General features: G+C 67.5%; 46 protein-coding genes and 2 tRNA genes (2 of these 48 cut by a window edge). 24 read left to right on the top strand and 24 right to left on the bottom strand.

The genetic code is table 11. The annotated features are described in order from the left end of the window. Positions 1-3338, bottom strand: the 5' portion of a protein-coding gene (locus tag AAC979_RS10455) for an apolipoprotein acyltransferase (RefSeq protein ID WP_371346761.1). Its footprint begins 2323 nt before the window's first position; 3338 of the gene's 5661 nt are visible here — the first part of the coding sequence; its start codon is at positions 3336-3338; its stop codon lies off the left edge, out of view. Positions 3339-3729: 391 nt separating this feature from the next. Between AAC979_RS10455 and AAC979_RS10450 the strand changes: the two genes are divergently transcribed. Continuing rightward, positions 3730-4050 (top strand): 2Fe-2S iron-sulfur cluster-binding protein, encoded by a 321-nt coding sequence (locus AAC979_RS10450; protein WP_371346760.1) that lies wholly within the window; start codon positions 3730-3732, stop codon positions 4048-4050. Here the strand turns inward: AAC979_RS10450 and AAC979_RS10445 are convergent. Genes AAC979_RS10445 through AAC979_RS10435 form a run of 3 tightly spaced genes read right to left on the bottom strand, consistent with a single transcriptional unit; the run spans position 4041 to position 7100 of the window. Continuing rightward, a complete protein-coding gene (locus tag AAC979_RS10445) occupies positions 4041-5093 on the bottom strand; it encodes a YcjF family protein (RefSeq protein WP_371346759.1) in 1053 nt (350 codons plus the stop codon). The genes AAC979_RS10450 and AAC979_RS10445 overlap by 10 nt on opposite strands. Before the next feature lie 22 nt (positions 5094-5115). Continuing rightward, positions 5116-6579 (bottom strand): YcjX family protein, encoded by a 1464-nt coding sequence (locus tag AAC979_RS10440; RefSeq protein ID WP_371346758.1) that lies wholly within the window; start codon positions 6577-6579, stop codon positions 5116-5118. A gap of 2 nt (positions 6580-6581) precedes the next feature. Next, complete coding sequence (locus tag AAC979_RS10435; protein ID WP_371346757.1) at positions 6582-7100, bottom strand: histidine phosphatase family protein; 519 nt, start codon at positions 7098-7100, stop codon at positions 6582-6584. Positions 7101-7291: 191 nt separating this feature from the next. Here AAC979_RS10435 and AAC979_RS10430 point away from each other — a divergent pair, with 191 nt between their 5' ends. Further along, on the top strand, positions 7292-8158 hold the full coding sequence (locus AAC979_RS10430; RefSeq protein ID WP_371346756.1) for a MipA/OmpV family protein: 867 nt from the start codon (positions 7292-7294) through the stop codon (positions 8156-8158). A gap of 220 nt (positions 8159-8378) precedes the next feature. Continuing rightward, a complete protein-coding gene (gene dksA / locus AAC979_RS10425) occupies positions 8379-8795 on the top strand; it encodes an RNA polymerase-binding protein DksA (protein ID WP_126280180.1) in 417 nt (138 codons plus the stop codon). A 125-nt stretch (positions 8796-8920) separates the two neighbouring features. Here dksA and AAC979_RS10420 read toward each other — a convergent pair whose 3' ends face one another. Beyond that, complete coding sequence (locus tag AAC979_RS10420) at positions 8921-10381, bottom strand: hypothetical protein (RefSeq protein ID WP_371346755.1); 1461 nt, start codon at positions 10379-10381, stop codon at positions 8921-8923. A 259-nt stretch (positions 10382-10640) separates the two neighbouring features. Here AAC979_RS10420 and cckA point away from each other — a divergent pair, with 259 nt between their 5' ends. From cckA to AAC979_RS10405, 3 genes are all read left to right on the top strand, one after another. After that, complete coding sequence (cckA, locus tag AAC979_RS10415) at positions 10641-13166, top strand: cell cycle histidine kinase CckA (protein WP_371346754.1); 2526 nt, start codon at positions 10641-10643, stop codon at positions 13164-13166. 31 nt (positions 13167-13197) lie between these two features. Then, positions 13198-14841 (top strand): glucose-6-phosphate isomerase, encoded by a 1644-nt coding sequence (pgi, locus tag AAC979_RS10410; RefSeq protein WP_371346753.1) that lies wholly within the window; start codon positions 13198-13200, stop codon positions 14839-14841. Positions 14842-14955: 114 nt separating this feature from the next. Further along, positions 14956-16584: an alpha-D-glucose phosphate-specific phosphoglucomutase gene (locus AAC979_RS10405; RefSeq protein ID WP_371346752.1), complete on the top strand. Its 1629-nt coding sequence runs from the start codon at positions 14956-14958 to the stop codon at positions 16582-16584. Between the two features lie 48 nt (positions 16585-16632). On the opposite strand, the gene AAC979_RS10400 is transcribed toward AAC979_RS10405, so the two are convergent. The 7 genes from AAC979_RS10400 to AAC979_RS10370 form a co-directional block, all read right to left on the bottom strand. After that, a complete protein-coding gene (locus AAC979_RS10400) occupies positions 16633-17178 on the bottom strand; it encodes a MarR family winged helix-turn-helix transcriptional regulator (RefSeq protein ID WP_371346751.1) in 546 nt (181 codons plus the stop codon). Positions 17179-17417: 239 nt separating this feature from the next. After that, positions 17418-17906 carry a DNA starvation/stationary phase protection protein Dps gene (gene dps / locus AAC979_RS10395; RefSeq protein ID WP_371346750.1) on the bottom strand — a complete coding sequence of 163 codons (489 nt, stop codon included), beginning with the start codon at positions 17904-17906 and terminating at the stop codon, positions 17418-17420. Between the two features lie 104 nt (positions 17907-18010). Then, a complete protein-coding gene (gene speB, locus AAC979_RS10390) occupies positions 18011-18967 on the bottom strand; it encodes an agmatinase (RefSeq protein ID WP_371346749.1) in 957 nt (318 codons plus the stop codon). Next, a complete protein-coding gene (gene speB, locus AAC979_RS10385; RefSeq protein ID WP_371346748.1) occupies positions 18967-19923 on the bottom strand; it encodes an agmatinase in 957 nt (318 codons plus the stop codon). Before speB (AAC979_RS10385) ends, speB (AAC979_RS10390) begins: the two co-directional genes overlap by 1 nt. 103 nt (positions 19924-20026) lie before the next feature. Then, positions 20027-20803 (bottom strand): creatininase, encoded by a 777-nt coding sequence (locus AAC979_RS10380; RefSeq protein WP_371346747.1) that lies wholly within the window; start codon positions 20801-20803, stop codon positions 20027-20029. A 32-nt stretch (positions 20804-20835) separates the two neighbouring features. Then, positions 20836-21576 (bottom strand): SDR family NAD(P)-dependent oxidoreductase, encoded by a 741-nt coding sequence (locus AAC979_RS10375; RefSeq protein ID WP_371346746.1) that lies wholly within the window; start codon positions 21574-21576, stop codon positions 20836-20838. Then, positions 21570-22328: an SDR family NAD(P)-dependent oxidoreductase gene (locus AAC979_RS10370; protein WP_371346745.1), complete on the bottom strand. Its 759-nt coding sequence runs from the start codon at positions 22326-22328 to the stop codon at positions 21570-21572. Before AAC979_RS10370 ends, AAC979_RS10375 begins: the two co-directional genes overlap by 7 nt. 139 nt (positions 22329-22467) lie before the next feature. On the opposite strand from AAC979_RS10370, the gene AAC979_RS10365 reads away from it, so the two are divergent. Continuing rightward, positions 22468-23385 carry a LysR family transcriptional regulator gene (locus AAC979_RS10365; RefSeq protein ID WP_371346744.1) on the top strand — a complete coding sequence of 306 codons (918 nt, stop codon included), beginning with the start codon at positions 22468-22470 and terminating at the stop codon, positions 23383-23385. On the opposite strand, the gene AAC979_RS10360 is transcribed toward AAC979_RS10365, so the two are convergent. From AAC979_RS10360 to AAC979_RS10340, 5 genes are all read right to left on the bottom strand, one after another. Next, complete coding sequence (locus AAC979_RS10360) at positions 23382-24455, bottom strand: serine/threonine protein kinase (protein ID WP_371346743.1); 1074 nt, start codon at positions 24453-24455, stop codon at positions 23382-23384. The two genes, AAC979_RS10365 and AAC979_RS10360, sit on opposite strands and share 4 nt — an antisense overlap. After that, a complete protein-coding gene (gene trmFO, locus AAC979_RS10355; protein WP_371346742.1) occupies positions 24452-25885 on the bottom strand; it encodes a methylenetetrahydrofolate--tRNA-(uracil(54)-C(5))-methyltransferase (FADH(2)-oxidizing) TrmFO in 1434 nt (477 codons plus the stop codon). The genes AAC979_RS10360 and trmFO overlap by 4 nt, the downstream gene beginning before the upstream one ends. A gap of 150 nt (positions 25886-26035) precedes the next feature. After that, complete coding sequence (locus AAC979_RS10350; RefSeq protein ID WP_244376008.1) at positions 26036-26197, bottom strand: DUF1127 domain-containing protein; 162 nt, start codon at positions 26195-26197, stop codon at positions 26036-26038. A gap of 272 nt (positions 26198-26469) precedes the next feature. Continuing rightward, positions 26470-27762: an O-acetylhomoserine aminocarboxypropyltransferase gene (locus AAC979_RS10345; protein WP_371346741.1), complete on the bottom strand. Its 1293-nt coding sequence runs from the start codon at positions 27760-27762 to the stop codon at positions 26470-26472. Between the two features lie 139 nt (positions 27763-27901). Next, entirely contained in the window at positions 27902-28348 is a 447-nt protein-coding gene (locus tag AAC979_RS10340) for a CoA-binding protein (RefSeq protein WP_371346740.1), read from the bottom strand. Positions 28349-28616: 268 nt separating this feature from the next. Between AAC979_RS10340 and rplM the strand changes: the two genes are divergently transcribed. Beyond that, on the top strand, positions 28617-29078 hold the full coding sequence (gene rplM, locus AAC979_RS10335; protein WP_307020040.1) for a 50S ribosomal protein L13: 462 nt from the start codon (positions 28617-28619) through the stop codon (positions 29076-29078). A gap of 2 nt (positions 29079-29080) precedes the next feature. Further along, positions 29081-29557: a 30S ribosomal protein S9 gene (gene rpsI, locus AAC979_RS10330; RefSeq protein ID WP_371346739.1), complete on the top strand. Its 477-nt coding sequence runs from the start codon at positions 29081-29083 to the stop codon at positions 29555-29557. 130 nt (positions 29558-29687) lie between these two features. On the opposite strand, the gene glnA is transcribed toward rpsI, so the two are convergent. Together glnA and AAC979_RS10320 are read right to left on the bottom strand one after the other, a co-directional pair. Further along, positions 29688-31097 carry a type I glutamate--ammonia ligase gene (glnA, locus tag AAC979_RS10325; protein ID WP_371346738.1) on the bottom strand — a complete coding sequence of 470 codons (1410 nt, stop codon included), beginning with the start codon at positions 31095-31097 and terminating at the stop codon, positions 29688-29690. Between the two features lie 132 nt (positions 31098-31229). Continuing rightward, the gene (locus tag AAC979_RS10320; RefSeq protein WP_018386933.1) at positions 31230-31568 is read right to left on the bottom strand and encodes a P-II family nitrogen regulator; all 339 of its coding nucleotides are present in this window, start codon (positions 31566-31568) and stop codon (positions 31230-31232) included. A 352-nt stretch (positions 31569-31920) separates the two neighbouring features. On the opposite strand from AAC979_RS10320, the gene AAC979_RS10315 reads away from it, so the two are divergent. The 11 genes from AAC979_RS10315 (at position 31921) to AAC979_RS10265 (ending at position 44673) form a co-directional block, all read left to right on the top strand. Continuing rightward, entirely contained in the window at positions 31921-33420 is a 1500-nt protein-coding gene (locus tag AAC979_RS10315; protein ID WP_371346737.1) for an NAD(P)H-hydrate dehydratase, read from the top strand. A 145-nt stretch (positions 33421-33565) separates the two neighbouring features. Continuing rightward, positions 33566-33650 (top strand) — tRNA-Leu (locus AAC979_RS10310). Positions 33651-33780: 130 nt separating this feature from the next. Then, a complete protein-coding gene (gene tig / locus AAC979_RS10305) occupies positions 33781-35136 on the top strand; it encodes a trigger factor (RefSeq protein WP_371346736.1) in 1356 nt (451 codons plus the stop codon). A 152-nt stretch (positions 35137-35288) separates the two neighbouring features. After that, the gene (gene clpP, locus AAC979_RS10300; RefSeq protein ID WP_371346735.1) at positions 35289-35921 is read left to right on the top strand and encodes an ATP-dependent Clp endopeptidase proteolytic subunit ClpP; all 633 of its coding nucleotides are present in this window, start codon (positions 35289-35291) and stop codon (positions 35919-35921) included. 374 nt (positions 35922-36295) lie between these two features. Then, positions 36296-37567, top strand: a complete 1272-nt coding sequence (gene clpX, locus AAC979_RS10295) for an ATP-dependent Clp protease ATP-binding subunit ClpX (RefSeq protein ID WP_371346734.1) — start codon at positions 36296-36298, stop codon at positions 37565-37567. 252 nt (positions 37568-37819) lie between these two features. Continuing rightward, complete coding sequence (gene lon, locus AAC979_RS10290) at positions 37820-40258, top strand: endopeptidase La (protein ID WP_371346733.1); 2439 nt, start codon at positions 37820-37822, stop codon at positions 40256-40258. Positions 40259-40554: 296 nt separating this feature from the next. Then, positions 40555-40833, top strand: coding sequence for an HU family DNA-binding protein (locus AAC979_RS10285; RefSeq protein ID WP_018386927.1), 279 nt, complete (start codon positions 40555-40557; stop codon positions 40831-40833). Positions 40834-41137: 304 nt separating this feature from the next. Next, positions 41138-41213 (top strand) — tRNA-Val (locus AAC979_RS10280). Positions 41214-41385: 172 nt separating this feature from the next. After that, positions 41386-43086, top strand: a complete 1701-nt coding sequence (locus AAC979_RS10275; RefSeq protein WP_371346732.1) for a methyl-accepting chemotaxis protein — start codon at positions 41386-41388, stop codon at positions 43084-43086. A 163-nt stretch (positions 43087-43249) separates the two neighbouring features. Continuing rightward, positions 43250-43921, top strand: coding sequence for an HAD-IA family hydrolase (locus AAC979_RS10270; RefSeq protein ID WP_371346731.1), 672 nt, complete (start codon positions 43250-43252; stop codon positions 43919-43921). Further along, the gene (locus AAC979_RS10265) at positions 43918-44673 is read left to right on the top strand and encodes an ATP12 family chaperone protein (protein WP_371346730.1); all 756 of its coding nucleotides are present in this window, start codon (positions 43918-43920) and stop codon (positions 44671-44673) included. Before AAC979_RS10270 ends, AAC979_RS10265 begins: the two co-directional genes overlap by 4 nt. A gap of 59 nt (positions 44674-44732) precedes the next feature. Here AAC979_RS10265 and AAC979_RS10260 read toward each other — a convergent pair whose 3' ends face one another. From AAC979_RS10260 to AAC979_RS10250, 3 genes are all read right to left on the bottom strand, one after another. Next, entirely contained in the window at positions 44733-45917 is a 1185-nt protein-coding gene (locus AAC979_RS10260; protein WP_371346729.1) for an acetate/propionate family kinase, read from the bottom strand. Between the two features lie 5 nt (positions 45918-45922). Next, positions 45923-46876, bottom strand: coding sequence for a phosphate acetyltransferase (locus tag AAC979_RS10255; RefSeq protein WP_371346728.1), 954 nt, complete (start codon positions 46874-46876; stop codon positions 45923-45925). 133 nt (positions 46877-47009) lie between these two features. Next, positions 47010-47387: a RidA family protein gene (locus AAC979_RS10250; RefSeq protein ID WP_371349038.1), complete on the bottom strand. Its 378-nt coding sequence runs from the start codon at positions 47385-47387 to the stop codon at positions 47010-47012. 186 nt (positions 47388-47573) lie between these two features. On the opposite strand from AAC979_RS10250, the gene AAC979_RS10245 reads away from it, so the two are divergent. Further along, positions 47574-48653, top strand: coding sequence for an aldose epimerase family protein (locus tag AAC979_RS10245; RefSeq protein WP_371346727.1), 1080 nt, complete (start codon positions 47574-47576; stop codon positions 48651-48653). Between the two features lie 8 nt (positions 48654-48661). Here AAC979_RS10245 and AAC979_RS10240 read toward each other — a convergent pair whose 3' ends face one another. Both AAC979_RS10240 and AAC979_RS10235 read right to left on the bottom strand, forming a co-directional pair. Next, the gene (locus tag AAC979_RS10240; RefSeq protein ID WP_371346726.1) at positions 48662-50152 is read right to left on the bottom strand and encodes a carboxypeptidase M32; all 1491 of its coding nucleotides are present in this window, start codon (positions 50150-50152) and stop codon (positions 48662-48664) included. A gap of 47 nt (positions 50153-50199) precedes the next feature. Beyond that, positions 50200-51138 carry a hydrogen peroxide-inducible genes activator gene (locus tag AAC979_RS10235; protein WP_371346725.1) on the bottom strand — a complete coding sequence of 313 codons (939 nt, stop codon included), beginning with the start codon at positions 51136-51138 and terminating at the stop codon, positions 50200-50202. A 154-nt stretch (positions 51139-51292) separates the two neighbouring features. On the opposite strand from AAC979_RS10235, the gene katG reads away from it, so the two are divergent. From katG to AAC979_RS10220, 3 genes are all read left to right on the top strand, one after another. Next, a complete protein-coding gene (katG, locus tag AAC979_RS10230; protein WP_371346724.1) occupies positions 51293-53470 on the top strand; it encodes a catalase/peroxidase HPI in 2178 nt (725 codons plus the stop codon). 124 nt (positions 53471-53594) lie between these two features. After that, positions 53595-55100: an FAD-dependent monooxygenase gene (locus AAC979_RS10225; RefSeq protein ID WP_371346723.1), complete on the top strand. Its 1506-nt coding sequence runs from the start codon at positions 53595-53597 to the stop codon at positions 55098-55100. Positions 55101-55572: 472 nt separating this feature from the next. Next, positions 55573-57671, top strand: partial view of an IPT/TIG domain-containing protein gene (locus AAC979_RS10220; RefSeq protein WP_371346722.1) — the 5' portion only. 1660 nt of this gene lie beyond the right edge of the window; only the first 2099 of its 3759 coding nucleotides appear in the window; the start codon lies at positions 55573-55575; its stop codon lies off the right edge, out of view.

The raw sequence follows: 57671 nt of genomic DNA, 5'->3' as shown, positions 1-57671 counted from the left end.
GCCGTCACCAGATTCTGGCGGTGATCGTCGATCGCGGAGAGCAGTTCGGTGCTGGCGCGGGCGATCTCGCTGGTTATGGAGATGCTGCGGTCTTCCAGCGCCGTGAGCAGGCCGTTGCCGCGCTCCTCGACGATGCGGGCGATCTCGTCGGTGCGCGAATCGAACAGCGTCGTCACCTCGCCCGCCCGGTCGGTCAGGGTGCGGCTGACATTGTCGACCAGCGAGGTGAGGCTGGTCTCGATCTCCGACGCCTCGCTGCGAAGCTGGCCGGCGACGGCGCCGATGCGCTGACCCAGCAGGTCGGCCATCGCCGCCCCGCGCACCTCGACCGAGGTGGCCACATTGTCGAGCCGGCTGATGACGGTGGCCTCGAAGCGGCCAACCCGCTCGTCGAGCGAGGTGGCGATGTCCTGGGCGCGCGCGGCAAGGGTGCGATCGGCCTGGTCGATATGCTGCGAGAGCTGATCGGCGATGGTGCTGGCGCGCTCGTCGAAGAAGCCGCTGAGCATGCCGAGCGACTGGCTCATCGCGTCATTGGCCTCGCGGGCGCCTTCCGACAGGGTGTGGGCGAACTCGACGGTGCGGCTGCCCAGCGTCGCGTTCAGCCCTTCCACGCCGCGGTCGAGCACGCTTTCAATGTTGGCGATGCGCTGGTCGAGCGCGGCGGCCACCTGTTCGGCCTTGGTGGAGACCTGGTCGTCAAATCCCGAGAGGTTGGTGTCGATGGCGCGGGTGACGGCGGAGACCCGGTCGGAAATCCGCTGGACCAACTGCCCCCCATTGGTGTTGAGCACCGTGTCGAAATCGCGCAGGCCGTCGACGATCTGCCGGCCCAGCGTCGAGGTGTCGACCGAGATGCGGTCGGCGATCTCGCCACCCCGCACGCTGACGAGGTCCTCGATGTTGCGGAACTGCTGTTCCAGATGGTCGCGCATGTTCTCGCTGCGCGTGGTGAGGTCGGAGGCGAGGTAGTCGGCCGCTTCGCGGAACTGCTCGGTTACCCGGGCGCCGTTATCGGCAAGGGCCTGCGCCGCTTCCGCGCCGACATGGGCGAGCTGCTGGGTGAGCGCCTGCCCGCGATAGTCGATATCCTGCGAGACGCGGCCGGCGGCCTCGGCGAGGGCGTCGTGAATGCCGGTGCCGGCCTGCGAAAGCTGGTGGACGACGCGCTGGCCGGTTTCGCCCAGCAGCCGCTCCAGCTCGGCGCCACGCACGGCGACGGCGTCGTAGATGCGGTTGCCGGTATCGGCGATGCGGTCGGCGAGATCGTCGCCGCGCACAGTGATGGTGTCGGCCACGCGGTTGCCGGTTTCTTCCAGCTTGCGCACGACTTCGCCGCCGCGCACGGAAAGGTCGAGCACGAGCGCGTCGCCGGTGGTCTTGAGCGTCTGATTGACCTGACTGGCCCGAATGGCGATCTCATCGGCGAGCCGCGTTCCGGTGCTCACCAGAGCATCGGTGATCTCGTCCGAACGGGCCGTGAGCGTGCTGGTGAGGTTGATGGTCGTCGCGGACAGCTTGTCGCCGAGTTCCTCGGTTCGCAGATTGACGACATGCGACAGCTCGGCGGCGGTGCGCAGCAGCCGGTCGCCGATCTCGTCGGTGCGCGCGGCGAGCGTGTCCGACAGGTTCTCGGTGACGCCGGTAAGCTGGCGGCTGATCTCGTCGGTGCGGATCGACAGCGTGTCGGAAAGGTTTTCCGTGACCCCCGCAAGCTGGCGGCTGATCGCGTCCGTGCGGGTCGCGAGCGTGTCGGTGAGGTTCTCGGCAATGCCGGCCAGCCGCAGCCCGATTTCGTCGGAGCGCGCGGTGAGCGTCTTGGAGAGGTTGTCGGTGGCTCCCGAGAGCTGGCGGCTGATCTCATCGGTCCGCGTGCTGAGCGTCTCGGTCAACTGCGTGGTGACGCCGGACAGCCGGTTGCCGATCTCGTCGCTCTTGGCGGCCAGAGACGACAGCAGGTGCTCGCTGGAATCGGACAGGTTGGTGTTGACCTCCGACCCGGTGGCCTGCAGCCGGTCGATCAGGTCGCCGCCCTTGTCGGACAGAGCCTCGATGATCGTGTCGCCGACGCGGCCGAGCGCGAGGGTGATGTGTTCGCCACGATCCGACAGCGTGTGAGCCACCCGGTCGGCGGCCAACGTCACGGTTTCGTTGATGCGGTCGCTGACGTTGCCAACTTCCTCGGCGAAGGTGAATTGCGAGGCGGCGAGGGTTTCTCGCACATGTTCGGTCTGTGTCAGGATGGCATCGCGCTCGAGCTGCAGGCGCTCGATCAACTGATGCATCTTGCGGTTATTGTCGTCATAGGCCTGCGCCAGCGCCGCCACTTCGCCGCGCACGAAGGCTTCCGCCTCGCTGGCGCGGGTGACCGCCTGTTCAAGCCCGGCATACTGGGCAAGCGTATCGGGCGAGACGCCCTCCGGCATCTGGATCGCGGCGAGGCTCGCCGCCGTCGCGACGATCGGCGTCGCCGCAGGGGCAGGAGCTGGGGCCGGCGCTTTGGCCGGCTCGGCGAGCCGGATGGCGACCTGCGCCATGGAATAGGCGACGATCCGCATTTCCTGCATGCGCCGAACCATGGCGGCCAGCACGACAAAGAAAATCGGCGGCACGAGCGTTGCCGCTACGCCGGCGAGGAAGCCGGGGGCATTCAACAGCGCGGAGGCGTCGCCGCCGAGAGCGCCGAACTGCGTCTGCAGCAGCACGCCGGCGACGACGAGCCAGCCGAGCGAGGCGATTGTGGCGACGATGTAGGGGGTCGAGGACGGGCGCCGCTGCAGCGAAGCCAGGAGCTGGCCGATGCTTTCGCGGTCGTCATTGGCGGCGCGGCGCCCCTTGGGTGCCGCAGCCGGCGAATCCGTGGCGTCCGGCCCAGACCGCGTGTCGCCGCGCGGCAATGCCGCCGTCGCGCCCGCGGCAGCCGCGCCTGCGGCCGCCGCAAGGGCGGGGGCCGGGCTCACGCTGCTTTCGCTGCTGGCGGTAAAATCGAAATTCGGCTCGCTGGCGCGGTCGAGCTCGGCGGTGTCGGAAAGATCGGGGTCAGACAGGGAGAAATCATCATCGCCGAGCGATGAAGCGTCAAATTCCTCCGGCTCGGCGGTGTCGCCGAACAGGTCGATCTCATCGAGAAAGCGCGAGGATCCCGTGTCGCCGGCGGCGCCGGCGCGGGTCTCGATCCGCGGCCCCTCCGGCTCGCGGGCCGGGGGGAGCTCGAAGTCGTCCTGCCCCGAGGCGGCAAAGCCGTCATTGGGCGCATGGTCGAGACTGAGCGCCTCCTCAATGGCCGAGAGCGCGGCCTCGGCGGGATCCTGCTCAATCTTCTTCGTGTTCGTCGACATCGGCGCCTGCCTCCGGTCCGTACTCTACTCCGACCGGCTCGCGCCGTCGGCCCGGGGTTTCGCGGAGTTGTGGCATTCCCGTCAGTGGGAGAGGCTCCGCACTTGACGAGAGGAACGCCAGTTCCCCGCAGCTTTATCCTACGCTCTTGACCGTAAGAAATGGAACGGGGGTTAACGGGGCGATTTCAGTTATCGTTAACGCCCTGTTTACCACGCTCCGAAACCTCTGATTAACCGTGTAGCAAAAAGGCGGCCGGACCCAGGCCTCGCGGTCGAATCGCCTCCGGCGAGCGAGAGGCGCCTGACGCGACGCGGCTGGTGTTCGGCGCGTCTGGCCGCTATCTAGGGCGCACCTTCCTGAAGTCATTCCAAACCGCTGAAGCCTCACCCCATGCCCAAGATCACCTTCATCGACGCCACCGGCACCGAGCGCACCGTCGAGGCCGCCGTTGGCGCCACCGTAATGGAAGCGGCGATCCGCAACGGCGTTCCGGGAATCGACGCCGAATGCGGCGGCGCCTGCGCCTGCGCCACATGTCACGTCTATGTGGACGAAGCATGGCAGGCCGCCACCGGCGAGCCCGGGCCGATGGAAGAGGACATGCTGGATTTCGCCTCCGATGTCCGCCCCACCTCGCGGCTGTCCTGCCAGATCAAGATCGCCGATGCGCTGGACGGCCTTATCGTGCGCACGCCTGAACATCAGGGCTGAATCGCGTCGGCAGGTGGCTTCGCGCTCTCCTGCTTCGGTTGGCCCCTGCTGACGAAGCCGGACGCGACATCGCTCAGCGCTGGCGCCGGCAGCGCGGCGAAGGGCAGGGGGCGCGTCACGTCGATGGCGGCGAGGCCGAGGCGGGCGGTCAGCAGGCCATTGACCACGCCTTCGCCGAGGCGTGCCGACAGTTTGGCGGCGAGACCGTGGCCGACCACCTGCTGGATGAGCGAATCGCCCGCCGCCATACCGCCGGTAACCGCGAGGTGGGCGACCACCTGCCGGAACAGCCGCACCATGCCGAGCGCGCCAGGTCGACCGCCGTAGAGCAGCGCCAGCCGGCGGATAAGCCCAATAGCGGTGATCATGACGAAGATCAGGTCGACCGCCGCGCGCGGCGACACGGCCGTGACCACCGAAACCCTTTTGGCGGCGTTTGACACCAGTTGCGTCGCCTCTGCATCGAGCGGCGCCATCAACTGGCGCTCCGTCAGCCGCACCAGGTCGGCGCCGTCGATGATCGCGTCGAGATGGCCGGTGAGTTCGGTGCGGGCACGGAACAGGCGCGGCGAGGCTGCGGCAAGCGCCAGAAGCTCCTTCGTGACCGTTTCGGCCAGCCTGCGGTCGTCCTTCGCCAGCGCTTCGGCGGCCTGCTCGCGCAGATGATTGAGGGTGCGCAACCTGATCAGCCCGAACACCTCCCGCGTCAGCAGAGCGAGCGCGCCAAGCGCCAGCGCCAGCGCGAAGGCAAGGCCGGCATAGCCAAGCCAGTCGGAACGGGCGAACAGATCCTCCACCAGTTTCGTCACCGCCAGCCCGATGCCGAGACTGACCAGCCCGCCGAGGCCGGTCCAGAATAGCTGGCCCCAGCGCGAGGTCTTCGGCGGAGACGGGGGCAGCGGGACGATGTCGTCGGCGGGCTCGGCCGGCATGGGGGTGACGATGACCGCACCGCGCGGAGCGGGGCGGCCGTCTTCCGCCAGCACGACGCCGGGATCGTCGAGCCGGAAGGCCTGGGGGCGGCGAGGGGTGCGGTCGCTCATGAGGGTCCGTTCCAGCCGGGATCTAGCTCAGCCGATCGCCGAGGAGGAATTCCAGCGCCCGGTCGAGACGAATATGGGGAAGCGGCAGCGCCAGACCCTCCGCGTTGCGTTCCACCTGCGGGGGGCGGAAGCGTAGGAAGCGGAAATCGCCTCCGGCAGCGTCCGACAGGCCGTTGAAGCCGTGGGCGGGATCGAACAGCGCGGCGGGATTCTCCGGCAGGTCGCCGGGGAAAACCGCGGCTTCGGCCAACCCGTCAAACGCCTCTGCCCCATGCTGTCCGGCTTCGGGCACGCCGACAATCGCGGGCAGATGGGCGCGTCCGCGCTTTACCATGGCTTCGCGCGTGGCCCGCACCGCGGCGAGCGCGACCACGTCGATCTCGGCGCCGGCCCCTTGCGCGCGGTCAAGTGCGCGCTCCACCAGACGCCGCAGGATCGCCTCCAGCGGGTCGTGGCTGGTGTGGTGGAGGTGGTCGGCCTTGGTGGCGGCGAACAGAACCTTGCCGATCCGGTGGCGGAAAAGCGCCGTTAGCCATGAATTCCGACCGATGCGGAAGGCCGCAAGGATTCCGTCCAGCGCGGATTCGAGGTCCGCCAGCGCTGCCGGCCCGGCATTCAGCGCCGACAGCACGTCGATCAGCACGATCTGCCGGTCGAGGCGGGCGAAATGGTCGTGGAAGAAGGGCCGGACAATGCGCTCCTTATAGGCATCGAACCGCCGCTCCATCATGGCGTGGAGCGAGCCCGACGGCGCCGCCGCGCCCTCCGCAATATCGAGCGGGGCGAAGGTGAGGGCGGGCGAGCCTTCGAGATCCCCCGGCATCAGGAAGCGCCCGGGCGGCAGAAGGCTCATGGAGACGGTCTCGGCGCGGCAGGCGGCGAGATAGTCGGTGAACAGTGCCGCCAGCCGGCGCGCTTCGGCCTCGTCGGCGGCCCCGTCGGGGGCGCATGCCGCGAGAGCGGAAAGGAACGGCCCGGCCAACGGATGGCGGGCGGGGGCGCGGGCGAGCGCCAGGCTCTGCCGGCAGAAATCCGCAAAGGACTGGTCCAGCAGGGGCAGGTCGAGCAGCCACTCGCCGGGATAATCGACGATGTCCAGCGTGAGCGTCCGCCTGCCGCCCCGCGCCGGGGCATAGTCGACGGCAAGCCGCAGCTCGCTGATGCGGCGGGTCGATTCGGGCCAGCGCCGGTCGTCCACCAGGGTGGTCAGATGGGCCTCATAGGCGAAGCGGGGCACGCCGTCGTCCGGCTGAGGTTCCAACCTGGCGATCGCGATGCGCCCCTCATGCATGGCGCGGAAGACCGGCAGACGGCCGCCGCGCATGAGTGCATGGATCAGGGCGGTGGTGAAAACGGTCTTACCTGCGCGGGACAGGCCGGTGATCCCGAGCCGCAGCGTCGGGCTGCTGAGGTCCTCGGCGCGGTCGAGGAGAGTCTGAGCGGTCAGGCGAGCCTCGTCCAGCAGCCATTCCAAGCGCGACGCCACGGCTACTCCTTCTCCTTCGTGATCCCGAGCGCGCGCGGGGTGACAAACCGCTCCAGCGTGCCGATGCCGGGTTCCACCTCGGCCCAGTTGGCGACCGGCACGTCGATGACGGCGAAGGCGCCGGTGGGAAATTTCGGCAGCACTTTCGCGCGCTGCTCGCGGCGCAGCAATTGAGTGGTGAAATCCTCCATGCCCGGATTATGTCCGACCAGCATCAGCGGAGAGGCCTCGTCCTGCGCGCGGACGAGGCGCAGAAGATTGGCGGCGGGCGCCTCATAGATGCTGCGCTCATAGGCCGGCAGTGGATGCGCCGGCCAATCGCGCGTGGCGATCTCCCAGGTCTCCAGCGTCCGGCGCGCGGGCGAGACGAAGCTGCGGGCAGGGATGAGGCCTTCCTGCGCCATATAGGCGCCGATGGTCGTTGCAGCCCGGATGCCGCGCGGGGCAAGCGGGCGGTCGATGTCGGCAACGCCGTCCGGCCAGGCGGATTTGGCGTGACGCAGCAGGATGAGGCGCAGCATGGCGTTCCAGGGTGAGAGTGACGGCAGGGCGAAAGACCTTGGCGGACATATAGGTACGACGACGCGCGGTGCGAGCACCCCCGCCGCCAATACCGCCCAAATCATTGACGGGCGTTAAGTGACTTTTCGGCAACCACTTCCGTGCTAGCCTCCTGTAAGGAATAGGCTGTTGGTTTCATAGGATGGTTGCAATGCGGTCAGTCGGCTTCGCCGGAATGGTGATTGTAGCGGGGACGCTGAGCCTGACGGCCTCGTTCGCTGGGGCGGCTGACATGGCCTATAAGGGCGACCCGGCCTATGCCCCGACCGAATCCCGCGACCGCCAGTGGACCGTGACCCTTGGCGGCTATGTGATGGGGGTTCCGACCTGGATGGGGTCGGATGAGTATGAGTTCGGTTTCAAGCCGATCATCAGCATCAACCGCGCCGACCGTCTCAGCGAGTTCAAGAGCTTCAACGATAATCCCAGCATTGCGCTGTTCGACACCGGGGTGTTCGAGGCCGGTATCACCGGCACGATGACTTGGAAGCGTGATTCGTCCAGTTCCTTTGCCCTGCGCGGCATGGCCGATATCGACTATGCCTACCAGATCGGTGGCTATGCGCAGTGGTTCCCCGTCGACTGGCTGCGCCTGCGCGGTGACGTGCGCTACGGCTTTGGAGGCTTTGAGGGCGTCGTCGCCGATTTCGCCGTCGATGCCATCCATTTCAGTCCCGAGCTCTGGGGCGTGACCCTCTCCGCCGGCCCGCGCATGACGCTGGCGAGCTCGGGCTATGTCGACACCTATTACGGCATCACCCCGGCGGAAGCCGCCTTCGCCCAGGCGCTGGGCAATCCGCTGACGCCCTACCAGGCCGGCGGCGGGATCTACTCCGTGGGTTTCGGCGGACAGGTGGTGAAGCGCTTCACCGAGAACATCACCGGCTCGATCTTCGCCGAGTATAAATATCTGATGGACGACGCGGCCGACAGCCCGCTCGTTGTGCAGAATGGCGACCGCAACCAGTTCCAGGCCGGCGTGTCGCTCGCCTACACCTTCTTCCTCGGTTTCGAGTAGTCGCGCGGCTCCGGGTACCGGCGTCTAACGCCGCTGTGGCGCGGGGTTTCCCGCGCCTGTGGTCCCGTCGGGCCCACTGCCTCGTTTGGGCGCTCAAGCTGCTGAAAAATCCGGCATTTTGTGTCGAGCGCATGACGCTGTGAGGTGTTGTGCGGGGCGGAGCGTGGCGATATAAGCTGCCCCCGATAGGGGTGCCCCCGCAAAACGAGGACGAAGGCCGATGTCGGTTGAGATCGACCAAGAGTATCGCCCCCGCGAGGACGAGCCTTTCATGAATGAGCGGCAGCGGGAGTATTTCCGCCATAAGCTGCTGCAGTGGAAGGAAGATATCCTGCGCGAGGCGAAAGAGACGCTTCAGCACCTTCAGGACGAGAATCAGAACCACCCGGACATCGCCGACCGTGCCTCCTCCGAGACGGACCGCGCGATCGAACTCCGGGCCCGCGACCGCCAGCGCAAGCTGATCGCCAAGATCGAATCGGCGTTGGAGCGGATCGACGACGGCTCCTATGGCTATTGCGAGGAGACCGGCGAGCCGATTTCGCTCAAGCGGCTCGAAGCCCGGCCGATTGCGACGCTGTCGATCGAGGCGCAGGAGCGCCATGAGCGCCGCGAGCGCGTGTATCGCGACGACTAAAACGGTCGCGACCGTTCACGGGCCCGTTTGAGACAGGCGCGCAAGGGAACATGAAAAAGGGCGGCCCGGATGACGGGTCGCCCTTTTCGCTTTCGGCTTGCGAGGCGGAGACGAAAGGCCGCCGCTCAGGGCCGCCGGTTGCGGCCCAGAAGGCTCGCCATCTCTTCTTCGAACAAATCGGCTTCCGCGCCCGGGCGCGCTGTGTCGGCCTCGTCAAGGCGAATCTCCGGGGCGAACATGTCGATCGCCCGCAGTGGCGGCGTGGGGGCGGCGGAAGAGGTCTCCTCCCCGCCTGCCTCAGGCTGTGGTCCGGAGGCGGGCGCACGGGATGGGGCCAGGGGCGGCTTCACGGCAGGGGCCGCCTCGACCAAGGGCGCCGTGGCCGCCACGGACGAAACCGCAGGAGTGGGGGGGACGATCTGCGCCGGCACGCTCGCCTGCGCAGGCATGGCCACATGCGCCGCCGCCGTCGTCGGGTGAGGAGCAGCCGGATTGGGCGCAGCCGGCCGGGCCGGTCGATCAATGGCCTTCTCAAGCGCGCGCTCGAAGGCCGGCGAGCCGATGGCCGAGGTCGGCCCCATTGGGCGGACCGGTTCAACCTCCGGAACGGCCGGTCGGCGCAGCGCCTCTTCCAGATGCTCCGCCATGCCTGCGAAGAGTGGATCGACCTTCACCGCAACCCGGGCGCCCGTATCCTGGTCGGAGGGGGCGGCACTGGCGGGTTCGGCGCGATGAACCGCCGGCGCGGCGGCGGGCGCGTGGGGCGAAGCGCCGGGCGGCGAGGGCGTGCGTGTCCCCTCGGCCAGCTCCGGTACGCGCGGTTCCAGCGGACGGCGGGCGAAGGGCGGGCCAGAAACGGGTCCTGCGGGCGCAGCCGGGGTGTAAGGCTGCGGAGCGGCATCCGTGCCGATGTCTCGCGCCGGACCGCGCGAGATCATGGGTGGGCGAGGCTCCAGCGGCATGCGTGCCTCTGCCGACGAAGGCGCGGGACGCGGGGCGCGCGGCGCAGCCGGGGGAAGCGGCGGCAGGTCTCGGGACGGACGCGGCTCGCGCAGCGGCTCGCCACGCGGTGGTGTGGCGCGATAGCCCTCTCCAGGCCGCGCGGGATCAAAGCGAGGGGTAGTATCGACCGGCAAGGTCTCCGCGGTCCGTACCGGCTCTACGCTGCGCACGGGCTCACCGCTCCGCGCGACCTCGGAAGACCGGGGGGCCTCGTGCAGCAACGGGGCGGAAGCGCGCGGCGGCTCGGCTGTGCGCGCGTGATCGGCGCCACGCGCCGTCATCGGCGGATGCTGCGGCGCCCGGGCATGAATGGCGGGTATGCCGCTCTCCACCAGGAAGTCGCTGCCGCCGCCGAGGACGACGAGGTGCTGAATATCGTCGCGCTGGATGAGCACGAGGCGGCGGTTCTCGTCGATCTGGATGTGGTCGATGACGGCCAGCCGGTGGCCGGCGACCATGCCTTGGCTCCGGTTGCGCCGCGCGAGGCGCCCGAACCACACCACCAGCCCCGCCAGAACGATCAGTCCGACAAGGGCGAGGATCGGTATGGTGTAGGGTCCGAGATCGGCCAGTACATCCATCATGCGCCACATCTCCTGCAGGCCGGGGCCTGCGGGAAAGCTGCGCAGGCCGATCACATCCGCCCTTTGTGTCGCTTAAGGCCGCGCCGGGCAAGCCCTGGCCGTATTTCTGCCGTGGCTGGAACGCCCTGCGCCGCTGCGCGCGGCGGATAAAGCCAATCGGGCCTTGCCCCGCGGGAGCGGGTCGGGCACCAAGAAGGACAGGTTGAATCGCCGCGCTGCGCGGCATCGGCGGCGGCGGCGGAAGGCTTCTGGCTTGAACATGGCGGACAGCGGACGCGACGACCCCACCCTCGACCGGGCCGAGATCGGCGGGAGCATCCGGCTGGTGCTGCTCGTCGCCCTTGCGCTTGTCGGGGCGGTGGTGTCGCTGCTGTTGCTGGGGCGTGACCGGGCCGATCCGTGGATCATCGGCCTGCTCACCGTTCTTGCCGTTGTCGGCGTCTTTGCCCTGTTCGCCTATGCTGCCGGCCTGTTGCGCTTCGGCGCGCCGGACCTGCGGGATGAGCTGGCGCGGCGGATCGCCGACAGTGCGCCCGAAGGGGTGAGCATTGTCGACGCGCTTGGCCGCGTTCTCTACGCCAATCCGCGCTATTGCGAGATCACCGGCGCAACCTCGATGGCGGAGGCGCGGCCGGTCGAGCGGCTGTTCACCAGCGATCCCGATGTATCGGAGGCGGTCTATCGCCTCGCCCAAGGGGTTCGCGAGGGGCGTGCCTCGGCTGAGGAGGTGCGCCACGCGGTGCCCGGCCAGCCGGTGCGCTGGCTGCGCCTCGGCGCCCGGCCGGCGGTGTCGGGCAAGGGCGTTCGCTCGGCGGTATGGACGGTGAGCGACCTCACCCGCGAGCGCGAGCGCCAGGAGAGCGCCTTTCTCGAGCTGCAGCACGCCATTGATTATCTCGACCACGCCCCGGCCGGTTTCTTCTCGGCGGCGGGCGGCGCCATTCACTACATCAACGCCACGCTGGTCGATTGGCTCGGCTACGACCTGGCCGAGTTCGGGCCCGGCGGGCTGACCGTGGGCGATATCGTGCCGGGACCGGCGGCGGCGCTGCTCACAGGCATGGCGCCGCTGCCTGGTGGGGTGCGCACCGAGGTGCTCGATCTCGACCTGCGGCGCAAGAACGGGCAGCCGCTGCCGGTCCGGCTCTGGCACCGTGTCGCCTATGCCTCCGACGGCACGCCGGGCGCTTCGCGCACACTCGTGGTCAACCGCTCGCGCGAGGACAATGCCGCTGACCCCGCACGCGCGGCCGAAGTGCGCTTTGCGCGCTTTTTCCACAATTCGCCGATTGCCATTGCCGAAGTCGATGCCGAAGGGCGGGTGCTGCGCGCCAATGCCATGTTCGCCCGGCTGTTCGGCGGGCGCGAGGATGAGCGGAGGCATATCGTCGATGTCGTGCCTGAACCGGCGCGCGCGCCACTGCAGGGGGCGCTGACGGCGGCGGTGCTGGGGCAGGCGCCACCGGCTCCGCTCGATATCGTGCTGGAGCGCGAGGGCGGGCGTTCCGCGCGGTTCTACTTCGCCTCCGTCGAGGATGGCGGCGCCGCGCGCGAGGCGGCGATCGTCTATGTCATCGAGACCACCGAGCAGCGGGCGCTGGAAGCTCAGTTCGCCCAGTCGCAGAAGATGCAGGCGGTCGGCCAGCTTGCCGGCGGCGTCGCGCATGATTTCAACAATGTGCTGACCGCCATCATCGGCTATTCGGATCTGCTGCTGGCCAATGCGCGGCCGACCGACCCGTCCTTCCAGGACGTGATGCAGATCAAGCAGAACGCCAATCGTGCTGCGGGGCTGGTGCGCCAGCTCCTCGCCTTCTCGCGCCGGCAGACACTGCGTCCGCAGGTGCTGCGCCTCGGCGACGTGATGAGCGATCTCACCATGCTGCTGCGTCGCCTGCTGGGCGAGACCATCAAGCTGGAAGTCAAGGAAGAGCGCGACCTCTGGCCGGTCAAGGCCGACCTCAACCAGTTCGAGCAGGTCATCGTCAACCTCGCGGTCAATGCGCGCGACGCCATGCCCAATGGTGGCACGCTCGCCATCCGCACCGCCAATGTGAGCGCCGGGCAGGCCGCCTCTTATGCCGAGGCGGGGCTGCCGGCGGCAGACCATGTGCTCGTAGAGGTGGCGGACACCGGCAGCGGGATTCCGCCCGCTATCCTGGACAAGATCTTCGAGCCCTTCTTTTCCACCAAGGAAGTCGGCAAGGGCACGGGGCTCGGGCTGTCGACCGTCTACGGCATCGTCAAGCAGACGGGGGGCACGCTGCAGGTGGAGAGCGAGGTGGGGCGCGGCTCGGTGTTCCGCGTCTTCCTGCCTCGCCATATTCCCGAGGCAGCCGAACTGGCGCCGCGTGCGGCGGAGCCCGACGTCCCCGCCAAGGCTGCCGATCTCACCGGGCGGGGTACGCTGCTGCTTGTGGAGGATGAGGAGGCTGTGCGCGCCTTCGCCGCCCGGGCGTTGGCCTCGCGGGGCTATCATGTGCTGGAGGCGGGTTCCGGCGTCGAAGCACTGGAAGTGATGGCGCAGCATCCCGGTGAGGTGGAACTGGTCCTTTCCGACGTGGTGATGCCGGAAATGGACGGCCCGACGCTGCTGAAGGAGTTGCGTCCCAGCCATCCCGACATCAAGGTGATATTTATGTCGGGTTATGCGGAAGAAGCCTTCGCCAAGAACCTGCCGGAGGGTGCGGATTTCGGCTTCCTGCCGAAGCCGTTCACCCTCAAGCAGCTAATCGAGGCGGTGAAGACGCATATGGGCCGGAGCGAGCCTGGCCGTAGCGAGTAATGTCCCGCGACGGGACTGTCTGGAGGATGAGATGAGCGCAGCGACCGAGAACGTTTTCAAGGCTCTGGCCGCCGACCATGCTTCCCGCGCCGACGAGAAAGTGGCGAGCCTGTTCGCCGCTGATCCCGAGCGGTTCGACCGCTTTTCCGCTTCTTTCGAGGACATGCTGCTCGATTTCTCCAAGTGCTCGCTCACCGCGCACACCTTCGGCCTGCTGCTCGATCTCGTCCGCGCGGCCGGTGTGGAGGCCAAGCGCGAGGCGATGTTCTCCGGCGTGCACATCAACCTGACCGAAGACCGCGCGGTGCTGCACACGGCGCTGCGCGATCCCGGAGAGACACCGCTGGTCGTCGACGGGCAGGATGTGCGCGCCGATGTGGCGTCGGTTCTCGCCGCCATGGCCGCCTTCGCCGAGGGCATCCGCTCCGGCGCGCTGAAAGGCTGGACGGGCAAGCCCATCACCGATGTCGTGAATATCGGCATTGGCGGGTCCGATCTCGGCCCGGTGATGGCGACGATCGCGCTGACGCCCTATCACGACGGCCCGCGTGCCCATTACGTCTCCAATGTCGACGGCGCGCATCTCTATGACACGGTGAAGGGCCTCGATCCGGCGTCCACCCTGTTCATCGTCGCCTCCAAGACCTTCACCACCCAGGAGACGATGGCGAACGCCGCCAGCGCCCGGCACTGGATCGTCGAGGCGCTGGGCGAGGCGGCGGTGGCCAACCATTTCGCCGCCGTCTCCACCGCCCTCGACAAGGTCGCCGCTTTCGGCATCGCCCCGGACCGGGTGTTCGGCTTCTGGGACTGGGTCGGCGGGCGCTATTCCGTGTGGTCGGCCATCGGCCTGCCGGTCATGATCGCGGTGGGCGAGGCGAATTTCCGCCGCTTCCTCGCCGGTGGTCATGCGATGGACACGCATTTCCGCACCACGCCGCTGGAAAAGAACCTCCCCGTCCTGCTCGCGCTCGTTGGTCTGTGGCACCGCGACGTGTGCGGCTATGCCACCCGCGCGGTCATTCCTTATGACCAGCATCTGGCGCGGCTGCCTGCCTATCTCCAGCAGCTCGACATGGAGAGCAACGGCAAGCATGTGACCCTCGACGGCAAAACGGTGGCGCATGATACCGGCCCTGTCGTGTGGGGCGAGCCGGGGACCAATGGCCAGCATGCCTTCTTCCAGCTCATCCATCAGGGCACCAGCCCGATCCCGGTCGAGTTCCTCATCGCCGCAAAGGGCCATGCCGAAGAGACCGAGCCGGGCCTCAAGCGTCAGCATGCCATGCTGATCGCCAATTGCCTCGCCCAGTCCGAGGCGCTGATGCGCGGCCGCACGCTGGAAGAGGCGAAGGCGCAGCTTCTCGCCGCCGGCCGCGACGAGGCCACCGCCGACAAGATCGCGCCGCACCGCGTGTTCACCGGCAGCCGGCCCTCCGTCACCATCGCTTACGAGACGCTGGACCCCTACACGCTCGGGCGCATCATCGCCCTCTATGAGCACCGGGTGTTCGTGGAGGGAGCTGTGTGGAACATCAACAGCTTCGACCAGTGGGGTGTCGAACTCGGCAAGGAACTGGCGAGCACGCTGCTGCCGGCGGTGGAAAGCGGCGTGGCGCCCGACAGCGTCTCGACCTCGGCAGCGGGTCTGCTGCGCCATCTCGTCGGCAAGTGACAATCCTCTCGGCCCGGCTCCCTGTCGCGGGAACCGGGCCCCTCGCCAAACGTCTAACAATCCCGGCGCGGCTGCGGCCCTCCGGGATGGGTCGCGTAAAGTCCGGGAGCGAGCATGATCCGCGTTGTCGCCACCACGCCGTTCGAGGGCCAGAAGCCGGGCACGTCGGGCCTGCGCAAGAAGGTTCCGGTATTTCAGCAGCCGCATTACATCGAGAACTTCGTTCAGGCCTTGTTCGACAGCCTCGACGCCTTCGAAGGCGAGACGCTGGTGATCGGCGGGGATGGGCGCTTCTATAATCGGGAAGCGATCCAGATCGTGCTCAAGATGGCCGCCGCCGCCGGCTTCGGGCGGGTGCTGGTGGGCAAGGGCGGCATCCTGTCGACGCCGGCGGCTTCGTGCGTGATTCGCAAGCACGAGGCGTTCGGCGGTATCATTTTGTCCGCCAGCCACAATCCCGGTGGTGAGCATGGCGATTTCGGCATCAAATACAATATCGGCAATGGTGGCCCGGCACCGGAACACGTCACCGATGCCATCTTCGAACGCTCGAAGGTGATCCGCGAATATCGCATCCTCGACACCGACGATGTCGACCTCGACACGCTCGGCATCACCCGCCTTGGCGATATGGTGGTCGATGTCATCGACCCGGTCGAAGACTATGCCGAACTGATGGGTGATCTGTTCGACTTCGACGCCATCCGCGACCTATTCGCTTCCGGCTTCACCATGCGTTTTGACGCCATGAGCGCGGTCACGGGTCCCTATGCGACGGCGATCCTCGAGGAAACGCTGGGTGCGCGGCCAGGGACGGTGATGCATGGCGTGCCGCTGCCGGATTTCGGCGGGCATCACCCGGATCCGAACCTGGTGCATGCCAAGGAACTGTGCGACCTCGTCATGGCGGAGGACGGCCCGGAATTCGGCGCCGCTTCCGACGGCGATGGCGATCGCAACATGATCATCGGGCGGGGGCGCTTCGTCACGCCGTCGGACTCGCTCGCCATCATCGCCGCCAACGCGCATCTCGCGCCCGGTTACAAGGCAGGCATCACCGGCATTGCCCGCTCCATGCCGACCAGCGGCGCCGCCGACCGTGTGGCCGAGGCGCTGGGCGTGACCTGCTATGAGACTCCGACGGGCTGGAAGTTCTTCGGCAATCTGCTTGATGCCGGACTTGCCACTGTGTGCGGGGAGGAGAGCTTCGGCACCGGCTCGAACCATGTTCGCGAGAAAGACGGCCTGTGGGCCGTGCTGATGTGGCTCAACATCCTCGCCGTGCGCCGGCAGAGCGTCGCCGAAATCGTCGCCGAGCACTGGCGGACCTATGGCCGGAACTACTACACCCGTCACGATTACGAGGAAGTGGACAGCGCTGCGGCTGATGCCCTGATGGCGCAATTGCGGGCTCGGCTCGATACGCTGGCGGGCACCGTCATCAATGGGCGGACGGTGGAGCGCGCGGATGATTTTGCCTATCAAGACCCCGTCGATGGATCGGTGACGACCAAGCAGGGCATCCGGGTCTTCTTCGACGATGGCTCACGCATCGTCTATCGGCTGTCGGGCACCGGCACGGCAGGCGCGACGCTGCGCATCTATCTTGAGCGCTTCGAACCCGATGCGGCGCGCCACGACCTCGATACTCAGGACGCACTCGCCGCTCTGGTACAGATCGCGCGCGATTTGGCCGAGATCGAAGGGCGCACCGGACGCAGCACGCCCACCGTCATCACCTGAACAGGCCGGCCGCTTGCCGGACCGTCGCCCGTCCGGCAAGCGGGGTGCCTATCGGAAGGCGCCGCTCCACAGAAGTTCGAGGCGGCGCAGCACGCCATAGGTGATGTTCAGTTCTGCGTCCTCCTCGTCCGGGCCCAGAGGGCGGGTGTCATGCGTTGCCCGGATGGCGTCGCACAGCATCTGCGCTTTTGTGGTCAGCCGCAGGCGAGCCGACCGACGGTCACGCTGCGAGGCCGCGCGGTGGACGTAATCCGCTTCGACGAGCTGCTTCAGATTGTAGGAGGCGTTCGAGCCGAGATAGTGACCGCGATCGAGCAGATCGCGCACGGAAAGCTCGTCATTGCCGATATTGAACAGCAGCATGACCTGCGACGGGCTGATGTCGTCCACCCCGAGGCGGGTCAATTCGGAGCGCAGGACGTCGAGGAAGCGGCGATGAGCGCGCTCGATCACCCGGCCGATCTCCAGCGGGGTGATGGGCCCGACACTCACCGGCGGATCGAGCGGGGCCGACGAGGCCGAGGTCATTTCCGGTGCCTCGATTTCGTCGGCCGTTTCGACCGCCGGAGCAGCTTTCTGTGCAGTTGATCTCATAGTGCCGTCCCCGTCCCCGTGTCGATCACCTGCCCACCCCTCGTCCCGCCCGTGCCGTGACGGGTGCCGTCACCTCCAGGACGTAACTCATGATGGGCAGGAGATTATTGAGAAAATGGGGCGCGGGCCAACGCATTTATGAGAGAGTTGTCGCGGTCCACGAAAATCCGCTAGTGCAGCAAGGCTCTGTGCCGGTGCTCCCGTAGCGGAAGCTCCGACTCAGACGGCAAGGGGTGACTTCAGCGCGGTGCCTCGAGGTGGGATTCGAGAAACCAGAGCGCCTTATCGAGAGAACGCGAGGCGGCAGTGAAGATGTCCGCCGTGGTGGGATCGCCGGCGTCATCGGATTCGGTAATCGCCTTGCGCACATTGTTCGCCACAGAACCGAAACGCTCGGCCAGCGCCGCGAGGTGATCGGGGATCGCGTAGATATCGGTCGGATACGCCTTCAGCGGCGTGCCCTCGGCGACCGTCTGCGTCGTGCCGAGCGCGGTGCCGCCCAGTTGCACCACACGTTCGGCCATGGTGTCGTTATGGCCGTCGAGATCGGTGCGGAAGCCGTCGAGCATCTCATGCACCGCGATGAATTGCGGACCCTTCAGATTCCAGTGCGCCTGCTTGATTGCCAGAGCGAGGTCGATGCCGGCGGCGAGGTTGGCATTCAGCAGGTCGATGGCGACCTTCTTGGCATTGGAGGGAACGTCATTGGCGGTCTTATGGGCGGTCATGATGGGTTCCTTTTCTCGGGACGGCCCGGCATTAGGCCTCGCCGTCGGCCGTGCGTTTACAGATTTGCACCGACGGGGAGAAAATTGGCCGGATCGAACGGTATTCAAGAGCCCCGATTGTGGAGAATGCGGCCAATGAAGTTGAGCAGCAACTGGGCCGCGAGGATGGCGGTGACGCCTGCAGGGTCGTATTCGCGCGCCACCTCCACAAGGTCGACGCCGACGACGGTGCCCCGTTTGGTCAGACCGTCCAGCAGTTCCAGCACTTCGTAATAGGTGAAGCCGCCATGGCTCGGCGTGCCGGTGCCGGGAGCGATGGAGGGATCGAAGCCGTCAATGTCGATGGTGACGTAATAGCGCTTGCCGGCGGGAATGCGCGCCAGCACCGCTTCCGTGCCGAGCTTGCGAATCTGGCGTACGGACAGGATGTCGGAGCCCATGGCGCGGGCGGCCTCATAGCCCTCGCGCGCGGTGGACGATACGTTGCGGATGCCGAGCTGGGTCAGCCCGGTGACATAGGGCTTTTCCGCCGCGCGGCGCAGCGGGTTGCCATGGCCGCGACGAACGCCATGGCGTTCGTCGACGAAGTCGAGATGGGCGTCGAACTGGACGATGTGGATCGGCTCCTGCTCCGAGAAGGCCTCAATGCAGGGAATGTTGATCGAATGGTCGCCGCCGAGCACCACGGGCAGCGCGCCGGCGGTGAGGATCTTGCGGACGGCCAACTCGATATTGGCGTGGCTACCCTCGGTGTCGGTGTGGATCATGTCCGCATCGCCAATATCGACGATGCGGGTGGTTTCCGCCGCGAGGTAGGTGACGTCGTCCTCGTGATCGTACGCGCCGGCGTGGCCGAAGGAGAACAGCGTCGAAGCTTCGCGGATGGCGCGTGGCCCCGAGCGAGCGCCGGAGCGCCATTGCGTGCCGAGGTCGAACGGCGCGCCGACGATGGCGACATCGGCGTCGATCTTGTCCCAGTCGAGTTGCAGCGGATATTTGCCGAAGGTGCAGATGCCGACGAAGGGAAGATCGAGCCGGCCGCCCTCATAACCGTGAGCCATCAGCGCGCACCCTTCTTTTCGACCGCGCCGGCGAGGACGCAGAGCAGTTCGAACAGGATGGTGGCGCCGGTGAGAGCGGTGAGACCGGAGGGATCGAAGGGTGGGGCGACCTCCACGAGATCGGCGCCGATGATGTCCAGCCCGTCCAGCAGGCGCACCATCTGCTGCGCTTCGCGAGTGGAGAAGCCGCCGATCTCCGGCGTGCCGGTGCCCGGCGCCTGCGAGGGGTCGATGCCGTCAATGTCGAAGGTCACATAGGTCGGCGCTTCGCCGATAATGGCGCGCGCTTCCGCCATCACATCGGCAACGCCACGCTCCATGAACTCCTCGATGAAGATGATGCGCACGCCCATCTCGCGCGCGTAGTCATAATTGCCAGCGTCGGAGATGGCCCCGCGCAGGCCGATCTGCACGAAGCGCTTGGGATCGACCAGCCCTTCCTCGATGGCACGGCGGAACGGCGTGCCGTGGGTGTAGCGGCTGCCATTGAAGAAGCTGTCATAGGTGTCGGAATGGGCGTCGAACTGGATGAGGCCCACGGGCCCGTCTTTCGCCAGCCCGCGCAGGATCGGCAGGCTGATGAGATGATCGCCCCCGGCGGTGAGCGGCAGGGCGCCAGCCGCGCGCACGCCTTCATAATGCGCGGCGATGATATCGAGCGAGCGCATCAGGTCGAACGGGTCGATGATGACATCGCCGCAATCGGCCACCCGGGCGCGGTCATAGGGCGAAAGGCCGGTGACATGATGCACGCGGCGCATCAGGCTCGACTGGTTGCGCAATTCGCGCGGGCCATGGCGGGTGCCGGCGCGGTTGGTGGTGCCGAGATCGAAGGGCACGCCGATGATGGCGATGTCGACCTCGGCCGGCGTCGCCACCGGCAGCCGCATGAAGGTGGGAAGCCCGGCGAAGCGTGGGACGGTGCCGGAATCGAGCGGCTCGAATGTTTCGGTCATGTGAACCTCATGGGGGCACGGCCCCGTTCTTCTAGTCCGCAAGACGTACGGCGCCGGGCGCGCGCCTCGCCGGTGGCGGGCCGTCCGCTTGGTGCCGGGGGGATTAAAGCCCGAATTCCTTGCGCACGGCGGCGGAGATGTGGGTGACGTAATCGGCCATCAGCGCCTCGCCCTTTTCCACGGTCGAGCCGGTGGCGACCGCCAGCACGCCGGAAGGCGGCAGGCCGAAATCGTCCGGCACGGGGAAGCGGTCATAGGGAGGGAAGGTCGCCGGGCCGTCGCTCGGCGCCTTGTCCATCACGACCAGATCGGGCCGCAGCACCAGCATCAGCGAGGTTTCCAAAAGGCTGGCATGTTCGAGCTCAATGCCCGGGAAGCCCGCCGGGAACAGGCTCTCCAGCGTCGCGCGCTGGGCGAAGTCCCAATATTCCAGCCGCATGACGGTGAAATCGGTGATGCCGTCGCGGGCGATCTCGCGGCGGGCAAGGTCGAGGCCCTCCACCGATGGCCAGAGGTTCTCGTAATGACCGTTGACCACCACCAGCCGGCGCACGCCCTGCCGCGCGAGGTTGCGGATGACATCGCGCAGCACCAGCGCGAAGGTGTGGGCGTCGACGCTCAGCGTGCCGGGGAACTGCTCGCCGCCGCCCGAACGGGGCATCGACTTGCAGCCATAGGCCACGGTGGGGGCCACCAGCCCGCCGACCTCGCGGGCGACGCGCTCGCACACGCCGGTGGGCAGCACCACATCGACATTGAGCGGAAGATGCGGGCCGTGCTGCTCGGTGGAACCGAGCGGCAGGAACACCGGAACGCCGGCAGCCATCTTCGCCGCGAATTCCGGCCAGCTAAGTTCGTCGAGACGTACGCTGTCGACCATCCGGTCCCCCTGGGGTGCTGATGCGCGCCGGTTCAGTGCATCGCCGCGCCGCCATCGACGCTGAGGCACTGGCCGGTGATGAAGGTGGTGGTGCGGCTCGCCAGGAAGAGAACCGCCTGCGCGACCTCTTCTGGCCGGCCGACGCGGCCGGACGGGTTGCCGGTTTCCAGCCGCTGCAGTTCCTCGCTCAGATTGGCGAAGTCGAGCAGCGGCGTGTCGACCGGCCCGGGCGCGATGGCGTTGACGAGAATGTCCGGCCCGAGCTCCCGGGCCCAGGAGCGGGTAAGGCTGAGCACCGCTCCCTTGGTACCGGCATAGACAGAGAAGCCGGCGCGGCCGAGATAGGCCAGTTCCGAGGCGATGTTGATGATACGCCCGCGCACGGCGCCTTCGCCGCTGAAGCGGGAGAGAGCCTCGCGCGCCATCAGCAGCGGCCCGCGCACATTGACCGCCGCCATCCGCTCATAGGTCGCGATGTTGAAGCCCGTCAGCGGGGTTTCCTCACAGATGCCGGCGCAGTTGACGATGACATCGAGCCCGCGCAGCTCCGCCACCGCCGCGTCCATGCCGCCAATGACCGAGGCTTCGTCCGCGACGTTCACCAGAATGGTCGGCCAGCGGGTCTCGTCGGGTGGGGGGTGAAGATCGAAGCCGATGACTTTGGCCCCGGCGGCGCAGAGCGCATCCGCGCTCGCCCGGCCGATGCCGCTTGCCGCGCCGGTGACGATGACGCGCACATCCCTGTGGGGGTGATCTTTATGAGGGGCTACCATGGCAGTTCTCCGCGATCGACGCCGAGACTCTGGCCGGTGATGTTGGCGGCGAGGTCCGAGGCGAGGAACAGATAAGTACCCGCCACGTCCTGCGGATCCATGAAGCCCGGGAGAATCTGCGCTGCGACGATCTCGTCCAGCAGCACGTCGGGAGCGATGCCGGTGCGGGTCGCCATAGCCTGAAGCGACCGAAGCGAAGCGTCGGTCCGCACCCAGCCAGGGCAGACGGCGTTCACGGTGATGCCGCGCGGCCCCAGTTCCTTCGCCCAGGTCTTGGTGAGCCCGATCACCGCGTGTTTGGAGGCGACATAGGCGCCAAACAGCGATTCCGCGCCGCGCGACCAGATGGAGGCGGTGTTGACGATGCGCCCGCCATGGGCGAGGCGCGGCAGCAGCGCCCGGGTGACGAGGAAGGTGCCGACGACATTGATCTCCACCACGCGGCGGAACACCGCTTCATTGTCGGTGCTCACGTCGTCCAGCGGCGTGACGCGCTCCAGCCCGGCATTGTTCACCAGCACGTCGAGATGGGGGATCGCCTGGGCCACCGCCGCCACCTGATCGGCTGCGGTGATGTCGGCGCAATGGCCGCGCGCGCCGAGGCGCTCGGCGACCTCGAGGATCGCCTCGTCATCGGCCAGCATATGCAGTTCCGCTCCCGCCTCAGCGAAAGCGCGGGCGATGCCGAGGCCGATGCCCCGGCTGGCGCCGGTGACCAGCACCGTGCGGCCGGAAATGCCATCGAGTGTCATGGGCGGTGGCCGTGGGCGAGGGGGCGGCGGCGGTGCATGGCGGGTTCCCGGCGATGTGCTCATGCTGACGCATCATCACTTCCGGAAAAATCGGAATTAATGGAAAGATACATCGGTAAATATCAATGCGGGGACAGCGATGCGCCGGCTCGACAACATCGACCTCCGGCTGCTGCGGGTGTTCGTCACCCTGGCGGAGGAGGGCGGCTTTCAGGATGCGCAGATCGCGCTGAACCTGTCGCAATCGACACTCTCCACCCATCTCGCGGCGCTGGAACGCAAGCTGGGCGGGCAGCTTTGCGAGCGCGGGAGGGCGGGCTTCCGGCTGACGCCGTTCGGCGAATCGACACTGGCCGCCGCCAAGCGACTATTCGACGACATCGACGCCTTCCATGGCCGCATCGGCCGCGACCAGCAGCGGCTGGTGGGTCGCCTGCGCCTCGGCATCGTCGATGGCGTCGTCACCAACCCGCAACTTGGTTTGCAGACGGCGCTGTCACGCTACATGGCCTATGCGTCCGAGGTGTTCGTCGATCTCGAACTCGGCACGCCGCTGGTGCTGGAGCGGGCTCTGATGGACGGGGAGCGCGACCTCGTGGTCGGCCCATTCTCGCAGAAGGTGCCGGGTCTCACCTATGTGCCGCTCAACCGCGAGGCGCAGGCGCTCTATTGCGGGCGCGGCCATGGGCTGTTCGGGCTGCCGGCGGCGGCGATCACCCATCAGCGCATCGAGGAGGCGCTGTTCTCGGTGCGGCGCTATCGTCACCTCGACGACCTCTACCGGGTCAACCACCCGCGCGCGAGCGGCGCCATCGTGCAGATGGAAGCGCAGGTGATGATGATCCTTTCCGGCCGCTTCATCGGCTATCTCCCGCGCCATATCGGCGAGGACTGGGTGGCGCGGGGAGAGATGCGGGTGCTGCGGCCCGAGGCCTATGGCTTCGAGACGACCCATTTCGCCGCCACAAGGCGGCTCAAGGGCGAGCAGCCGCTGGTCGATGCCTTCGTGCGCGAATTGACGGCGCAGGCGGGCGGCGCCGCGACCGTCGCCGGCTAGATGCCGCCGCGCACGCGGTCGCTGAGGTTGCGGCGCTCGCGGACGATGAGGGAGAGCGCCTCCTCCTCCTGCGGGCCGCGCGGCAGTTGCGCAAGCTGGTCGAGCTGGTTGAGCGCCACAAGGCGCAGCAGGTCGTCGCGCACCGCGCCGGTGCCGTCGCGCGGCAGGGCGGTGACGATCTGCAGGTGCTCGGGCGGCAGGAGATCCGGCAGGCGGGCGGCGAGATGGGCGCGCAGCGCCTCTTCCGTCACGCCCTCCGCCTCGACAAAGGCGTAGAGGCCGAAGGAATGGCCGGCGGTGGGGAAATCGCAGATATGCACGGCGCGCACGCCGATCATCTCGGTGAGCGCGGCCGCGAGGCGCGGACCCTGCTCCATGGCGCGCGGGCCGCGCCCTTCGGTGTCATGATAGTTCAGCAGGCGGCGGGTGACGAAATTGTAGACCTTCTTGCCGGTCTTCATCCACACGCGGGTGAACAGGCTCTTGCGGGCGAGGATCTTCTTCTCACGCGCGGTCAGCGCTTCCGGGCAGTAGCTGCGCTTCTGCTTGAGGAAGTGGCGGATGTCCTCATAGGCCGCGACGCGGAACGCCTTGCTGCGCCGGGAAAAAACCATGGCGAGCTGGAAGTCCATCAGCACAGCCCGGCCATCGGCGGCGTAGAGCCAGTTCTGCGGCTTGGCGAGGTCGTTATGCGCGATGTTGCGCCGGTGTACCTCGCGCAGGCCCTTGCGGGCGGACGCGAAGAAGGCGCGGTCGCCGCGCGGGCGGGCGATCTGCAGCGGGATGCCGTCGACGAAGCCGCGGACCAGATAACCCTCTTCCAGCGCATAGACCGGCACGGTGTGGCCGCTGCCCTCGGCACGCATCAGTGCGCGCGCCTCGCGGGCGGCGAAGTGGCGGGCGAGCGGCTTCACCCACCATTTCACCTCGGCATAGTTACGCCGCACCGCGGGGTAGACCGTGCCGGCAGCATCGCGCCAGAAGCCGCGCTCGATGGTGGAGAAGGTGTCGCGCTTGAGCACGGTGTCGAGCTCGAACACGCCGCCCTTGGCGGGGACCGTCAGGCTCACGCGGCGGCCTCGTTCGGCTTGTCCGCGTGGGCCTTGGCCCAGGCGTCCATATCGGCAAGGGCGCGGGCGGCGAGCACCTGCTTCTTCGCCACGGTCTTCTGTGTGCCGCGCAGGCGGTTGCCCTCGGCGTCGCGGGTCGGGTTGGCGTCGAGCGGCGGGAACAGGCCGAAATTGATGTTCATTGGCTGGAAGGAGCGCGGGCCCGCTTCCACCGTCTCGATATGGCCACCGGTGATGTGGTTGAGCAGGGCACCGTGGGCGGTGGTCGGCGGCGGCAAGGCGGGGGTCTCCCCACGCTGCTCGGCTGCGGCGAACAGGCCGGCCATAAGCCCCATGGCCGCGCTCTCGACATAGCCCTCGCAGCCGGTGATCTGGCCGGCGAAGCGCAGGCGCGGCTCGGCTTTCAGCCGGAGCGTGGGGTCGAGCACGCGGGGCGAATTGAGATAGGTGTTGCGGTGAAGCCCGCCGAGCCTAGCGAATTCCGCCTTCTCCAGCCCCGGAATCATGCGGAACAGGCGCGTCTGCTCGCCATGGCGGGTCTTGGTCTGGAACCCGACCATATTATACAGCGTTCCCAGTGCGTTATCCTGCCGGAGCTGGACCACGGCATAGGGCTTAACGGTCGGGTTATGCGCGTTGGTCAGGCCCATCGGCTTCATCGGGCCGTGGCGCAACGTCTCCGGGCCGCGCGCGGCCATCACTTCGATCGGCAGGCAGCCGTCGAAATAGGGCGTGTTGGCCTCGAATTCGCGGAAGGGCACGGTGTCGGAGGCGACCAGCGCGGCGACGAAGGTCTCGTACTGCTCCTTGTCCATGGGGCAGTTGATATAGTCGGCGCCCGTGCCGCCGGGGCCGGCCTTGTCGTAGCGCGACTGGAACCAGCAGACGCTCATGTCTATGGAATCAAAGTGAATTATCGGCGCGATGGCGTCAAAGAACGCCAGCGCCTGCTCGTCGGCGCGGGCGCGGATGGCTTCGGCGAGGGCCGGGGAGGTGAGGGGCCCGGTGGCGATGATGACGCTGTCCCACGCCTCCGGTGGCAGGCCGGCGACCTCTCTCCGTTCCACGGTAATCAGCGGATGGGCGGCGATGGCGGCGGTGACAGCCTCGGCAAAGCCGTCGCGATCCACCGCCAGCGCGCCGCCGGCGGGGATCTGGTGACGGTCGGCGCAGGACATGATGAGCGAGCCGAGACGGCGCATCTCGGCGTGCAGCACGCCGACGGCATTGTTGGAAGAATCGTCTGATCTGAAGGAGTTAGAGCAGACCAGCTCGGCCAGGCTGTCGGTCTTGTGGGCATCGGTGCCGCGCGTCGGGCGCATTTCGTGCAGCACCACCGGGGTGCCGCGACGGGCGAGCTGCCAGGCGGCTTCGCAGCCGGCGAGGCCACCGCCGACAATGTGAACCGGGCGCTTTTCGGTGATGCTCATATCCTGCCGCTGCTCAACACATCCGCGCGCGGCTTAGCACGGAACGGGGGCAAAAAAGAACGGCCCCGGAAAATTCCGGGGCCGTACGATCAGTGCAGTGAGGTGGACGATGTGTCCGATCAGACGCCAGCGTCCGGCCTCAAGGCCGCATCACGCAGCCGCGGCGGCGCGGCGGGCAACGCTGGTGATTTCGCCACGCGACACGTTGATGTCGGCGAGGGTACGGTCGTCGAGCTGGGAGAGCTCAACGAGAGTGCGGCGATACGCCTGGTAGCGGCGGATCTGCTTGGCAACGAGGCCCCAAAGCAGCATGTCAGTCTCCATCGGTTCTAGTTACCGGATCGCGGCCTCCGGGCATCCCCGGCAGCTGCACGTCCGTTAATCATTCCGATGCCTAGATATTCGACAGCCTGCTTGTTTGGTAGGAAATATACCGCATCCCAGCCCTGCGGGGCGCGCATGACACGCTCACAATTCATTCACGATCCGCAAGGTTGGCGAAACCTTGGCGTGAATCAGGCGCCCGTGGGCGCCTGATCGAGATCGGCCGATGCACGCCTACAGGCTCCCCTTCGCCGTGCTTCTCAGGCGCCCGCCAGGGCCTGATCGAGATCGGCGATGATGTCGGCCGCGTCCTCGATGCCGACCGACAGCCGCACCACATCCGGCCCCGCGCCGGCCAGCACCTTCTGCTCGTCGGCGAGCTGGCGGTGGGTGGTGGAGGCGGGATGGATGATGAGCGAGCGGGTGTCGCCGATATTGGCGAGGTGCGAGAACAGCTTCACCCCGGACACCAGCGCCACGCCGGCCTCGAAGCCGCCCTTGAGCCCGAAGGTGAAGACCGCACCGGCGCCCTTGGGCGTGTATTGCTGGGCGAGGTTGTAATAGCGGTCGCCCGGCAGGCCGGGATAACTGACCCAGGACACTTTGGGGTGGTCGGCGAGGAATTTCGCCACCGCCAGCGCATTGTCGCAATGGCGCTGGATGCGCAGCGGCAGCGTCTCGATGCCGGTGAGCAGCAGGAAGGCGTTGAACGGCGACAGCGCCGGGCCGAGATCGCGCAGGCCAAGCACGCGGGCGGCGATGGCGAAGGCGAAATTGCCGAAGGTCTCGCCGATGACCACGCCTTCATATTCCGGGCGCGGCTGGGAGAGGAAGGGATAGCGCCCCTCGCGCAGCCAGTCGAAGGAGCCGCCATCGACGATCACGCCGCCGATGGAATTGCCATGGCCACCGAGGAATTTGGTGGCGGAATGGATGATGATGTCGGCGCCGTGCTCGAACGGACGGATGAGGTAGGGCGTCGCCAGCGTGTTGTCGACGATCAGCGGCACGCCGGCGCGCTTGGCGATCTTGGCGATGGCGGCGATGTCGGTGACGATGCCGCCGGGATTGGCGATCGACTCGATGAAGATCGCCTTGGTGCGCGGCGAGATCGCGCGCTCGAAGGAGGCGACATCGTCGGAATCCGCCCAGACCACGTTCCAGCCGAAGCTCTTGAAGGCGTGGTTGAACTGGTTGATCGAGCCGCCATAGAGCTTGCGCGCGGCGATGAACTCGTCGCCGGGGGTCAGCAGGGTCTGGAAGGTGAGGAGCTGCGCGGCATGGCCGGACGCGACCGCGAGCGCGGCGGTGCCGCCTTCCAGCGCCGCCACCCGCTCTTCCAGCACCGCATTGGTGGGGTTGCCGATGCGCGTATAGATGTTGCCGAACGCCTTCAGCCCGAACAGCGAGGCGGCGTGGTCGACATCGTCGAACACGAAGGAGGTGGTCTGGTAGATCGGCGTCGCGCGTGCCTTGGTGGTCGTGTCGGGGGCGGCGCCGGCATGCACGGCGAGGGTGGCGAAGCCCGGGGCGGGGGTGGTGGCGTCGGTCATTGGCGTTCTCCTGTCGACGGCTCGGCGGCCGCGCGAGCGGTGCGTGGCGGCGGGCGTCTTGGGAGGTAGTGTCGCGCCTTGGCTAAAAAACGCAACAGGTCTGGAGAAAGAATTAAACAGCGGAATATGGCTGTTGATATCAGTCCCCGCTGTGGCGGGGCACGCGCAGCCGGGGAATCTCGATGGCGGGGCAGCGGTCCTGAATGACGGCGATGCCCTGCGCCTCGGCGGTGGCGGCGGCCGCATCGTCGCGCACGCCGAGCTGGCTCCAGATCAGCGCCGGGCGCGGCGAAAGCGCGAGCGATTCCGCCACCACGGCGGCGAGATATTCCGGCGCGCGGAACACATCCACCATGTCGATCGGCTCCGGCACATCGGCGAGCCGGGCATAGGTGGGCAGCCCGGCGATGTCGCGCCCGGCCTGGCCGGGATTGATGGCGAACACCTTGTAGCCGTGCAGCGCGAGGAAACGGGCGACCCCATGGCTCGGGCGGGCCGGATTCGGGCTGGCGCCAACCACGGCGATGCTGCGCACGCGGCCGAGCCAGCCGGCGATGAAGGCGTCGTCATAGGAATCGTGATTCAAGGGGCCTCCTGGGGCGAAGGGCGGGGCTTCTGCCGGCCATATGGTGCGCCGGTGCGGGCGCGGGGAGGGGCCGCACGCGCGGGAGAGCGGCGGGCCGGAGGGCGAATTTCAAGGGGTTAGGGCGCGGTATTAAAATACCTAAATCGCAACCCATTGATTTGTAATGGGAATATCAGATATTGCGGGATTGACGTTGCGCGGGGGCTCGTCTAGAACCCCGCCACGAGAGAGGTGCGGGTACTCCGCGCCCTTGCATATGGATTTACCCATGAAGACGTTTTCGGCAAAACCCGCCGATATCCAGAAGAAGTGGGTGGTGATCGACGCCACCGGCCTCGTGGTCGGTCGTCTCGCCACCATCATCGCCACCCGCCTGAAGGGCAAGCACAAGGCGATCTACACCCCCCACGTCGATTGCGGCGACAACATCGTCGTCATCAACGCCGACAAGGTGGTGCTGACCGGCCGCAAGCGCGATGACAAGGTGTATTACCACCACACCGGTTTCCCCGGCGGCATCAAGGAGCGGACGGCTAAGTTCATCCTCGAAGGCCGGTTCCCGGAGCGGGTCGTCGAGAAGGCGGTGGAGCGCATGCTGGCGCGCGGCCCGCTCGGCCGCAAGCTGATGGGCAATCTGCGTGTCTACAAGGGCGCCACTCATCCGCATGAGGCCCAGCAGCCGGAGACGCTCGACGTCGCCGCGCTCAACCGCAAGAACGTGGGTATCTGATCATGGCTGAGCTCATCCAGTCGCTCGACGGGCTCGAAGCCCTGAAGTCCCAGGCCAATGAGGCCCCCAAGCATGTCCAGAAGCTGGACAAGCAGGGCCGGGCCTACGCCACCGGCAAGCGCAAGAACGCGGTCGCCCGCGTGTGGGTGCGTCCCGGCACCGGCAAGATCCTGGTCAATGAGCGGGATGTCGAAACCTATTTCGCCCGTCCCGTGCTGCGCCTGATCATCCAGCAGCCCTTCGCCACCGCTGGCCGCACCGGCCAGTATGACGTGGTCTGCACCGTTTCCGGCGGCGGCCTCTCCGGCCAGGCCGGCGCGCTGCGCCACGGCATCTCCCGCGCGCTCACCTATTACGAGCCCGAACTGCGCGGCCCGCTGAAGAAGGGCGGCTTCCTGACCCGCGACTCGCGCGTGGTCGAGCGCAAGAAGTACGGCAAGGCCAAGGCCCGCCGCAGCTTCCAGTTCTCCAAGCGCTGATCGGCGCCTCATATCCAATGCGAAAGGGCGGGTCTTGCGACCCGCCCTTTTTGTTTGGCGGCTCCGGCCGCGTGCAACGAAAAAGGGGCGCCTCGCGGCGCCCCTTTCCGTTGGTCGACCGGTGTGCCGATCAGACCGAGTAGTACATCTCGAACTCCACCGGGTGCGGGGTCATTTCGAACCGCATCACCTCGGTCATCTTCAGCTCGATATAGGCGTTGATGAAGTCGTCCTCGAACACGCCGCCCTTCTTGAGGAACTCGCGGTCCTTGTCGAGCGAGGCCAGCGCCTCACGCAGCGAGCCGCAGACCGTCGGGATCTTCTTCAGCTCCTTCGGCGGCAGATCGTACAGGTCCTTGTCCATGGCCGGACCCGGGTCGATCTTGTTCAGAATGCCGTCGAGGCCGGCCATGACCAGCGCGGCGAAGGCGAGATAGGGGTTCGCGCCGGGGTCCGGGAAGCGGGTCTCGACGCGCTTGGCCTTGGGCGAGGTGGTGTAGGGGATGCGGCAGGAGGCCGAGCGGTTGCGCGCGGAATAGGCGAGCAGCACGGGCGCCTCATAGCCGGGAACCAGCCGCTTGTAGGAGTTGGTCAGCGGGTTGGTGAAGGCGTTCAGCGCCTTGGCGTGCTTGATGATGCCGCCAATGTACCACAGGCATTCCTGGCTGAGGTCGGCATATTTGTTGCCGGCGAACAGCGGCTTGCCGCCCTTCCAGATCGACTGGTGCACATGCATGCCCGAGCCGTTGTCGCCGAAGATCGGCTTCGGCATGAAGGTGGCCGTCTTGCCATAGACGTTGGCGACCTGGTGGATGCAGTATTTGTAGACCTGCAGGTGGTCGGCCATCGTCACCAGCGTGTCGAACTTCAGGCCCAGCTCGTGCTGGGCGGAAGCGACCTCGTGATGGTGCTTCTCGACCTTGGCGCCCATGCGGGCCATGGCCGCGAGCATCTCGCCGCGCAGGTCCTGGCAGCTATCAACCGGGGGAACCGGGAAATAGCCGCCCTTGGTGCGCACGCGGTGGCCGAGATTGCCGCCTTCATATTCGGTGCCGCCATTGGTCGGCAGTTCCACCGAATCGAGCTTGAAGCCGGTGTTGTAGGGTTCGGCGGTGAAGCGCACGTCGTCGAAGATGAAGAACTCGGCCTCGGGGCCGATATAGACGGTGTCACCGATGCCGGTGGACTTGAGATAGGCCTCGGCCTTCTTGGCGATGCCACGCGGGTCGCGCGCATAGGGCTCGCCCGTGGTCGGCTCCAGCACGTCGCAGACCACGACGAGCGTGGTCTCGGCGAAGAACGGGTCGATGCTGACGGAGTCGAGATCGGGCTGCAGATGCATGTCCGACTCGTTGATGGCCTTCCAGCCCGCAATGGAGGAACCGTCGAATGCCTGACCTTCGGCGAAGAAATCTTCGTCGACCATCGAGATATCGAAGGTCACATGCTGCCACTTGCCGCGGGGATCGGTGAAGCGAAGGTCGACGTATTTGACGTCGTTGTCCTTTATGAGCTTCAGTACATCCTTGGCCGTCGTCATATTGTTCGTACCTCTTCTGATACTGCCGTCTTTTTCAGGGCAGATGGATCCCAAGCTGATGGTCAACGACGATGCGCGCCGCATCCGACCGGACGCGGCGCGCTCATAGGCGCGACCATACTACGCTGGCTCTCAGATGGCGTCGACGCCCGACTCGCCGGTACGAATGCGGATGGCTTCTTCGATGTTGGACACGAATATCTTGCCGTCGCCGATGCGGCCGGTCTGGGCGGCGCGGCGGATGGCGTCGATCGCCGTTTCCACCGTTTCGTCGGCCACCACGATCTCGATCTTCACCTTGGGCAGGAAATCGACGACATATTCGGCGCCCCGATAGAGTTCGGTATGTCCCTTCTGCCGGCCGAAGCCCTTGGCTTCCGTGACGGTGATGCCCTGCAGGCCGATTTCCTGCAGCGCCTCCTTCACCTCGTCGAGCTTGAAGGGCTTAATGATGGCCTCAATCTTCTTCATCTGACCTCGTCTCCCTGACTCGTCGATCCGCGACGCCCGGCCGAGTCGGGTCGCGAAGAAGCAGAACCCATGCCAAGCACCCCAGTGTCGCCTGAAACCGTTAATATCGCATCATCGCATGCCGCCAAGGGCCGGGCCACAGGGGACGGAATCCTTCCGGTGATGAAGTTATAGTCATGTTGCCGGCAAAATAGGCAGTCGATGCGCCGGCATGGTCGGTGAGGCTGCGTTAAAGCTAGGCATCTGCCGCTGTTTGCTGCGACAGCGGCGGAGGTCGCGGCGCCGGGCCGGTTTCGGCTAAGCTCCGCCCCGCGCCGGCTTGCGGCGCGCGCAGCGTGCAGGAACAGGGTTCATGGAGCTTCTCACCCCCGCCGAGATGGCGCGCGCCGACGCCTTCACCATCGCCGCCGGCGTGCCCGGCGCCGTGCTCATGGAACGGGCGGGACAAGCCGTCGCAGGGCGGGCGGCGCAGGTGGCGGCGCAGGTGGCGGCGGCCGGTGGCGGCGTGCTGGTGCTGTGCGGGCCCGGCAATAATGGTGGCGACGGTTTCGTCGCGGCGCGGCTGCTGGCGGAGGCCGGCTACCGGGTCCGTCTCGCGCTTCTGGGGACGCGCGACGCGCTGCGCGGCGATGCCGCCTTCATGGCGGCGCGCTGGACCGGGCCGGTGGAGCCGGCGGAAGCCGTCGCGCTGGACGGGGTCGATCTCGTCATCGACGCGCTGTTCGGCGCCGGGCTGGCGCGCGACCTCGACGGCGCGGCGCGGGCGCTGGTGGAGCGGGTGAACGCCGCCCAACTGCCGGTGCTGGCGGTCGACCTGCCCTCCGGCATTGATGGCGCCACCGGCGCGGTGCGCGGGGCGGCGATCAGGGCACGCTGGAGCGTCACCTTCTTCCGCCCGAAGCCCGGCCATGTGCTGCTGCCGGGGCGGTTGCACGCGGGGGAGGTGAGCGTCGCCGATATCGGCATCCTTCCCGCCGCGCTCGACGCCATCGCCCCCCGCGCCTTCGAGAATGTCCCTGACCTGTGGGCGGGGCTTTTCCCGGTGCCGGCGCCGGAGGGGCACAAATATTCGCGCGGCCATCTCGTGGCCGTCTCCGGCCCGGCGCAGGCGACGGGCGCGACGCGGCTTTCCGCCCGCGCGGCACTGCGGGCCGGGGCCGGGCTGGTGACGGTGGCGTGCCCGGCCGAGGCGCTGCCGATCCATGCGGCGAATCTCTCTGCCATCATGGTGCGGCCAGTGGAGGATGCTGTGGGGCTGGCGCATCTGCTGGCCGACCCCCGCCTGACGACGCTGGTGCTCGGCCCCGGCCTCGGCGTCGGCGAGGCGGCGCGCGCCAAGCTCGCGGTGTGCGGCGACCGGCGGCTCGTTATCGACGCCGATCTCCTCACCTCCTTCGAAGGCGAGGCTGACGCGCTGGCGCAGGCGCTCGCGGGCGCCCCGGCGGCGGTGGCGACCCCGCATGAGGGCGAGTTCGCGCGTGTTTTCGAGGGTTGCCCGCAGGTGCTGGAGGCGCCCTCGCGTCTGGAGCGGGCGCGGGCCGGCGCTTTGCTGCTGGGGGCGACGCTGCTGCTCAAGGGGCCGGACACGGTGGTGGCGAGTCCGGACGGGCGCGCCTCCATCGCCGCCAATGCGCCGCCCTGGCTGGCCACGGCGGGGGCGGGGGATGTGCTGGCGGGAATCGTCGGCGGGCTGCTGGCGCAGGGCATGCCGCCTTTCGAGGCGGCGAGCGCTAGCGTGTGGCTGCATGGCGAGGCGGCGCGCGAGGCCGGGCCGGGGCTGGTGGCGGACGATCTGATCGAGGCGCTGCGCCCGGTCTATCGCCGCCTCTTCGCCCTGCTGGGGGCTGTGTAGCGCCGCCCCCGTCGCTGCATTTTGCACTGGCGCAGCGTCATGACCGTGTTATAAGCCCGCACCCGGCTGGCGGCGCCTTCTCGGGTGCGCGCCCATGTGCCCATGCGCGTCCTCGCGGACGACGTGGCGGGCGACAGGCGCAACCGCGGGCGTGGCGGAACTGGTAGACGCGCTGGATTTAGGTTCCAGTGGCGAGAGTCGTGGGGGTTCGAGTCCCTCCGCCCGCACCAGTGCCTTACCCTTGTCCGGTGCCGCCTTCCGACCCATTTGCACCGAGCGCGGCCGTCGGCGATCACGCGGCCACGCACACCGACATTCGAGAGCCCGCGCACGCGGCAAACTAGACGAAGGCCGATTAAAATGCAGGTCACCGAACTCCTCGCCGAAGGTCTCAAGCGCGAATATCGCGTGGTGCTGCCGGCCGCCGAACTCGACGCCAAGGCCAATGCGCGCCTGAGCGAACTCAAGGACAAGGTCCGCCTCAACGGCTTCCGTCCCGGCAAGGTGCCGGTCGCCCATCTCAAGCGCATGTATGGCAAGTCCGTGCTCGCCGAGGTGATCGACCAGGCGGTGAACGAGGCCAACACCAAGATCATCGAGGATAACGGCTTCAAGCTTGCCATGCAGCCCAAGGTGGAGCTGCCGCAGGACCAGGAGCAGGTGAACGAGGTCATCGAGGGCAAGGCCGACCTGTCCTTCACCGTGAACCTCGAAGTGCTGCCGGCGATCACGCTCGGAGACTTCAAGTCGATCACGCTGGACAAGCCGGTGCTCGCGGTCTCCGACGAGGAGGTCGAGGAGACCGTCAAGCGCATCGCCGATGCCAACCGCCCCTATGCCGCCAAGCCCGAAGGCACGGCCGAGAATGGCGACCGCGTCACCATCTCCTTCGTCGGCTCGATCGACGGCGAGAAGTTCGAGGGCGGCGCGGGCGAGGACGTGCCGCTGGTGCTCGGCTCCAACAGCTTCATCCCCGGCTTCGAGGAGCAGCTCGTCGGCATCAAGGAAGACGAGACCCGCACCGTCACCGTCACCTTCCCCGAGGCCTATCAGGCCGCTCATCTCGCCGGCAAGGAAGCCTCTTTCGAGGTGACGGCGAAGATGATCGAATCCCCGACCGAGATGGAAATCGGCGACGAGTTCGCCAAGACGCTGGGCATGGACAGCCTCGCCGCGCTCAAGGAGCAGGTGAAGAGCCGCATCGCCCAGGAGCACAACGCGCAGAGCCGCAACAAGGCCAAGCGCCGCCTGCTCGACGCGCTGGACGGCCTGCACCAGTTCGACGTGCCGCCGACCCTGGCGGAGCAGGAATTCGACGGCATCTGGGGCTCGGTCACGGCCGAGATGGAAGCCCAGAAGAAGAGCTTCGCCGATGAGGGCACCACCGAGGAGGCGGCCCGCGAGGATTACCGCAAGATCGCCGAGCGCCGCGTGCGCCTCGGCCTGGTGCTTGCGGAAATCGGTGAGAAGAACAACATCCAGGTCACCGACGACGAAGTGACCCGCGCCGTCGTCGAGCGCGCCCGGCAGTTCCCCGGGCAGGAGCAGCAGGTGTGGGAGTTCTACCGCAAGAACGCCCAGGCGCTGGCCAGCCTGCGCGCGCCGATCTTCGAGGAGAAGGTCGTCGACTACCTGCTCGAACTCGCCACCGTCAACGAAGTCCCCGTCACGCGCGAAGAGCTCTACGCCGAGGACGAGGACGAGAAGGCGGCCTGATGCCGGCGGAACTCGCGGAGTCGTGCACGGCGCGCGGCTCCGCCTCCCGCCGCCCAGGCACCGGCGGGCTGGTAGGGACGCGCTTTCCCTTTATTGTGGGGTAGGTGGATTCGCGGGCGGCGCAGGCGCGCCGTGCCGCCGAGGATCGAAATATGCGTGACCCTGTTGATACCTATATGAGCTACCTCGTGCCGATGGTGGTCGAGCAGACCAATCGCGGCGAGCGCTCCTACGACATTTATTCGCGGCTCCTGAAGGAGCGCATCATTTTCCTGACCGGACCGGTCGAGGACAGCATGGCGACGCTCATGGTCGCGCAGTTGCTGTTCCTCGAAGCGGAGAACCCGAAGAAGGAAATCTCGATGTACATCAACTCCCCGGGCGGGGTGGTGACATCGGGGCTGGCGATCTACGACACGATGCAGTTCATCAAGCCGGCGGTGTCGACGCTGTGCATCGGCCAGGCGGCCTCGATGGGTTCGCTGCTGCTGACCGCCGGCGAGAAAGACATGCGCTTCGCCCTGCCGAACGCCCGAATCATGGTGCACCAGCCCTCCGGCGGCTTCCAGGGCCAGGTGACGGACATCATGCTCCACGCCAAGGAGATCATGAGCCTCAAGCAGCGGCTCAACGAGATCTACGTGAAGCACACGGGTCAGGACATCAAGTCGGTGGAAGACGCGCTGGAGCGCGACAACTTCATGACCGCCGAGGTGGCCAAGTCCTTCGGGCTTATCGACAAAGTGATCGACAAGCGCCCGGATGAGGCCCCGGCCAAGCCGTGACGGGCATTTGCGCCGTGTTTCCGAACCCGGCGCGACTTCCTATATTGAGACCTGAGCCCGCGTCGAGATGAAGCGCGGGCTTGCATGCGTCGCGGTATCGCGCTTGCATGACATCAGCATGAAGTGTCGCCTGGAGGTGTGACGGGGGACGACAGGCAGGCGCTCCTTCCGCGAAGTCGGGGATGGAGCGAATGCCTTCTTGATCAGATCGCGGCCAGCGTGCTTGGCTGCGGTACGGAACAGGGACCCTTAAGTCGCTTCCTTTTGACGGCCTTTTCGAGCCGTCGCGTTTCTCCCCCCTGGAGGCCCGCGGCGGCCGCGGGACTGGGGCGGTTGCGGGCAATGCCTGAACCGCCGAGCGGACGGAGAGACGCATGAGCAAGGTTGGCGGCGGCGACAGCAAGAATACTCTTTACTGCTCGTTCTGCGGCAAGAGCCAGCACGAGGTCCGCAAACTCATTGCGGGACCGACCGTGTTCATCTGCGATGAATGCGTCGAGCTGTGCATGGACATCATCCGCGAGGAGAACAAATCCTCGCTGGTGAAGTCGCGCGACGGCATCCCGACCCCGAAGGAAATCTGCAAGGTCCTGGACGACTATGTGATCGGCCAGTTCCATGCCAAGCGCGTCCTCTCGGTGGCGGTGCATAACCACTACAAGCGCCTGAACCACGCGACCAAGCACGCCGGCGATGTCGAGCTGGCCAAGTCCAACATCATGCTGATCGGGCCGACGGGCTCGGGCAAGACGCTGCTGGCGCAGACGCTCGCCCGCATCCTCGACGTGCCCTTCACCATGGCGGACGCGACCACGCTGACGGAAGCGGGCTATGTCGGCGAGGATGTGGAGAACATCATCCTCAAGCTGCTGCAGTCGGCCGACTACAATGTCGAGCGGGCGCAGCGCGGCATCGTCTATATCGACGAGATCGACAAGATCAGCCGCAAGTCCGACAACCCCTCGATCACCCGCGACGTGTCGGGCGAGGGCGTGCAGCAGGCGCTCTTGAAGATCATGGAAGGCACGGTCGCTTCCGTGCCGCCGCAGGGCGGGCGCAAGCATCCGCAGCAGGAATTCCTGCAGGTGGACACGACCAACATCCTGTTCATCTGCGGTGGGGCCTTCGCCGGCCTCGACAAGATCATTTCCTCGCGCGGCAAGGGCACGTCCATCGGCTTCGGCGCGGTGGTGGCGGCACCTGAAGATCGCAAGCCGGGCGAAGTGTTCCGCGAGGTGGAGCCGGAAGACCTGCTGAAATACGGGCTGATCCCCGAATTCATCGGCCGTCTGCCGGTTATCGCCACGCTGGGCGACCTCGACGAGGCGGCGCTGAAGAAGATCCTCGCCGAGCCGAAGAACGCGCTGGTGAAGCAGTATCAGCGCCTGTTCGAGATGGAGAATGTCGAGCTGACCATTCATGAGGAAGCGCTGGGCGCCATTGCCCGCAAGGCCATCGAGCGCAAGACCGGCGCGCGCGGCCTGCGCTCGATCATGGAGGGCATTCTGCTCGACACGATGTTCGACCTGCCGGGCCTCGAAGGCGTGGAAGAGGTCGTCATCAGCAAAGAGGTCGTCGAGCAGAACGCACGTCCGCTCTACATCTATGCGGACCGCGCGGCCGGCGATGCGGGCGCGAGTGCGTAGTCGACCGGCGGTGGACAGGGCCGGGCCATCAGGTCCGGCCAGTGGCGCGGCCCGCTCCCTTGACGGGGGGCGGGGGCATCGCCATCTGAGCCTCAACCACCGGTCCTCGACCGCATCGACGTGCTCCGCGCGCCCGACGCAGCCCCCGCACAGAGATCAACGTTCGCGTTCCGGCCGCATCGCGGCGCGGTTCCTCCCGAGGACGGCTGTCCTCGGGTCCGGTCGCCTGCCGCCCAAAGAAAGGAAAGAGCCATGACGAGCCCCAAGCCTCGCACCGCGCTCACCCCGGGAGTGGCGCAGACCTTCCCGGTCCTGCCGCTGCGCGACATCGTCGTCTTCCCGCATATGATCGTGCCTCTGTTCGTCGGCCGCGAAAAGTCGATCCGCGCCCTCGAAGAGGTGATGCGCAACGACACCTTCATCCTGCTGGCGACGCAGGAGAACGCCTCGGACGACGATCCGGCGACCTCCTCCATCTACAAGATCGGCACGCTGGCCTCGGTGCTGCAATTGCTGAAGCTGCCGGACGGCACGGTGAAGGTGCTGGTCGAGGGCATTTCCCGCGCCAAGGTCAACCACTACACCGACCGCACCGATCTCTATGAGGCGGAAGCGCAGGCGCTGGAAGAAGAACTCGGCTCCAAGGTCGAGGCCGAGGCGCTCGGCCGCTCCGTGCTGGCCGAATTCGACAGCTATGTGAAGCTGAACAAGAAGGTTTCGCCGGAAGTCGTCGGCGTCGTCACCCAGATCGAGGATCACTCGAAGCTGGCCGACACCGTCGCCTCGCATCTCGCGGTGAAGATCCCCGAGAAGCAGGCTGTGCTGGAGATTCTCAAGGTCACCAGCCGGCTGGAGAAGGTGCTTTCGCTGATGGAAAGCGAAATCTCGGTCCTTCAGGTCGAGAAGCGCATCCGCACGCGCGTCAAGCGCCAGATGGAGAAGACGCAGCGCGAGTACTATCTCAACGAGCAGATGAAGGCGATCCAGAAGGAGCTGGGCGACGGCGAGGACGGCCGTGACGAGCTGGCCGAGCTGGAAGAGCGCATCAAGACCGTCAAGCTCTCCAAGGAAGCGCGCGAGAAGGCGACGCATGAGCTGAAGAAGCTGCGGCAGATGTCGCCCATGTCGGCGGAAGCCACCGTGGTGCGCAACTATCTCGACTGGCTGCTGTCGATCCCGTGGGGCAACCGCAGCAAGGTCAAGAAGGACCTGCCCTTCGCCCAGAACGTGCTCGACACCGATCATTTCGGCCTCGACAAGGTCAAGGACCGCATCGTCGAATATCTCGCCGTGCAGAGCCGCCAGAACAAGCTCACCGGGCCGATTCTGTGCCTGGTCGGCCCGCCCGGCGTCGGCAAGACCTCGCTCGCCAAGTCCATCGCCAAGGCGACGGGCCGTGAGTATGTGCGTGTCGCCCTCGGCGGCGTGCGCGACGAGGCGGAGATCCGTGGCCACCGCCGGACCTATATCGGCTCCATGCCCGGCAAGATCATCCAGTCCATGCGCAAGGCCAAGAAGGCCAACCCGCTGTTCCTGCTGGACGAAATCGACAAGATGGGCGCCGATTTCCGCGGCGACCCGTCCTCGGCCCTGCTTGAGGTGCTCGACCCCGAGCAGAACCACACCTTCGCCGACCACTATCTGGAAGTGGATTACGACCTCTCCAACGTGATGTTCGTGACCACCGCCAATACGCTGAACATCCCGCCGGCCCTTCTGGACCGGATGGAGGTGATCCGCATCGCCGGCTACACCGAGGACGAGAAGGTCGAGATCGCCCGCCGTCACCTCATCCCGCAGGCGCTGACCAAGCATGGTCTGCAGCCGAAGGAATGGTCGATCGACGACGAAGCCCTGCTCACCCTCGTGCGCCGCTACACCCGCGAAGCGGGCGTGCGTAACCTTGAGCGCGAGATTTCCAACCTCGCCCGCAAGGCGGTGAAGGACCTGATGCTGACCAAGAAGAAGACGGTCAAGATCACGGTCAAGCAGCTCGAGGAGTATCTCGGCGCGCCGAAATACCGCTATGGCGAAGCCGAGAGCGAGGATCAGGTCGGCGTCGTGACCGGCCTTGCCTGGACTGAGGTGGGCGGGGAAATCCTCACCATCGAAGGCGTCATGATGCCCGGCAAGGGCAAGATGACGGTGACGGGCAATCTGCGCGACGTGATGAAGGAATCGATCTCGGCGGCGGCGTCCTATGTCCGCTCGCGCGCGCTGGATTTCGGCATCGAGCCGCCGCTGTTCGACCGCCGCGACATCCACGTCCATGTGCCGGAGGGGGCCACCCCGAAGGATGGGCCGTCCGCCGGCGTCGCCATGGCCACGGTGCTCACTTCGGTGCTGACCGGCATCCCGATCCGCCGCGACGTCGCCATGACCGGCGAAGTCACGCTGCGCGGCCGGGTGCTGCCGATCGGCGGGCTGAAGGAGAAGCTGCTGGCGGCGCTGCGCGCCGGCATCAAGAAGGTTCTCATCCCCGAGGAGAACGCCAAGGATCTGGCGGAAATCCCGGACAATGTGAAGAACGCGCTTGAGGTCGTGCCGGTGTCGCGGATGGACGAGGTGCTGCAACACGCGCTTGTCCGCCAGCCCGAGGCGATCGTGTGGGAAGAGAAGGCGCTGGCGCCGGCCCCCGAGGTCGAGCCGGTGATCGGCCGCGACGAGATCGGGGTCATCGCCCCGCACTGAGCGCTTCGCCCGACACAGAATGGAAGCGGCGGTACCCGGCGGGTGCCGCCGCTTTCGTTTGCGCGGTGACGGCCCGATGGGCGGGTGTGAACCGGTCGTCGGCGCCCAAATTGCGGGCGTGGCAAACCGTCACAAATAGAGGTATAGAAATACGCCCGATCGCCTCGAAGTCGTGTATTTGTGCGGGTTTCTGGGTGGGAGCGCTTGCAATCGCCGCATTTTGGGGAAAGGGTGCCCGCCCGTCGTCGGTGCATGCGACCGACGATTCTTGTGCAATCAAGGGAAGGACCGGTCAAATGACCACGAAGAACGAACTCGTCGCCGCCGTGGCCGAGCAGGCCAAGCTGACGAAGGCTGCTGCGGCGGCCGCGGTCGACGCGACCTTCGATGCTATTGCCGCCTCGCTGAAGGCCGGCGAAGAAGTCAAGCTGATCGGCTTCGGCAGCTTCTCCGTCGTGACCCGCGCCGCGCGCGAAGGCCGCAACCCGCGCACCGGCAACCCGGTCAAGATCGAGGCCTCCAAGGCCCCGAAGTTCACGCCCGGCAAGGGCCTGAAGGAAACCGTCAACGGTTGATCGTCCAGGCCGCGCCCCCCGTGCCGGCACGGCGCGGGGTGTGGCGTGGCGACGAAGGCGCAGGCTCGCCGGCAGGACCGGCGGGCCGCGCCACGCCCGACAGCCCGATGCGGCGCGGGCGCCGGCGGTGGCGACGCGCCGCTTCCCCCTCATCCCGGATCGTCGTTGCAGGGGCCCCGGCGGGCGCCGCCGCCCGCATCCTCCGCCGCGCCGGAGGCGATGACGCGGGTCAAGACCCGTCGGTCATCTCGCCTCTTGCCGCTGGCCCCTATGGATGCTTAAACGCAGCCGGCAGCGGCCATGCGGGCGGTTAGCTCAGTTGGTAGAGCATCTCGTTTACACCGAGAGGGTCGGCGGTTCGAGCCCGTCACCGCCCACCACCGCGCCCGACGCCCCGTTCTCTCCACTCACCCGCGATACCCGGTTGGCGGGTAATCTCCACGACAGCTTCGCACAAGGCGGCGTTTCCATGGTGCCGCCGGAAGGTCTCGGTCGGCACCGCGCAGAGTCGCGCCCGGGCCGGGGCTGGGTTAGCTGTCCCGTGGAGCTCACATGTCGTTCAAGAATTTGCCGCTCATCGGCAAGATATCGGCGCTGCTACTGCTGCTGGCCGCCTTTGCGGCCGGGGGGGTGATTTTTGCCGGCACCCGCATGCAGGCGATCAGTGCCCAGTATCACGAGGCACTGATAGGCCCTGCCTCGGCCGCCCGGGCGCTGGCCCGTGCCAACCGCTTCACCGTCTATTTCAACCAGAGCGTCTACCAGTCCCTGTCCTCGCTGACCGAGGAAGACAATGAGGCGGCGGTCAACTCGCAGAAGGAGGCGATCGCCGGCTTCCATGAGCGCATGGCGGATGTGGCGGCCCAGGATCCCACGCAAGCCGAAGAGGTGAAGACGCTGGTGGCGAAGTTCGATCGGTTCGTCGGGGAGCAGTGCGGCGACGTTGTCGCGCGGGCCAATGCCTCGACCTCGGTCGCGGAAAATACCAGAACGCTGGCGGAATGGAACGCGCGCTGCATGCCGATCTCCAAGGCGCTGATCGCCGAGATTGCCGCCGACGTGAACAGGCAGGCGGAGGGCGTTTCGCGTCTTGCCGACGAGCTCAGCGAGGCTGCCGAGTCGACCGTCACCATGGTCTACAGCACGATGGCCGCGGGCCTGGTGCTGGTGTTCCTCCTGGCCTTCCTGGCGACGCGCTACGGCGTGGTGAAGCCGCTGGAGCGCCTGCGGGCCATTTTTGAAAGCCTCGCCCAGGGCGTGCTGAACGTCACCGTCGACGGCACCGAGCGCCGGGACGAGATCGGCGCCATGGCCCGCTCGGCGGATGTTCTGCGCAGCGCGCTGGTGGACGCCGAGAAGGCGCGCGAAGAGGCGAGGCAGGCCGAGAGCCACGCCGCCCAGCGCGTCGCGGCGCAGCGCCAGGCGATCGCCGACGAGTTCGAATCGAAGATGGGCACGCTCGCCAACGCGCTGGCCAATTCTTCCAGCGAAGTATCGGAAGCCGCGCGCAACCTCGCGGCCAGCGCCGAGGAAACCTCCCGTCAGGCGGCGGCGGTGGGCAGCGCCGCGGCTGAAGCCTCGGGCAGCGTGCAGACCGTGGCGGCGGCGACGGAGGAGCTCACCTCCTCGATCCGCGAGATCGGCAACCAGGTCAGCGGCGCCGCCGGGCGTGCGGTGAGCGGGGCGGAGGTGGTCAACCGTGCCGCCGGCGAAATCCGCGAACTCTCCGACGCCGCCGCCAAGATCGGCGAAGTCGTCAACCTCATCACCGACATCGCCGCCCAGACCAATCTCCTCGCGCTCAACGCCACCATCGAGGCGGCGCGTGCGGGCGAGGCCGGGCGCGGCTTCGCGGTGGTGGCGCAGGAAGTGAAGCAGCTCGCCGAGCAGACCGCCGGCGCCACCAAGGAAATCGGCCTCAAGGTCGCCGATATCCAGCAGGCGACCGGGCGCACGGTGGGCTCGATCGAGCACATCGTCTCCACCATCGCGCAGATCCGCGACGCGACGACCATGATCGCCAGCTCGGTCGAGCAGCAGGGCTCGGCGACGCAGGAGATCGCCGCCAACACCAACCAGGCCGCCAGCGGCACCGGCATGGTGAGCGAGAACATCGTCGGCGTCGGTCGCGCGGCGGAAATGACCGGCGCCGCCTCCGCCCAATTGACCTCGCTCTCCGGCTCGCTGGCGCATCAGGCCAGCGACCTGAAGCAGCAGGTGGGTGAGCTGGTGCGCAGCCTGCGGGCGGCCTGACCGTCCACACGCTCCCAGCCCCGCCGCGCGCCGCTTTCCAGCGGCGCGCGGTGCGTTTTGGGGCGAGGGGTTGACATCGCCGGCCGCTTCCCCGACTTCGACGGCTCTTCCGCGCGGCCGTGCCCGTTCCCCGTCGCGCGGTTCCAGCCGCGCGGTGGTTCCGATGAAACTCGTCCTGTTCGATTGCGACGGCACGCTGGTGGACAGCCAGCACGTCATCGTCGCCGCCATGGCCCGCGCCTTCGCCCGCGCGGAACTCGCCATGCCGCCGCGCGAGGTGGTGCTCGGCATTGTCGGCCTGTCGCTGGTGGAAGCGATGCAGCGGCTCGGCGAGGACGATCCGCGCTTTCCCGCCGAGCGGCTGGCCGGCCTCTACCGCGACGCCTTCCGCGAATTGCGCGCCGAGCCGGATTTCAGCGAGCCGATGTTCCCCGGCATGCGCGCCCTCATCGAGACGCTCTCTGCCCGCGACGACGTGCTGCTGGGCATCGCCACCGGCAAGTCGCAGCGCGGCGTGGCGGCGGTGCTGGCGCATCACCGGCTGGAGGGGCGGTTCGTCACCATCCAGACCGCCGACGACGCGCCGTCCAAGCCGCACCCGGCCATGGTGCTGCAGGCGATGGCCGCCACCGGCGCCGAGCCGATGGACACGGTGCTGATCGGCGATACCAGCTTCGACATGGTGATGGCCCGCGCCGCCGGCGCCCGCGCCATCGGCGTGAGCTGGGGCTATCACGCGCCGGCCCTGCTGACCCAGTCGGGCGCCGAGCGTCTGGCGGGGGATGCGGACGAGCTGCAACGGGCGATCGACGAACTCTGGGAGACGGTGGCGTGAGCGAAGGACCCCCCGAGGCCCCGCCGGCACCGGCCCGGCCGGGCTTTGCCGAGCGCAAGCCGCTGCCCAAGCGCTTCTACACCCGGGCCGAGGCCGCGCCGGTGGACGGGCTGTTCCGCGTGGAACTGGACGGCCGCCCGGTGCGCACGCCGGGCCGCCACCTCGTCGCCGTGCCGAGCGAGGCGCTGGCGCAGGCGCTGGCGCAGGAATGGCAGGCGCAGGGCGAGTTCATCGACCCGATGACCATGCCGATGACCCGGCTGGTGAACTCGGCGCTCGATGGCGTGGCGCCCAACATGGCGGAGGTCGGCGACGAGATCGTCCGCTATGCCGGCAGCGATTTGCTGTGCTACCGCACCGACAATCCGGCGCAGCTTGTGGCGCTGCACGCGCAGCTCTGGGACCCGGTGCTGGGGTGGGCGCGCGAGCGCTTCGGCGCCAGCTTCATGCTGAGCGAGGGCGTGGTGCATGTCGCCCAGCCGCCGCGTACGCTGGAACTGATCGCTGCCGCCCTGCCGGACGATCCGTTGCGCATGGCGGCGCTGAATCTGATGACGACGCTGAGCGGCTCGGCGCTGCTCGCCCTGGCGGTGGCGCACGGTCATCTCGACATGGTGCAGGCGTGGCGCGCCGCCCATGCGGATGAAGAGGTGCAGGAACAGCTCTGGGGCACCGATGCCGAGGCGCTGGCGCGCCGCGCCACGCGGTTTCGCGACTTCGAGGCCGCCGCGCGGCTCTACGCGCTGCTCTAACTCTCTGATTATCCGCAATTCCTGGCGCAAAACCGCAATGCACTTTTGCGGGGATTGCTCTAAGTGGGCCGCAGCAGGTTCAGCGTCGCCTGCGCGATCATCCGTTCCTCATCGGTGGGGATGACCAGCACATGCGGGCCGGCGCCGTCGGCGTCGATCCAGGTCTCGTTGGCCTTGTTCGCGCGATCGTCCAGCGCGACGCCCAGCAGGCCGAGCCGGGCGCAGATGCGCGCGCGCACCTCCGGCGCGTGCTCGCCAATGCCGGCGGTGAAGACCAGCGCGTCGAGCCCGTCCAGCGTCACCGCCAGCCGCGCCACCGCCTGCGCCACATGCAGGGTGAAATAGTCCACCGCCATCCGCGCGGCGGGCGCGTCGCTCGCCAGCAATTCGCGCATGTCGCTGGACAGGCCGGAGAGGCCCTTGAGGCCGCTGTCGTGATAGAGCATGTGGCCGACCTCGGCCGCGCTCATGCCCTTCTGCTCGATCAGATGCAGCACCACGCCGGGATCGAGCGCGCCGCAGCGTGTGCCCATGGGCAGGCCGTCCAGCGCGGTGAAGCTCATCGTCGCGTCCTGGCTGGCGCCGTCCAGGAGGCCGCAGGCCGAGGCGCCGGAGCCGAGATGGCAGATGACGACGCGCCCGCGCGCCAGTTCCGGCGCCAGTTCGCGCAGCGCGCCGGAAACATACTCATAGGACAGGCCGTGGAAGCCGTAGCGGCGCACGCCGTCGCGGTAGAGCGCCTCGGGCAGGGCGAAGCGGTCGCACACCTCAGGGTGGGAGCGGTGGAAGGCGGTGTCGAAGCAGGCGACCTGCGGCAGGTCCGGGCGGCGCTCGCGAATGGTGCGGATAGGGTCGAGATTGGTCAATTGGTGCAGCGGGGCGAGCGGGATGAAGCTCTCCAGCGTGCGCAGCACCTCGTCATTCACAATCTCGGGGTGGGTGTAGTGCGGCCCGCCATGCACCACGCGGTGGCCGACGCCGATGAGATCGAAGCCGTCGAGATGCGGCAGCACCCAGTCGCTGATGGCGTGCTGGGCTTCCGGTGCGGCGGCGATCTCCTGCGCCGGGAAGGTGCGGTCGACCAGCACCACGCCGGCCTCGTCCGTCGCGTGGAGGCGCGGGCGGGTGCCGATGCCGTCCAGCGCGCCGCCAAGGACCAGCGCAACGGCGCGGCCGGCGACGCGATAGAGCTTGAACTTGATGCTGGACGAGCCGGCATTGACGACGAAAATGGCCTGGCTCATCGCCTTCACCCTCCCAGCCCCGGCTGGCGCAGCCGCGCCTGCGCATACAGCACAGCCACCGCGCAGGAGGCGAGGCGGGTCTTCAGCGTGTCGGCGCGGCTGGTCAATATCACCGGCACCCGCGCGCCGAGCACCACGCCGGCGGCGTCCGCCCCGGCCATGAAGGTGAGGTTCTTCGCCAGCATGTTGCCGGCTTCAAGGTCCGGCGCGACGAGAATCTGCGCCCGGCCGGCGACGGGGGAGACGATGCCCTTGATGCGCGCGGCTTCCGGCGAGATGGCATTGTCGAGCGCCAGCGGCCCGTCGAGATCGCCGCCGGTGATCTGGCCGCGATCGGCCATCTTGCACAAGGCGGCGGCGTCGATGGTGCTGGGAATGGAGGTGGTGACGGTTTCCACCGCCGAGAGGATGGCGACGCGCGGCCGGCCGAGGCCGAGCCCGACATGCAGGTCGATGGCGTTCTGCACGATGTCGCGCTTGGCATCGAGATCGGGAAAGATGTTCACCGCCGCATCGGTGATGAACAGCGGCTCGGCATAGCTCGGCACATCCATGACGAAGACATGGCTGACGCGCCGCCCGGTGCGCAGGCCGGTGTCGCGGGCGGTGATGGCGGCGAGCATTTCATCGCTGTGCAGGCTGCCCTTCATCAGCAGGCTCGCGCGGCCCTCGCGCACCAGCTCCACCGCCCTGGCGGCGGAGGCGACGCTGTGCGGCGTGTCGAGGATCTCGATGCCGGCAAGGTCCAGCCCTTCCGCCTGTGCCACCGCCTCGATGCGGGCGGCGGGGCCGACGAGGATCGGCACGATGAAGCCAGCCGTGGCCGCGTCGAGCGCGCCCTGCAGCGACGCGGCATCGCACGGGTGCGCGACGGCGGTGGCCATCGCCTCCACCGTGCGGGCGCCGGCGATCAGGCGCTCATAGCTGCCGTGATCGGGGGGGAGAGTGGCCATGTCCATGTGCTCGCTCCATTGCGCCGCGCCGTTTCCGGGCGGACCATTGTCGCCGCCGCCGCTGACGGCCGGACGACACAGACCGGCTCGGGCTGCCGGCGTCCATGACCTCGCGCAAACGCCGCCGCGCGCCGCCGGTTCAGCCGGGACGGCGGGCGACGAGGTCGATTTCCACCAGCGCGTCGCGGGCGAGGCCGGTGACGCCGACACAGGTGCGTGCCGGCCGGCGATCCGCCGGGAAATAGGAGGCGTAGGCCGCGTTCATGGCGGGATAGTCGGCCTTGAAATCGGTGAGATAGACGCGCGCCTGCAGCACATGCGACAGGTCGAGCCCGATGCCGGCGAGCACAAGCACGAGATTGTCCATCACCCGGCGTGTCTGCGCCTCCACGCCCTCGGGCAGGGGGCGGGAATCATCGTCCGGCCAGGTCGGCATCTGGCCGGTGATGAAGACCCAGCCATCCGCCTCCACGGCATGGCTGAACGGGGCGACGGGGGTGGGGGCATCGGCTATCATGTGAAACTGCGCCAAGATCGCGTCTCCTGCGGGGGATCGGGTGCGCGAGCTTCCCCCGGCGACGGCGGCGCGGTCAATGCAGGAGGCGCGACGCGGTGCCAGGGGCTGGCATTCGGCGCGGCGCGGGACGACAATGCGCGTCCTGATAGCGGTGCCGGGCGTGCCCGGAGGGGTAGAGTAGCGAGCATGAGTTCCGAGGCCGGCCGTATCCTGCGCGAGACTTTTGGCACTCTGGCCGATGGAACCGAGATTCAGCGTTTCCGCCTGCTGGGCGAGGGCGGGCTGGAGGTTTCCGTTCTCGACCTCGGTGCCACCGTGCAGGCGCTGCATGTGCCCGACCGTTCGGGGCGCCGCGCCGACGTCGTGCTCGGCCATGACACGCCTCAGCCCTATGTGAGCGAGCCGCGTTTTTTCGGCGTGGCGGTGGGGCGCTATGCCAACCGCATTGCCGGCGGGCGGTTCACGCTGGATGGAACCGCCTATCGTGTGCCGGCTAATGATGGCGACCACGCGCTGCATGGCGGGCCGGAAGGCTTCGACCGGCGGCTGTGGCGGCTCGCCGAGCTTAGCGAAGGACCGGCGCCCTCGCTGCGCCTTGCCCTTACCAGTCCGGCGGGCGATCAGGGCTTTCCCGGCACGCTGGAGGCGAGCGTGACCTATACGCTGGGCGGAGAGGGGGAACTCACCATCGCCTTCGAGGCGACGACGGACGCGCCGACCCTCGTGAACCTGACCCATCACGGCTATTTCAACCTCGGCGGGGTGGAGGCCGGCGGCGATGTGCTCGACCATTTGCTGACCATCCATGCCGACGATTATCTGCCCGTGGACGCAGCGGCGATTCCGCTCGGCGGGCCGGAGAGCGTGGACGGCACGCCGTTCGATTTCTGCACGGCGCAGCGCATCGGTGCCCGCATCCGCCACGCCCATGAGCAAGTGCGGCGCGGGCGCGGCTATGACCATAATTACTGCCTCGAAGGCGGCACGACCGCGCGCCCGCGCCTCGCCGCCCGTGTCGAGCACCCCGCCTCCGGCCGGGTGATGGAGGTGCTGACCGATCAGCCGGGGCTGCAATTCTATTCCGGCAATTTCCTCGACGGTACCGCGCTCGGCAAACAGGGCCGGCTCTACCGCCAGGCGGACGGTTTCTGTCTGGAGCCGCAGGTCTGGCCGGACGCGCCGAACCGGGCGGATTACCCCTCCGCCCGGCTGGACCCCGGCCAGACCTATCGCCACGTCTCCATCTACCGCTTCTCCACCACCTGAGTGACGGCTCAGGCCGCGAGATAGCGCCGGGCGAGATGGGCCTTGAACACCCCGGCATCGAGCGGGCGGCCGGTGGCGCGGGTGAGGAGTTCATCCGTGTCGAGCAACGAGCCGAGCCCATGCACATGGGTGCGCAGCCAGCCGACCAGCGGGGCGAAATCGCCGCGCGAAATGGCCGGCAGCGTGTCCGCATCCGCCCGGCAGGCGGCGTCGAACAACTGGGCGGCGGCGATGGCGCCGAGCGTGTAGGTGGGGAAATAGCCCCAGCCGCCGCTCGGCCAGTGAATATCCTGCAGGCAGCCGAGCCGGTCATTGGGCGGGGTGACGCCGAGCAGTTGCTTCATCCCGGCATTCCATGCCGCCGGCAGCTCCGCGAGCGGGAGATCGTCGGCGATCATCGCCTTTTCCAGCCGGGTGCGCAGGATGACATGGGCGGGGTAGGTGACCTCGTCGGCATCGACGCGGATGAAGCCGCGCTCGATGCGGGTGTAGCGGCGCCACAGCGCCTCCGCCTCCCATTCCGGCCCCGTTCCGCCAAAGGCCGCGCGCATCAGCGGGGCGGCGAAGCCGAGAAATTCGCGCGACCGGCAGGCCTGCATCTCCATCAGCAGCGACTGGCTCTCATGCAGCACCATGCCGCGCGCCTGCCCGACCGGCTGGTTCATGTAAGCTGCCGGCCGCCCCTGCTCATAGAGCGCGTGGCCGGTCTCGTGGATCACGCCCATCAGCGCCTTGGCGAAATCGGCCTCGTCATAGCGGGTGGTGATGCGGACATCATGGTCGGCGCCGCCGCAGAAGGGATGGGTCGACACGTCGAGCCGGCCACGGTCGAAATCATAGCCCAGCGCCGTCATCATCCGCTGGCCGAGCCCGCGCTGCGCCTCCACCGCGAAGGGGCCGTCGAGCGGGCCGGGCGCGGGACGGCGGGCCTGCGCCGCCAGCGCTTCCTCGGTGAAGCCGGGCAGGAAGGCGGCGAGATCGTCGAACAGCGCGTCGATGCGCGCGGAACGCCCGCCGGGCTCATAATCGTTCAGCAGCGCGTCATAGGGCGAGAGGCCGAGCTTTTCGCCCTTGGCGGCGCCGGCCTCGCGCTGCAGCCGCAGCACTTCGGCGAGATAGGGCAACAAAGCGGGGAAGTCCGAGTCCGCCCGCGCCTGCCGCCACGCCATCTCGCAGGCGGAAATCGCCTTGCTGGAGGCTTCCACGAGATCGGCGGGGAGGGCGGTCTGCGCGGTGAAGACGCGGCGCATCTCGCGCAGATTGGCCCGCTCCCATTCGCCGAGCGCCGCATCCTCGCCCGCCGCGTCGAGCCAGTCGCCGAGGCGCTGGTCCACCGCCATCTCATGCTGCAGCACGCGCAGCAAAGCGAGGCTTTCCGCCCGGCTGGCGGCGGCGCCCTTCGGCATCATCGTGTCACTGTCCCATTGCAGGATGCCGACGGCGTTGGACATCGCGCTGATGCGGCCGAAATGGGCGGCGAGGGAGGCGTAGGCGGACATGGAAGCTCTCCGGCAGGTGGCGGCGCGGGCCGCGCTGCCTGCCTCTTCTAGCTGAGGTGCAAATCGGGCGGAACAGCGCTGGCGCCGGCCACGGCACCCGCAAGCCCCTCCGCGCCCACGATGAACGCCATCTGCTCGAAGGAGGCGGCGAGCGGGTTCGACTTGCGCCAGACCATGCCGATGGTGCGGGTGGGGCGTGGCGCCGCCAGCCGCGCCACCGAGACGGCGGCGGAGCGGGCCTCAATAGCCACCGCCATTTGCGGGATGAGCGTGACGCCAATGCCGGCACCGACCATCTGCACCAGCGTGGTCAGCGAACTGCCCTCCATCAGGTCGCGCGGCACTTGCGAGGACAGGTTGCAGAAGGACAGCGCCTGCTCGCGGAAACAGTGGCCTTCCTGCAGCAGCAGCAGCCGCATGGTGCGCAGCGTCTCTGAATTGGGCACCGGCAGGCCCGCCTCGCTGCGCGGACGCACGAGGACGAATTCCTCCTCGAACAGCGCATGCTCGGCCAGCGAGGGTTCGGAAACCGGCAGGGCGACGATGGCAGTGTCGAGCCGACCCTCCACCAACTCGTCCACCAGCCGCTGCGTCACCGCTTCGCGCGGCCGCAGGTCGAGCTCCGGGAAGCGTTCGCCCAGACGCTGCATCACGGCGGGCAGAAGATAGGGCGCGACGGTGGGGATGACACCGATGCGCAGCCGGCCGGCCAGCGGGCTGTGCGAGGCGCGGGCAAGGTCGCTCAGTTCGTCCACCGCCCGCAAGATGCCGCGCGCCCGGGCGGCGAAATCCTCGCCGAGACGGGTGAGGCGGATCTGCCGCGCGCCACGCTCGACCAGCGGCGCGCCGAGGATTTCCTCCAACTCCTTCACCTGCAGCGACAGCGCCGGCTGGGAGATGGCGCACGCCTCCGCCGCCCGGCCGAAATGCCCGTGCTGGGCCAGCGCCTCGAAATAGCGCAGATGCCGCATGGAAATGTCTGTCATAAGTCGAGTTTATCGTTGCAATTAGAAAATGCAAATTTTCATTATCCCCGGCCTACGATAAGACCTCTTCCAATTCCAAACGCCTCTCGCGCGCCCGCGCCCGGGACAGCGTCGGCGCATAGTCGCCGGCACGCCCTCACGATCGGAGACTGCAATGGACGACATCACCAACAGGCCGGCCGGCAAGTGCCCCGTCATGCACGGCGCCATCACCGAAACCGGCACGTCGAACATGGATTGGTGGCCGAAGGCGCTGAACCTCGACATTCTCAGCCAGCACGACACCAAGACCGATCCGCTCGGCAAGGACTTCAATTACCGCGAGCAGGTGAAGACGCTCGATTTCGACGCGCTGAAGGCCGATATGCGCGCGCTGATGACCGACAGCCAGGAATGGTGGCCGGCGGACTGGGGCCATTATGGCGGGCTGATGATCCGCATGTCCTGGCACGCGGCGGGCTCCTACCGCCTCGCCGACGGGCGCGGCGGCGGCGGCACCGGCGACCAGCGTTTCGCCCCGCTCAATTCCTGGCCGGACAATGTGAGCCTCGACAAGGCCCGCCGCCTGCTGTGGCCGATCAAGAAGAAGTACGGCAACAAGGTGAGCTGGGCCGACCTGATCGTGCTCGCCGGCACCATCGCCTATGAGACCATGGGGCTGAAGACCTTCGGCTTCGGCTTCGGCCGCGCCGATGTGTGGCACCCGTCCAAGGACACCTATTGGGGTTCCGAGCGCGAGTGGCTGGCGCCGAGCGACAACCGCTACACCGATGTGAACGACCCCTCGACGATGGAGAACCCGCTCGCCGCCGTGCAGATGGGCCTCATCTACGTCAACCCGGAAGGCGTGAACGGCAAGCCGGACCCGCTGAAGACCGCCGCGCAGGTGCGCGAGACCTTCGCCCGCATGGCGATGAACGATGAAGAGACCGCCGCGCTCACCGCCGGTGGCCACACCGTCGGCAAGACCCATGGCAATGGCGACGCCAAGGCGCTCGGTCCCAACCCGGAAGCCGCCGCGCTGGAAGACCAGGGCATGGGCTGGTCCAACCCGAACCAGAACGGCCTCGCCAGCCGCGCCGTCACCTCCGGCCTCGAAGGCGCCTGGACCACCCATCCGACACAGTTCGACATGGGCTTCTTCGAGATGCTGTTCGGCCATGAATGGGAACTGCGCAAGAGCCCGGCCGGTGCCTGGCAGTGGGAGCCGATCGACATTCGGGAAGAGGACAAGCCGGTCGACGCCAGCGACCCCTCGATCCGCCACAACCCGATGATGACCGACGCCGACATGGCGATGAAGGTCGATCCCGTTTACAACGCGATCTGCCAGAAGTTCATGGCCGATCCCGAGTACTTCAAGGACACCTTCGCCCGCGCCTGGTTCAAGCTGACCCATCGCGACATGGGCCCGAAGGTCCGCTATATCGGCCCGGACGTGCCGGCTGAAGACCTGATCTGGCAGGACCCCGTTCCCGTCGGCCCCACCGACTATGACGTGACGGCGGTGAAGGCCAAGATCATCAATGCCGGCCTCACCATCAGCGAACTGGTCAGCACCGCCTGGGACAGCGCCCGCACCTATCGCGGCTCCGACATGCGCGGCGGCGCCAATGGCGCGCGCATCCGCCTCGCCCCGCAGAAGGACTGGGAAGGCAACGAGCCCGCCCGCCTCGCCAAGGTGCTCGGCGTGCTGGAAGGCATCGCCGCCGAGACCGGCGCCAGCCTCGCGGACGTGATCGTGCTCGGCGGCAATGTCGGCATCGAGCTGGCGGCGAAGGCGGCCGGCCATGATGTCACCGTGCCGTTCGCGCCCGGTCGCGGCGACGCTACCGACGCCCAGACCGATGCGGCGTCGTTCAGCGTGCTGGAGCCGCTGCATGACGGCTACCGCAACTGGCTGAAGAAGGACTATGTCGTCACGCCTGAGGAAATGCTGCTCGACCGCACCCAGCTCATGGGGCTCACCGCGCCTGAGATGACCGTGCTCGTCGGCGGCCTGCGCGTGCTCGGCACCAACCATGGCGGCAGCAAGCACGGCGTGTTCACCGCCCGCGAAGGCGCGCTGACCAACGACTTCTTCGTCAACCTGACCGACATGGCCTACACATGGACCTCGATCGGCAACGGCCTCTATGAGCTGCGCGACCGCAAGACCGGCGCGGCGAAATGGACCGCGACGCGCGTCGACCTCGTCTTCGGCTCGAACTCGATCCTGCGCGCCTATGCCGAGGTCTACGCCCAGGACGACGCGCAGGAGAAGTTCCTGAGCGATTTCGTCGCCGCCTGGACCAAGGTGATGAACGCCGACCGCTTCGACCTCGCGGCGTGATCTGACACCTACCCCTATCACCCTTCCCGCTGCAGGCGGGGAGGGCCCCGGCAAGGCCCGTTGCGCCCCGCGCGGCGGGCCTTTACTTTTGGCGCGCGCGCCGCGCAGCCCGGGGGGAATGTGCATGACCGACCGCCTTCCCGATCCCGTCCTCATTGCCGGCGGCGGCCCGGTCGGGCTGGTCGCGGCGCTGGAACTCGCCCGCTATGGCGTGCCGGTGCGGCTGGTCGATCCCATGACCGCGCGTGCCACCACCTCGCGCGCGGTGGCGATCTGGCCGCGCTCGCTCGAACTGCTGGAGCACGCCGGCAACGGCCTCTCCGCCGAACTTGTCGGCCTCGGCAACCGGGTGACGGCGGCGCATATGCTCGCCGACCGCCAGCCGCTCGCCCGCGTGCCGCTCACCGAGGTCGAGACGCCCTATCCCTTCGTGCTGATGTTGCCGCAGAGCGAGACCGAGCGGGTTCTGCTGGCGCATCTGCAGCGGCGCGGCGTCACCTGCGAACTCGGCGTAGGGGTGGCGGACTTCACCCAGGACGATTCCGGCGTGAGCGCCACGCTGCGCTATGGCGACGGGCGGGAGGAGCATGGGCGCTTTTCCGCCCTCATCGCCTGCGACGGCGCCCACAGCCCGGTGCGCCACCGGCTCGGGCTGTCTTTTTCGGGCGAGACGCTCGGCAGCGACTGGGCGCAGGGCGATTTCCACCTCACCGGAATGGCGTTCCCGGTCGATGAATTCGTCATGTGCCTGAATGCGGAAGGCCCGCTGGTGCTGTTCCCGCTGGCGCCGGGCCGCTACCGCGTGATTGTCGGCCTCGGGGCGTCCACGGCCGCCGCGCCGCCGCCGCCGCCCGACATGGCGGGCTTCCAGGCGCTGCTGGACCGGCGCGGGCCGGGCGGCATCACCCTCACCGAGCCGCTGTGGACCACCTCCTTCCGCATCAATGAGCGGCAGGTCGAGAGCTACCGGGTCGGCCGCGTCTTCCTGGCCGGCGACGCTGCCCATGTGCACAGCCCGGCCGGCGGGCAGGGCATGAACACCGGTATGCAGGACGCGGTCAATCTCGCCTGGAAGCTGGCCCTTGTGCTGCGCGGCCTCGCCACCGCGTCGCCGCTGCTCGACAGCTATGATCCCGAAAGGCGGGCGGTGGGCGCGCAGGTGATCGCCATGTCCGGCCGGATGATCCGGCTCGGAACGCTGACGAATCCGCTGGCGCGACAATTGCGCAACGTCGTCATGCCGTTCCTGCTCGGCCTTGCGCCGGTGCGGCACGCGCTGGCGGGCGAGCTGACGGAAACCACGACGCACTACCCCGAAAGCCCGCTGAACGGGCCTTCCTGGGAGGCGGGTGGCCGCGCCGGCACCCGCGTGGCGCCGCGCGAGGGGGAGACGCCCTATGGCGCCGGCGACACCCCACGCTTCACGTTGCGCGTCGGAGAGGGCGTCGGCGCGCCGCCGCCGGAACTCGACCACGGCCTGCTCTCCTCGCTGATCGACCCCGCGCTACGCCCGAACCCGGTGGCGGGCGGCATCGAACTGGTGCGCCCGGACGGCTATCTCGCGCTGGCCGTGGCCGAGGGGGAATGGGAGAAGGTGGTGGCCTATCTCCGTGGGCTCTCCGCCGCCTGATCCCCGCTCCTAGACCTGTGGTTGAAATCGCGATGGCGTGACGGTATCATTAAACTGCTGAATCCTGCGCCATCAGTGTCTGGCAGATCCTCCGGGGGGGGGTATGGACAAAAATGAGATCAATGCCCGGCCATCCGAGAGCGTGGCCGCGAAGAGGCCCTGGGTGCGGCCGGTATTGACTGTTGTGGCGATGCCCCCCGTCACGCGGGAAGGCCCCAGCGCGGTCGACGCCGACGCTGAGAATTCTGGCAGCTAAAGCCAGAGCGTTTTCGAGCGACGTGGATACCGGTTCGCGTGAAGAAAACCCGACACAAAGAATGAGGCTTGTTGCGGCAATCCTGACGTGTTTCCTCCGTTGACGACAACCTGCTCGGAGGTATCATAGGAAGTTGATTGGGGCTGGCATAGGCAGGCTCTGCAACTGCCTGTTTTGCCTTTCCCCAGCGCACTCCGAGTGCAGGACGCCATCGCCATGGAGCCCTATATCGGCGCGGTCAGCATGTTCCCCATGCCGCCGGGCACGGGCTGGTTCCCCTGCGATGGCCGCCAACTCTCCATTCAGCGATACCCGGCACTCTATGCGGTCATTGGGACCACCTATGGCGGCGATGGAAAGCTGACCTTCAATATTCCGGATCTGCGCGGCCGGGCCGTGATCGGTGCCGGCGCCGACAAGGATATCGCGCTCGGCCATGCCGGCGGTACGGAAATGGTGGTCCTCAGCGCCGGCCAGCTTCCTCAGCATACGCATAAGGTCCGGTTCTCGCCCAATGACGGCACCGGCCAATCGGGCAAGGGGAGGCTGCCGGCAAGGTCAATGCCGGACAAGGACGGTGTGTCGGCCAAGCTATATGCGGAGGTGCAGAGCAATTCGGTGACGACGGCGCTCGCCCCGGAAACGGTGGTCCCCACAGGCAGCAGTGCGCCGCACAACAATCTGCAACCGTCCTTTGTCATCGGCTATTACATAGCCCACGTCGGCTTGTTTCCTCCGAGGCAACCCGACGGCGAGGCGCCGGTCGATCCGCCTTCCCCCGATGGGGCGGCCCCGAGGCCGGGGACGGCCCGGCCGAAAGGCTCCACCGTCGCAGCTTTTACAGGCGAAATTCGAATTCTCGCCGGGCTGCCGACCCAAACTCCTAACGGATGGGTGCTCTGCGACGGGGCTGAACTGAAAATCAGTGATCAGCAGGTGCTTTATTCGCTGATCGGCAACATGTTCGGCGGAAAAGCGCCATCGACATTCCGTGTGCCGGATCTGCGCGGCCGTATTACCGTCGGCCTCGGAAACGGACCTGGCCTCACGCCCCGGCACACTATCGGCCAGACCTTCGGCGATGCGACCGTACAGTTGGGCCCCGGGCAAATGCCGGCCCACACACATGCCTTCAATGTGCTGAAGCAGGAAGCCACGCTGACCACACCGAAGCCCGGCGTGATGTATGCGGCGTCGCCGGACTGCCTTTTCTATCAGGCCCCCACAACCGCGGCTACCACCCAGGTTTCCTTCGATGCCCGGACCGTGAGCGTGCCCGACAAGGAAAGCGGCATGCACAACAACCTGATGCCGTCCGTGGCGATGTATTACATGATCTGCCTCAACGGCCTCTATCCTCCGCTGGAAGAGGTGCCGAGACTGAACGGCATCTCCCCGAACTCGGGTCCGCCGGTGCCGCCGGTGCCGCCGGTGCCGCCGGCGCTGCCGGGCGGCGAGGAAGGGCCCCTGCAGATCACGCTGAACGGAATGAACCTCACGCAGCCGGGCACCAGCTCCGTCGTCACGTTCGGCAGCGTTAAGGCGACCATTGTCAGTGCCAACGAAAACGCGCTGGTCGTTCAATGCCCCCCTGGCAATGGTACGGTCACGGTCACGGTGACGACCTCGAAGGGCGTCACCGAGCCCAATTGGGGCTGTCAGTTCAGCTATGTCCCTTCGGTCACCGCCCTGTACCCTGCCGTCGGATCGTCCGCTGGTGGCGGTCGCGTCACCATCAAGGGCGTGGGGTTCGCGGGCGCCACCAGCGTGATGTTCGGCCAACTGCCGGCAAACGGCTTCCAGGTGGTCGACGGCGAGACCATTTTCGCCACCGCTCCCGCGCAGAGTGACGGCATCGCCAGCGTCAATGTCACCGTCACCACATCCGGCCAGACCTCGGCGGTGACATCCGCCTGCGTCTTCACCATTACCTCGCTCTTCATCGAGGTGAACCCCGGCTATGGACCTGCGGCGGGCGGCAACACGGTGACGCTGACCGGCACCAATTTTGACCTTGAATCGACCAATTACGTCGTCTGGTTCGGCGATGTGAAGGCGTCTAGCTGGACGGTGGTCAACACGACGACGATCACCGCGGTCGCGCCGGCCGGCGTCGGGCAGGTCGAGGTGAGTGTCGAGAGCCTGCTGAGCGGCACGCGCAGCCCGGCGGTCCGTTATGTCTATGCCGCCATCGTCTCGCAATTCAGCCCGACCTACGGGCCCTCGACGGGCGGCACCGCGGTGAGCATCAGCGGGGTCAATTTCGATCCCGCCTCGAAAGTGCTGTTCGGCACGACCAGTGTCACCCCCACGCG

The organism is Ancylobacter sp. IITR112 (assembly GCF_041415945.1).
GTDB lineage: Bacteria > Pseudomonadota > Alphaproteobacteria > Rhizobiales > Xanthobacteraceae > Ancylobacter.
The sequence above is the reverse complement of the archived record's forward strand: the minus strand, read 5'-3'. Positions and strand labels throughout refer to the sequence as shown.

Coding starts and splice junctions, on each gene's coding strand:
- AAC979_RS10450 (WP_371346760.1), top strand. CDS start 3,730: ATGCCCAAGATCACCTTCATCGACGCCACCGGCACCGAGCGCACCGTC.
- AAC979_RS10445 (WP_371346759.1), bottom strand. CDS start 5,093: ATGAGCGACCGCACCCCTCGCCGCCCCCAGGCCTTCCGGCTCGACGAT.
- AAC979_RS10435 (WP_371346757.1), bottom strand. CDS start 7,100: ATGCTGCGCCTCATCCTGCTGCGTCACGCCAAATCCGCCTGGCCGGAC.
- AAC979_RS10430 (WP_371346756.1), top strand. CDS start 7,292: ATGCGGTCAGTCGGCTTCGCCGGAATGGTGATTGTAGCGGGGACGCTG.
- dksA (WP_126280180.1), top strand. CDS start 8,379: ATGTCGGTTGAGATCGACCAAGAGTATCGCCCCCGCGAGGACGAGCCT.
- AAC979_RS10420 (WP_371346755.1), bottom strand. CDS start 10,381: ATGATGGATGTACTGGCCGATCTCGGACCCTACACCATACCGATCCTC.
- cckA (WP_371346754.1), top strand. CDS start 10,641: ATGGCGGACAGCGGACGCGACGACCCCACCCTCGACCGGGCCGAGATC.
- pgi (WP_371346753.1), top strand. CDS start 13,198: ATGAGCGCAGCGACCGAGAACGTTTTCAAGGCTCTGGCCGCCGACCAT.
- AAC979_RS10405 (WP_371346752.1), top strand. CDS start 14,956: ATGATCCGCGTTGTCGCCACCACGCCGTTCGAGGGCCAGAAGCCGGGC.
- AAC979_RS10400 (WP_371346751.1), bottom strand. CDS start 17,178: ATGAGATCAACTGCACAGAAAGCTGCTCCGGCGGTCGAAACGGCCGAC.
- dps (WP_371346750.1), bottom strand. CDS start 17,906: ATGACCGCCCATAAGACCGCCAATGACGTTCCCTCCAATGCCAAGAAG.
- speB (WP_371346749.1), bottom strand. CDS start 18,967: ATGGCTCACGGTTATGAGGGCGGCCGGCTCGATCTTCCCTTCGTCGGC.
- speB (WP_371346748.1), bottom strand. CDS start 19,923: ATGACCGAAACATTCGAGCCGCTCGATTCCGGCACCGTCCCACGCTTC.
- AAC979_RS10380 (WP_371346747.1), bottom strand. CDS start 20,803: ATGGTCGACAGCGTACGTCTCGACGAACTTAGCTGGCCGGAATTCGCG.
- AAC979_RS10375 (WP_371346746.1), bottom strand. CDS start 21,576: ATGGTAGCCCCTCATAAAGATCACCCCCACAGGGATGTGCGCGTCATC.
- AAC979_RS10370 (WP_371346745.1), bottom strand. CDS start 22,328: ATGACACTCGATGGCATTTCCGGCCGCACGGTGCTGGTCACCGGCGCC.
- AAC979_RS10365 (WP_371346744.1), top strand. CDS start 22,468: ATGCGCCGGCTCGACAACATCGACCTCCGGCTGCTGCGGGTGTTCGTC.
- trmFO (WP_371346742.1), bottom strand. CDS start 25,885: ATGAGCATCACCGAAAAGCGCCCGGTTCACATTGTCGGCGGTGGCCTC.
- AAC979_RS10350 (WP_244376008.1), bottom strand. CDS start 26,197: ATGCTGCTTTGGGGCCTCGTTGCCAAGCAGATCCGCCGCTACCAGGCG.
- AAC979_RS10345 (WP_371346741.1), bottom strand. CDS start 27,762: ATGACCGACGCCACCACCCCCGCCCCGGGCTTCGCCACCCTCGCCGTG.
- rplM (WP_307020040.1), top strand. CDS start 28,617: ATGAAGACGTTTTCGGCAAAACCCGCCGATATCCAGAAGAAGTGGGTG.
- rpsI (WP_371346739.1), top strand. CDS start 29,081: ATGGCTGAGCTCATCCAGTCGCTCGACGGGCTCGAAGCCCTGAAGTCC.
- glnA (WP_371346738.1), bottom strand. CDS start 31,097: ATGACGACGGCCAAGGATGTACTGAAGCTCATAAAGGACAACGACGTC.
- AAC979_RS10320 (WP_018386933.1), bottom strand. CDS start 31,568: ATGAAGAAGATTGAGGCCATCATTAAGCCCTTCAAGCTCGACGAGGTG.
- AAC979_RS10315 (WP_371346737.1), top strand. CDS start 31,921: ATGGAGCTTCTCACCCCCGCCGAGATGGCGCGCGCCGACGCCTTCACC.
- tig (WP_371346736.1), top strand. CDS start 33,781: ATGCAGGTCACCGAACTCCTCGCCGAAGGTCTCAAGCGCGAATATCGC.
- clpP (WP_371346735.1), top strand. CDS start 35,289: ATGCGTGACCCTGTTGATACCTATATGAGCTACCTCGTGCCGATGGTG.
- clpX (WP_371346734.1), top strand. CDS start 36,296: ATGAGCAAGGTTGGCGGCGGCGACAGCAAGAATACTCTTTACTGCTCG.
- lon (WP_371346733.1), top strand. CDS start 37,820: ATGACGAGCCCCAAGCCTCGCACCGCGCTCACCCCGGGAGTGGCGCAG.
- AAC979_RS10285 (WP_018386927.1), top strand. CDS start 40,555: ATGACCACGAAGAACGAACTCGTCGCCGCCGTGGCCGAGCAGGCCAAG.
- AAC979_RS10275 (WP_371346732.1), top strand. CDS start 41,386: ATGTCGTTCAAGAATTTGCCGCTCATCGGCAAGATATCGGCGCTGCTA.
- AAC979_RS10270 (WP_371346731.1), top strand. CDS start 43,250: ATGAAACTCGTCCTGTTCGATTGCGACGGCACGCTGGTGGACAGCCAG.
- AAC979_RS10260 (WP_371346729.1), bottom strand. CDS start 45,917: ATGAGCCAGGCCATTTTCGTCGTCAATGCCGGCTCGTCCAGCATCAAG.
- AAC979_RS10255 (WP_371346728.1), bottom strand. CDS start 46,876: ATGGACATGGCCACTCTCCCCCCCGATCACGGCAGCTATGAGCGCCTG.
- AAC979_RS10250 (WP_371349038.1), bottom strand. CDS start 47,387: ATGATAGCCGATGCCCCCACCCCCGTCGCCCCGTTCAGCCATGCCGTG.
- AAC979_RS10245 (WP_371346727.1), top strand. CDS start 47,574: ATGAGTTCCGAGGCCGGCCGTATCCTGCGCGAGACTTTTGGCACTCTG.
- AAC979_RS10240 (WP_371346726.1), bottom strand. CDS start 50,152: ATGTCCGCCTACGCCTCCCTCGCCGCCCATTTCGGCCGCATCAGCGCG.
- AAC979_RS10235 (WP_371346725.1), bottom strand. CDS start 51,138: ATGACAGACATTTCCATGCGGCATCTGCGCTATTTCGAGGCGCTGGCC.
- katG (WP_371346724.1), top strand. CDS start 51,293: ATGGACGACATCACCAACAGGCCGGCCGGCAAGTGCCCCGTCATGCAC.
- AAC979_RS10225 (WP_371346723.1), top strand. CDS start 53,595: ATGACCGACCGCCTTCCCGATCCCGTCCTCATTGCCGGCGGCGGCCCG.